Source organism: Nonomuraea sp. KM90 (genome assembly GCF_052246675.1).
Classification (GTDB): domain Bacteria; phylum Actinomycetota; class Actinomycetes; order Streptosporangiales; family Streptosporangiaceae; genus Nonomuraea.
In genome coordinates this window covers 1-57,671 of the sequence record NZ_JBQQCB010000057.1, presented here as the reverse complement: position 1 = coordinate 57,671, position 57,671 = coordinate 1, and the positions used below count along the sequence as shown (strand labels likewise).

The following is a 57,671-nucleotide window of genomic DNA, read 5'->3' as shown; positions in this document are numbered from 1 at the left end:
GGGAACGCGAACACCAGGTCCGCCACCCGCATGATCGTCTCGTCGACCCACCGGCCGAAGTAGCCGGCGCACGCGCCGAGCAGCCCGCCGATCAGCACCGACAGCGCCACCAGCAGCAGCGTCAGCGGGATCGACACGCGCGCCCCGTACATGACCCGGCTGAGGATGTCGCGGCCGAGCTGGTCGGTGCCGAACCAGTGGCCGGGCCCGGGGGGCGCCAGCCGCGGCAGCTCCTGGGCGAGCGGGTCGTGCGGCGCCAGCAGGGGCGCGGCCAGCGCGATGACGAGCCAGGCCACGGCCAGCACGCCGCCGACGATCGCCAGCGGCTGCCGCCACGCCTCGGGCAGCCGCCGCAGCAGCCCCTTGCGGGCGAGGGGGTCCCGCCGTCTCATTGCAGCCTCACTCGGGGATCGATGACGCCGTACAGGACGTCCACGATCAGGTTGATGACCAGGTAGACGACGCCCACGACCAGGCCGACGCCCATGACGGCGGGCAGGTCGAGGGTGGTGGCGCTCTTGTAGGCGTACTGGCCGACGCCGGGCCAGGCGAAGATGGCCTCGACCAGCACGGTGCCGGACAGCAGGCTGCCGAAGGCCAGGCCCGCCACGGTGATGATGGGCACCAGGGCGGAGCGCAGGACGTACCGGAACAGGATCGTCCGGCCCGGCAGGCCCTTGGCCCTGGCGGCGCGCACGTAGTCCTGCCCCAGCACCTCCAGCACCGCCGAGCGGGTGAAGCGGGTGAGCAGCCCGATCGTGTAGAGCGCCAGCACCAGGGCGGGCGTGATCAGGTGGCCGACGGCGGAGGAGAAGATGTCCCACCGCCCGGCCAGCAGCGCGTCGATCGTCTGCAGCCCCGTCACGGGCGGGGCCGAGCCGAGCGCCGCGTCCACCCGGCCGCTGCCCGGGGTGAGCTGCAGCCGGTAGAAGAAGATGTAGAACGCCACCAGCGCCAGCCAGAACGTCGGCACGGAGATGCCGATGAGGCTCAGCACCCGCAGCGCGTGGTCCGCCAGCCGGTCCCGGCGCAGCGCCGCCACGACCCCGAACGCCACGCCCAGCACGAGCGAGACCAGGATCGCCGCGCCCGCCAGCTCCAGCGTCGCCGGGACGAACTCGGCCAGGTCCTGGCTGACCGGGCGGTGGCTCTGCTGGCTCGTGCCCAGGTCACCCTGGACCAGGCCCTGCAGGTGGATGAGGTACTGCTGCCACAGCGGCTTGTCCAGGCCGTGCTCGGCCCGCCACTGCGCCACGATGGCCGGGTCGCCCAGGGCCCGCTGGCCGAGGTTGGCGGCCACGGGGTCGCCCGGCACGAGGTTCGTCAGGACGAACGTCACCAGGGTGATGCCCCAGGCCATCAGCACGGCCAGCAGGATGCGGCGCACCAGGAACCGCGCCAGCGGATGCGCCCGCGGCCGCCGCGCCCGCGCGGGTGCCGGGCCGGCGGGCGGCGTGCCCGCCGGATCCGGGGATTCGGACACCTGGGAATCCCTACTTCACGCCGAGGTCGGCGACGTCCACCGTCCACACCGGGTGGTACTCCAGCCCGGTCACCGACGCGGCCGTCACGATGTTCTGGCCCGGCTGGATCAGCGGGATGAACGGCCCGGACGCGTTGAGCTTGGTCTGGACGTCGACGTAGGCGGCCGTACGGGCGTCGTCACCGATCGCCGCCGCGGCCTTCTCGCCCGCGGCCTCGATCTCCTTGGCCGCGCCCTCCTTCCAGCCGGCCCGCAGGCCCACCGTCTTGCCCGGGAGGAAGGCCAGGTAGTCGCTGGGGTCGGGGTAGTCGGGGCCCCAGTACCACAGGCCCATCTCCTCCTTGCCGTTGCGGTAGTTGTCCAGGGCCGTGGTGACCGGCGCGGGCTGCAGGTCCACCGTGATGCCGACCTCCTTGAGGTTGGCCTGGACGCGCTCGGCCAGCGGCTGGAACGACAGGCCGTTCACGGTCAGCTCGCTCGGGTACTCCAGCTTGACGGTCGGGTTCGACAGGCCGCTGGCGGCCAGCGCGGCCTTGGCGCCCTCGACGTCCCGCTTGGCCCCCTGGTCGGCGGGCAGCGCGCCGAGCAGCTGCGACGGGATGACGCCCGGCGCCTGCGTGGAGCCCTCGCCGGCCAGCTCCAGCAGCCCCGTGTAGTCCACGCCCTTGCGCACCGCCTCGACGAACTTGGCGTTCGTCGTGGTCTTGCTGATCGCGGAGTCCTGGTTGGCCAGCAGGAAGATGACGTTCGCCGAGGCGGTCTTCTTGACCTGCAGGGTCGCGGGCATGCCGGTGACCTGGTCACCCGACAGGTTGAGCGCCACCTGGCTGTCGCCGCGCTGGACGTTCAGCTTCTGGGTGGCGGCCTCGACGTTGCGCAGGACGATCTTGTCGTAGGCGGGCTTGGTCCCGTAGTACTTCGGGTTCGCCTTGAGCGTGACCTGGCTGCTCACGTTGAACGACTCGATCTGGTACGGGCCCGAGCCGGCCGAGTTGGCGTTCAGGTACTGCTCGGCCTTGTCCTGCGGGTCCGTGGTGGCGCCGTTCTGCTTGGCGAGCTTGCTGTTGATGATGCCGAGGGCCGGGTTCGGCAGGATGTACGGCAGGGCCGGGTTGGGGGCCTTCGACGTCAGCGTGATCGTCGTGTCGTCGGTCTTGGCCACCTCGACGCCGTCCAGCAGGAACGACGGCGTACCCTTCATGTCACGCACGCGCGTCAGCGAGAAGACCACGTCGTCGGCGGTCACCGGCGAGCCGTCGGCGAAGGTGGCGCCCTGCTTCAGCTTGAGCGTCAGCGTCTTGCCGTCCTCGGACAGCTCGTACGACTCGGCCAGCGCCGGCACCGGCTTGGTCACGTCGGCGCCGTCGAAGGTCAGCAGCGTCTCGTAGAGCGCCTTGCCGACGATGAGGCCCGTCGGCTCGTAGGTGCGGCCGGGGTCGGCCGTCTTGAGGTCGAAGGACGTGTCGATGACGAGGGTCTTGCCCCCGGAGGCCCCGGAAGCACCGGGGGCCGGGGAAGTGCCGCCGCCGCTTCCGCAGGCGGCGAGGGCGAGTGCACCGGCGAGCAGTACAGCCGCCGTCTGCGAGCGGGTCGCCATGTTGGTCCTCCAAGATTGGACGTTCAGCAGAAGGATGTCGAGGATTGTCCGGCAGAACGTCCAGGTCCTGTGCGGTCGGCGAGACGTATATAAAGGTCGATGAGGTAATGATGAGTGATATTTCCAGGAATGGTGTCGGCGGCGGCGGTCAGGCTGGACGGATCGGTATCGGTCTCGAGCTGGACGACATCCACATGAAGATCCTCGAGGTCCTGCGCGAGAACGGCAGGATCTCGGTCGCCGCGCTGGCCGAGCGGGTGGGCATCTCCCGGGCCAACGCCTACACCCGGTTCGAGGCGCTGCGCGCGGACGGCGCGATCAAGCGGTTCACCGCCGAGATCGACCACGTCAGGACCGGGCTCGGCATCACGGCGCTGATCTTCGTGACCGTGCGCCAGCAGATGTGGAAGCAGTTCAGGGCCGAGCTGGCCAGGATGCCGGAGGTGGAGTACTGCGCGATCACCACCGGCCAGCACGACGCGATGATCCAGGTACGCGTGTCCGACGTGGCCGCGGTGCACACCATGGTGACCGACCGGCTGGCCAACATCCCGGCGGTCAAGGCGACGGAGACGGTGTTCATCCTGGACGAGGTGCTCAGGCGGCCGTACGTGCTGCCCAGCGACCGCGACCAGGCCCGTCCCCAGCGGCGGCCCGCCCAGGAGGCGCAGGGCGACGTGCCGCTCGGCAAGATGCGCTTCGTCGGCGCCGCCGAGGGCCGGGCCGCCCTGCGCAAGGACGGCTGACAGGCGGATGTGACGGATCGGGCGGGGTCAGGCGACCTCGGCGCACACGCTGACGTGCGGCGTGTCGTCCCCCTCGAACGTGAACTCCTCCACCAGGCGCAGCAGCCCGTCGTCCCCGGTCTCGATGCGGCTGCTGCTCTTCCCGCCCGCCGTGCCCCCGGCCACCAGGGCGTGCACGTAGGAGATGGAGACCCGGTCGCCGTCGCGGGTGCCGACGAAGCGTCCCTCGGTCACGGTGTCGCCGGTGTAGCTGCCCCACACCACCCCGTCCGTCTCCCAGTACTCGAACGCCGTGGGGCTGTCGGGGTTCACCGCGCTCGCCGTCGAGCTCACCATCACGAATTTACGACCGTTGAGATTCACGCCCCCATGGTCCCCAGATTTCGGAAATATCAGCAATCGGTTGGACATACGGTGAGGGATGCTAGTCAGCGGTCGCAATCCGTCCAGCCGGGAGCGGAACGGCGGCCGTACGCCGGCGGCTCAGTCCATCGGCGCCCGGATCTTGGTGGTGAGCGCCACCCGCGAGGCGACGCCGAGCTTGGCGAAGGCGTTGCCCAGGTGGTATTCGATGGTCTTCACGCTCAGCACCAGCTCCCTGGCGACCTGCCTATTGGTCATCCCGGTCGCCACCAGCCGCGCCACCGCCTGCTCCTGCGGCGTCAGCCGCATCAGCGGGGAGGACCCGGTCTCCGCGCGCGGCAGCCCGCAGGCGCTCAGCTCCCGCTCGCACCGGTCCACGTACGGCCGCGCGCCCAGCCGCGCGAACATCCCGAGGCCCACCTCGAGCTGCGCCTGCGCCTGCTTGCGGCGGCCCAGCCTGCGCAGGAACCGCCCGTACGCCAGCCGCAGCCGCGCCTCGTCGAACGGCAGCCCCGCCACCCCCGAGTGCGCCAGCCCGGCCGTGAACGCGGCGTCGGCCAGGTCGTTCTCGTGCCGGGCCGCGTGCAGGCCGCCCCGGCAGCGGGCCGCCGCGGCCAGCGCCGAACTCCTGCGCCGCCGCCCGGCCAGCCGCTCCATCCCGGCGAGCTGGAGCTCCGCCCGCTCCAGGTCGCCCAGCGCCACCAGGGCGTCGACGAGCAGGTCGAGCCACTGCACGATGCCGGGCTCGTACACGATGTCGTGCACCCGCACCGCCAGCAGCGGCTCCAGCGCCTCCACCGTACGGCCGTGCTCGCCCCTGGCGGCGGCCAGGTGGGCGGCGGCGCTGCACGCGTGCGCGAGCGCGGCCACCGCGTCCATGCTCGAATCCCTGGCCGGCATGGCCGCCGCCACGTGCGACTCCGCCGCCGGCCAGTCGCCGCGGGCGGCCGGGACCAGCGCGGCCAGCGCGTGGCATACCGGCGCCAGCCACCGCTGGTCGGCGTCGTCGGCCACGGACGCCGCGGTCGCGGTGTGCAGGTGGGCGTCGTCCCAGCGGCCCGCCCGGTACTCGGCCTGCCCCAGCATCGCCATGGACAACATGCGGAACGGCACCGAGCGCTCCCCGCAGGCGGTCACCACCCCCGACAGGTCCGCCAGCCCGCCCGCCAGGTCGTCGCTGCACGTGCGCAGCAGCCCGCGGCCGAGCAGCGCGTCCAGCTCCGCGATCGACGCGGTCGCGGCCGGCGGCAGGTCCGCGGTGGCCGCCAGCGCGGCGTCGATCTGGCCCGAGATGCCCAGACCGGTCAGCAGCATGTAGCGGTTGTAGTCGATGCTGAAGCGGTAGCCGGGGGAGCTCCTGGCGCGCTCGGCCCACCGCGTGGCCTGCCTGCCCTCGGCCCTGACCAGGCAGAGCATGGCGAGCTGCTGGGCCGCCCGCGCGGCCAGGCCCGACTCGGGAGGCCCGGCGCGCTCCCACGCGGTGACGAGGTGGGCGCGGGCCTCCTCGACCTCGCCGCGCACCATGGCCAGGTGCCCCAGCGCGTAGCCGCGCACCGCGGGGTGCGCCCGCTGGGGCAGGCTCGCGGTCAGCCGGGCCGCCTCCTCCACCCGGCCGTCCAGCAGCAGCGCCTCCACCGCCTCGGCGGCCAGGGGGTCGGGATCGCCCGACAGCTCCGCCGCGGCCTTGAGGTGCTCGGCCGCGCTGCCGAACGCGCCGAGCCGTACCTGTGCCCGGCCCAGCTCCGCCAGCTCGGCGGCCAGCTCCGGGTTCGGGCCCGACACCGCCTCGATGCGGTGCCGCAGCCGCGCCTGCTCGCCCTCGGCCACCAGCGCCGCCCGCGCGTGCAGCGCCGAGCGGCGCGCCGGGCCGAGGTCGCGGTAGACGGCCGCGCGGACCAGCGGATGCGGGAACGCCGCCACCGTGCCGCGCGTGGAGGAGCGTTCCAGCAGCACCCCCTCGCGCACCGCCTGCTCCAGCGCCTGCAGCGGCTCCTCCACCCCGGCCACTCCGGCGGCCAGGTGCAGCGGGGCCGAAAGGCCCAGCACGCTCACCGCGCTGACCAGCTCCCGCACCGGCGGCGCGCACCTGGCCACCTTGCCCAGCACCAGCAGCGCGTACGAGCGCGGCGCCGGCAGCGGCTGCCCCAGGTCGTCCAGCGCCGCCGGGGGCACCTCCTCCAGCAGCGCCCGCAGGTGCAGCGGCACCCCCTCGGTGTGCGCGACCAGCCGCGCCAGCCCCCGCTGCGACACCGGGCCGCCGACCAGGCCGCTGACCAGGGCCTCCACCTCGGGTGCCCGCAACCCCGGCAGCCGCAACCGGGTGGAGCGCGCGGCGACGAGCCGTACCAGGCCTTCGGGACCCGACAACGCGGCCGCGTCGCGCAGCATGAGCACCGTCAGCACCCGGTCCACGCGCAGCCGGCGCAGGCAGAACGTCAGCGCCCGCAACGTCGGCTCGTCCGCCCAGTGCACGTCGTCGACGACCAGGCAGAGCGGCTCGCCAAGTTGCCGCTCGCTCAGCACGTCCAGCAGGGCCGCCCCGACCGCCAGCGGGTCCGGCAGCCCGGCGGGGTCGTCGAGCCCGGGCGCCAGCACGGCCAGCCGCCGCGGCAGCCCGCCCGGCCCGCCGAACAACCTGACCAGCGTCCCGTACGGGAGCAGCACCTCGCCCTCGTCACCATCGGTGAACAGCACGTTCGCCGTCCCGCACCCCTCCAGGAACCGGTGGATCAGCGTCGTCTTCCCGATCCCGGCCGGCCCCTCCACCACCACCAGCCGCGGCTGCCCGGCACGGGCGCGCCCGAACTCCTCCGCCAGGTGCCGGAGCTCCTGATCTCGCCCGACGAACGTCGCGATCGGCTCAGCCATGGCGGCCTCCGCTTCCCGGGGAATCCCACGGTTGCGCGGGACGGCCGGAGCCTCAAGTAAGAGTTGCCTGTCTACCTGTCCAGAGGCCGCGCGAAAATCAGGGGTTATCCCCAGGATGCCGTCCCGGGGCGGGTCTCTTACGCTCGCGGTGAGCCGGGAGGCGTGATGCGGTTCATCGTGGAGCTGGAGTACGGTGCGGACGGCGTCCACGGGCTGGTCACCCGTGAGGACGCGGACCGGGCCGTGCCGTTCCACGGCTGGCTGGAGCTGCTGCGGCTGCTCGAAGGGCCGCACACCCCGGGTAATCCCCGGGACGAACTCTGACGCGCGCCCTCCCGCCGGACCGGAACATGTGAGGTGTCCCCCGTGGGAGGGGCGCAGGTGGAGGACCTCACGGCCGTTCGCGGAGGGACGGCCAGGCCCCCAGGGCGCGCAGGGGGGACGGGTGCCCGCCGGACCCCGTGGAGCAACTGCCACGATGCCGCGCAGGTTCGCGCCGACCCGGCGCCGGGTCCGGCGGCTCCCGCGCGTGGCCGTGCGGCCCGCGCGTAGGCGGGAAAGCGGCCCGGGCCGCCTTCCGGGTCAGGGGCGGCCGCGGGGCGGGCGGGAGCGGGCTTGCCCGGGACTTTACCTTTCAGGGGCCTGACGCCATCATTGCGCTGTGTGATAGTAATGTGACACTGCGTATCCGAAGAGATCCGGGAGATCTTCATGGTGGCGTACACGCTCTCGATATTGGCGGCGGTGGGCGCGGTGGCGCTCACCGCGCTGGTGTTCAGGCGGGTGAAGAGAGCCGGCGAGGACCGCGACCCCAACGGCCCGTCCGCCGCGCACGCGGGGGCGATGTTGTCGGCCATGTTCCTGCTGGTGTTCGCCATCGCGATCATCGTGCCGTGGACCACCGCCGACGCCGCCCGGCTCAACACCCACGCCGAGAGCCAGTCCGCGGTCGACGCCTACTGGGCGGCCTCCGACCTGCCCGGCTCGGCGCCCGAGGAGGTGCGCAGGTCGCTGCGTGACTATGTCACGTTCGTGATGCGGGACGAGTGGCCGCTCATGGCCGAGGGCAAGATGCACCCGCTCGGCGCCGAGCGGATGGACGACCTGCGCGGCCGCGTCAACGAGCTCCAGACCCGCGACGGCGACGAGGAGGACGCCAAGGAGACCGTGCTGGAGCACATCAGCGCCATCTCCACGGCCCGCGCGCAACGCACCGCCGACGCCGCCGCGACGCCGCCCGAAGGGCTGCTGCTCCTGACGATCCTCACGGGCGCGCTGGTCATCGTCTTCCCGTTCCTGGCCGGGGCCAGGCCGCGCGGGCTGGCGATGCTGCCGCTGGTGGCCACGGCGGCGCTGCTCGGCTTCGGCATCTACCTGACCTGGGACATCTCGCACGCGTTCGCCGGGCCGCTGGCGGTCGGGTCGGAGGCGTTCCAGGGGGCGCTGGACGAGTTCGCGCGGATCGCCGGGGGGTTGTGACCGTGGCCGTCAGGCGCGCGCCGCTGCTGCTGGCCGCCGCCCTGATCGCGGCGGCCGCCGCGGGCCCGGCGGCCGGCCTCGCCGCGGCCGACCGCGAGCCGTGGCCCGGCGGGGCGCGGGAGGTCAGCCGGATGGCGCTCGCCGGGGCGCCGGAAACCGGCCGCGTGGCCCCGCCCCGTCGGATGACGGGAGCCGGCCGGGTGGCGCGGCCCCGTCCGGTGCCGGGAGGCGGCCGGGTGGTGCCGCCCCGGCCGGTGCCGAAGGTGTCCGTGCGCCCGCCCGCCCCGCCCAGGGGCGTCACCGTGGGCCCCCGGGTGAAGGTGCCGAGGGTGTCGGTGCGGCGCTCGCCCGATCCCAGGGTGTCGATCTCGATGCCGCGCGGCAGGCGGGCGGAGCCCCAGGTCACGGTGCCGCAGGTGACCGTCTACCACGACGGGGTGTGCTCGGGCGGGGTCGTGGTGGGGGAGTGCCCGCGCCGCCCGCCCCGCGAGGTGCGCGCGGCCGCGCCGCCAGTGGTGCCGCCTGTGGTGCCGGTCCGGGTGCTCCCCTCGCCGAAGCCCGAGCCCACCCCGGCCCCCACCCGGTCGGCCCGTTCTCGCGTCAAGAGCCTCGAGCCGCCGGCGCGGCGGCGGAACCCGCTGAACAGCGTCCTGCTCACGGTCGTGCTCGTGACGGCGATCACCTCGACGACGGCCGTGGCCTTCCGGGCACGGCGATGATCGCGCGAGCGACCTGAGCGCCTTCGCCCGAAATCTCGAGCGTCGTCCACCACGAGCACCAGGAGCACCACGGGAAGTCCGGGCGGTGCGTCCATGGCGCCCGTGCATCCGGTCTGCCCGGTGAAAAATGGGAAGCGACGGCTCCGTGACGCGTGGCACACTGGCCGGACGCGATCAAGGAGGGGCGGTGCCCGGCGAAGAGGTGCTGGCCGGCGGCGGCGTCAACCACGTGGTCCGGGTGGGCGACACGGTGCGCAGGCCGGCGGGACCCTGGACCCCGGCCGTCCACGGGCTGCTGCGCCACCTGGCCGGGCGCGGGTTCACCGGCGCGCCCAGGAGCCACGGGATCGACGGGCAGGGGCGGGAGGTCCTCGACTTCGTGCCGGGCGAGACCGCCGACTACCCGCTGCCCGCATGGGTGCGCACCGATGAGGTGCTGGTGGCCGTGGCCCGGCTGCTGCGCGAATACCACGACGCCACGGTCGGCCTCTTCCGCGAGGGTGACTGGTACTTCCCGGCGGTCGAGCCGTACGAGGTGATCTGCCACGCGGACGTGGCCCCGTACAACTGCGTGTTCAGGGAGGGCCGGCCGGTCGCGTTCATCGACTTCGACACGGCGCACCCCGGACCGCGCGTCTGGGACGTGGCCTACGCGGCCTACCGGTTCGTCCCCCTGCACGATCCGAGCGACGGCGACGGGATCCCGGTGGCGGAGCAGGCGCGGCGGCTACGGCTGTTCGCTGACGCGTACGAGCTCGGCGAGGCCGCCCGGCAGGCGCTGGCGAAGACCGCGATCAAGCGCCTGGAGCATCTGGTCGGCTTCATGCGGGAGCGTGCCGCCGCGGGCGACGCGGCCTTCACCGACCACGTCGCCCGCGGCGACGATCGCTTCTACGAGATGAACGTCGAGCACTTGCGCCGCCACGAGAACGCCCTCATTACTTGCTGAAGCCCGCGGTCAGGCCGCTGAGGAGCTGGCGGCGGCCCACCACGTACAGGACGAGGATGGGCAGCGTGGTGAGCACGACCGAGGCCAGGACGGCCGGCACGTTGATGCTGTACTCCTCCTGGAAGGACCACAGCGCCAGCGGCAGCACGCGCTTGTCCGGGCTCTGCGTGAGCACCAGCGGCAGCAGGAACCCGTTCCAGATGTGCAGCGCGTTGTAGATCGTCACCGTCACCACGGCCGGGCGGGCCAGCGGGAACGCCAGCCGCCAGAGCATCCCGCGCTCGGTCGCGCCGTCGATCCGCATCGACTCGAACAGGTCCTTCGGCACATCCCTGATGAAGTTCGACAGGACCAGCACCGACAAGGGGATCGCGAACGCGATCGACGGCAGGATCATCGCCATCAGCGAGTCGTACAGGCCGAGCTGGATGATGATCAGGTAGACCGGGATGATCGTGGCCTGCAGCGGGATGGCCAGCCCCATGAGGAACAGCGAGTTCGTCCAGCGCAGCAGCCGGTTCCGGTCGGCGCCGCGCACGATCGCGTACGCCGCCATGAAGCTGACCGCCACGGCAGGCACCACGGCGCCGATCGTGACGATGACGCTGTTGATGAAGTACTGCACGAAGTCCGACTCGATGACCAGCCGGTAGTTCGCCAGCGTCGGCTCCGACGGCGGGGCGAACGGGTTCTCCAGGTAGTAGCGCGACTGGGACTTGAAGCTCGTGATGACGATCCAGTAGATCGGCACGACCACGATCAGCAGCCACAGGACGCTGGTCAACCCGGCCAGGTAGTTGGGGCGCTCCTTGCCGCGCGAGGTGCTGCGGCGGTGGCGCGGGTCCGCCTTGGCGGTGCCGAGCTGCTCCGGGGCCCTGGTGGTGGGGGCGGTCGTCATGCGTCAGGCCCCTTCTAGCTGGCTGTGACTGGAGTCGCGGCCGCCGAGCCGGCGCAGCAGCAGCGACAGGGCAAGGCCGACGAGGACGAGGATGATCGCGATCACGCTGGCCGGGCCCATGAGATTGGCCATGAAGCCGCGCTTGTACATGTCGACCGCGAGCACCCGGGTGGCGTCACCGGGACCCCCCGCGGTCAGCACGAAGATCAGGTCGAAGAGGGTCAGCGACCCGACCACCATCAGCGTCGAGGACGTGATGATCGTGTACTTGAGCTGCGGCAGCGTGATGCTGAAGAACCTGCGTACCCGGCCCGCGCCGTCCAGCTCCGCGGCCTCGTACATCGAGCGCGGGATCTGGCGGATGCCGCCCTGGTAGATCAGCGAGTGGAACGGGATGTACTGCCAGGACACCACGAAGATCACCACGCTGAAGGCGAGGATCGGCTCGCCCAGCCAGTCCTGGACGAGGATGGGGATCCCCAGGCCCGCGCCGAGCCCGAAGTTCGGGTCGAGCAGCGCCTTGTACGTGATCGCGAGGGCCGCGGAGCTGAGCAGCAGCGGGATGAAGAACAGGACCGACAGGATCGCCCGGTAACGCTGCTGCCCGGCCAGGAACGCGCCCATCAGGATGCTCGCCGGCGTCTGGACCGCCCACGACACGGCCATGAGGAGGAACGTCACCCAGAGTGCGTGCGGCAGGCCCGGGTCGCTCAGGATCGCCGCCCAGTTGTCGAAGCCGGCGACGCTGATCGCACCGAGCCCGTCCCATTGCGCGAAGCTCAGAGCGAGCACCCCGACCAGGGGGATCACGGCGAAACCGAGGAAGAACACGAGTGCCGGGATGGTCATCCATCCCAGTGAGCCGCCACGGCCCGCGCGAGCCGCGGGCCTGGCGGTGGTCGTGACGGCGCTCACTTGCCGATGACCGCGTTCATGTTCGTGGCGAACTCCTGCGGCGAGATCGACATCTGGAACAGCTTGGAGATGTTGTCCAGCAGCACTTCGGCGGCGGTCGGGCTGAGCGCCTGGTCCCAGGACTGCGCGAAGGTCTTGGCGTTGACGGCGATGTTGTAGACGAAGGTCAGGAAGTCCTTGTCCTTGGAGGTGGCGAACTGCGCGTCCGCGCCCTTGATGATCGGGACGGCGCCGGTCCCGACCCAGTCCTTGACCGCGGTGTCGTCGGTCAGCGCGCCGGTGAAGAACTTCTTGGCGATCTCCTTCTGCTCGGCCGTGGCCTTGGAGGAGATCGAGAGGTACTGGCCGGGGTTGCCGACGGTGTTGCCGGGGTCGCCCTTGCCGCCGTCGATCGGCGGGAAGTTCATGTAACCGAGGTTGCCGCCGGAGACGAAGTCGCCGCCGTCGGTGGACATGCTGCCGTACGTCCAGCCGCCGTGCAGCATCATGGCGGCCTTGCCGGTGTACAGCAGCGCCTGGTCGGCGTTGGAGTCGGCGGTGATCGAGGAGAAGCCCTTGACGAACCCGTTGGCCTTGACCAGCTTCTGCACCTCGCCCAGGGCCTGGATCGCGAGCGGGTTGTTCCAGGCGTCCTTCTCGCCGTCGAAGACGGCCTGGAAGACCTCGGGTCCGCCGAGGCGGTCGAAGAGGAACTCCAGCCACATCATGTTCGTCCAGCGTGACTGGCCGCCGAGGGAGAACGGCGCGATGCCCTTGGCGTTGAACTTGGGCACCAGGTCCAGGATGTCGCCCCACGTCTGGGGCGGCTCGGCGCCGATCTTGTCGAAGGCCCGCTTGTCGTAGTACAGGACGATCGGCTGCAAGGTCTCGCAGGGCATCGCGTAGATCTTGCCGTCGATGGTGGCCGCCCCGAAGGAGGAGGGGAACAGCTTGTCCTTGACGGCGGTGTTCTGGTCGAACCACGAGGTCAGGTCCTCGACCTGGCCGGCCTGCACGTAGCTGCGCAGCGTGCCGCCGCCCCAGCCCCAGATGAGGGTGGGCGCCTGACCGGCCCCGATGGCCGTCTTGATCTTCGTCTTGAACGCGTCGTTCTGGAAGGTCGTGCCGGTGATCTTGCCGTTCGGGTTGGCCTGGTTGTGGCGCTCGACGGTCCTGGTGCGCACGCCTTCCTGCGGCTGGGTCGACAGGTACCAATACGTGGCGCCGGCGCCACCGCCGCCGCTCGTGGCGCCGGTGCCGGTGCCGCCCGCACCGGTTTGGGTGGGCCCCGAGCCGCCGCAGGCGGCGAGGGCGGCTCCCAGGGGAACGCCCATGGAGAGGCTGAGGAAGGTGCGGCGAGAGGTTTTCCTGGACTCCACGCTGATCTCCATACTCGAGTGCCGCGGGCTGGGGATGCGGCTCGTTGATCACTGGGTGCGATGGCCGGCGGTCGTGGATCGGCACCGTACCGATGCCGCTCGTCCACTCCTCCCAATGTCAGCTCATCGAAACATTTTCGACATGACCGCGGGGGTCGCCAATCTAGGTTTCGGGAATAAAGGTGTCAAGAGTTTGTCGATCAGGCAACCACTGGATTTCCGGCGGGTCACGTGTAAGGTACTTTCGCGCGTGCCTTCAGCTGGGGGTCCGTGAGACCGAAGGTTCCGCGCGGAGTGTCGTCCAGGTGTCGAAACATTTTCGAAAACTTACGACAGCACCGCACCTCTTTAAGGAGCGCAGTACATGACGGCTCTTGATCGGACACCGACGGCGGACAGGGCCCTGCGCCCGTGGCAGGACCCGGCGCTCGCCGTGGCCGACCGAGTCGACGCCCTCCTTGCGGAGCTGACCCTGGAAGAGAAGATCGGCCAGCTCGGCAGCCGGTGGATCGGCAACGACATGCAGGAGGCCGAGCCGGAGCCCGGGGCGGAGACGCTCAACGTCGCGCCGATGCAGGACGTGTTCGCCGCGTCGGGCACGATACCCCTGGAAGAGGCGGCCCGTCACGGGCTCGGCCACCTGACCCGCGTCCACGGCAGCGCCCCGGTCACCCCCGAGCAGGGCGCGGCGGAGGTCGTGCGCCTGCAGCGGGCCGTCGTCGAGCGCTCCAGGCTCGGCATCCCGGCGATCGTGCACGAGGAGTGCCTGACCGGCTTCACCGCCTACGGCGCCACCGTCTACCCCGCGGCCATCGCCTGGGCGGCCACGTTCGACCCGGAGCTGGTGGCCCGGATGGCGGCCGCGATCGGCCGCGACATGGCCGCCGTGGGCGTGCACCAGGGGCTGTCGCCGGTCCTCGACGTGGTGCGCGACTACCGGTGGGGGCGGGTCGAGGAGACCATGGGCGAGGACCCGTACCTCGTCTCGATGCTCGGCGCCGCCTACGTGCGCGGGCTGGAGAGCGCCGGCATCATCGCCACCCTCAAGCACTTCGCCGGCTACTCGGCCTCGCGGGCGGCCCGCAACCACGGCCCGGTGCCGATGGGGCGGCGCGAGCTGATGGACATGATCCTGCCGCCGTTCGAGACCGCCATCGCGCTCGGCGGCGCCCGCGCGGTGATGAACTCCTACTCCGACGTGGACGGCGTCCCCGCCGTGGCCGACTCCTGGCTGCTGACCGACGTGCTGCGCGGCGAATGGGGCTTCACCGGCACCGTCGTCTCCGACTACTGGGCGGTCCCGTTCCTGGCCACCATGCACCGCGTCGCCGCCGACCCCGAGCAGGCCGGCGTGCACGCGCTGGCCGCCGGGGTCGACGTCGAGCTGCCCGACACCCTCGGCTTCGGGCAGCACCTCGCCGAGCGGGTGCGCTCCGGCGAGCTGCCGGAGGCGGTCGTGGACCGGGCGGTGCGCCGCCTGCTCACCCAGAAGGTCCAGCTGGGGCTGCTCGACCCGGACTGGACGCCCGAGGGCTCGGTCGCCGGGGCCGCCTCCACCGACCTCGACTCCCCGGGCAACCGCGCCCTGGCCAGGGAGCTGGCCGAGCGGTCGGTCATCCTGCTCACCGCCGGGACCGCGCTGCCCCTGCTCGGCGAGGGACGGCCCGCGCCGCGCCGGGTCGCCGTCGTCGGGCCCGCCGCGCACGACCCCCGCACGTTCATGGGCTGCTACGCCTTCCCCAACCACGTGCTGCCCCGCCACCCCGGACTCGGGCTCGGCGTCGAGGCGCCCAGCGTCCTCGAAGCGCTCAGGGCGGAGCTGCCCGATGCCGAGATCCGCTACGAGCAGGGCTGCGAGGTGCGCGGCGACGACCGCTCCGGCTTCGCCGCCGCCGTGACCGCCGCCCGCGAGGCGGACGTGTGCGTGGCCGTGGTGGGCGACCTGGCCGGCCTGTTCGGGCACGGCACCTCGGGCGAGGGCTGCGACGCCGAGGACCTGCGGCTGCCGGGCGCCCAGGCGGACCTGCTGGCCGAGCTGGCCGCCACCGGCACGCCGGTGGTCGTGGTCGTCGTCTCCGGGCGGCCGTACGCGCTGGGCGAGGTACGGGCCGGCGCCGCCGCGCTCGTACAGGCGTTCATGCCCGGCGAGGAGGGCGGCGCGGCCATCGCCGGCGTGCTCTCCGGCCGGATCCAGCCCGCGGGCCGGCTGCCCGTGCAGATCCCGCGCGGCCCCGGCGGGCAACCGGGCACCTACCTGCAACCGCCCCTGGGCACCGACAGCCACGGCATCAGCAACCTCGACCCGAGCCCGCTGTTCCCCTTCGGCTACGGCGCCTCCTACACCACCTTCGAGGTCGCGGGCCTGCGGATCAGCGACACCGAGGTCCCCACCGACGGGGAGTTCACGGCGACGGTCACCGTCCGCAACACCGGCGGCCGGGCCGGGGAGGAGGTCGTCCAGCTCTACCTGCACGACGTCCTGGCCCAGGTCACCAGGCCGGTGCGGCAGCTGGCCGGGTTCGCGCGGGTCCGGCTGGAGCCGGGCGGGAGCACGGAGGTGAGCTTCCGCGTACACGCCGACCGCACCGCCTTCACCGGCCGCGACCTGCGCCGGGTCGTCGAGCCCGGGGACGTCGAGGTGCTGGTCGGCACCTCGGCGGCCGACCTGCCCTGCCGGGGCGTCGTACGATTGACCGGCCCGTCGCGGTACGTCGGCCACGACCGGCGGCTCGTCACCCCCGCTGACGTGGGCGCCGAGGTGGGCGCTGACGTGGGCGCTGACGTGGGCGCTGACGTGGGCGCCGATGCGCGCGCGGGCTCCGCCGGGCGGCGGCAAGGGGGTGCAGATGCCGGCCAGTTCTAGGCGCGCCACGCTCGCCACCGTCGCGGCCTCGGCCGGCGTGTCGGTCGCGACCGTCTCCAAGGTGCTCAACGGCCGCAGCGACGTCGCGCCGGCCACCCGCTCGCTCGTGCAGTCGCTGCTGCGCCAGCACGACTACGTCGGCCCGGCGCCGCGCCGCGAGCCCTCCGGGCTGGCCACGGTCGAGGTGCAGTTCGACGCCGACCTCAACGCCTACTCCACCGAGATCATCCAGGGCGCGGTGGCGGCCGGGGCCGAGGCCGGCGTCGGGATCGTGGTCAGCATCAGGAGCGGCACCGAGCGCACCACCGCCTGGGCCCGCGAGCTGGTCGCGGCCGGGCGCCGCGCGCTGATCGCCGTCACCGGCGAGCTGACCGCGGGCCAGCCGGCCGCGCTGGCCAGGGCCCGCCTGCCGCTGGTCCTCATCGACCCGCTCAACCTGCCGCGCACCCGGGTCACCAGCATCGGCTCGACCAATTTCGCCGGCGGGCTGGCCGCCACCCACCACCTGCTCTCCCTCGGGCACCGGCGCATCGCCTACATCGGCGGCCCGGCCACCGCGGCCTGCAACCAGGCGCGCCTGCACGGCTACCGCGCCGCCATGGAGGCCGAGGGGGCGCCGGTCCTGCCCGGCTACGTGCGCTCGAGACACTTCCACTACCAGGACGGGGTGGAGGGCGGGGCGGCGGTGCTCGACCTGCCGCACGCACCGACGGCCATCTTCGCGGGCAGCGACGAGATGGCCGTCGGGATCATGGAGGCGGCGCGGGCGCGGGGCCTGCGCATCCCCGAGGACCTCAGCATCGTGGGGTTCGACGACACGCAGATCGCCCAGGTCACCTCGCCGCCGCTGACCACCGTCCGGCAGCCGCTGCGCGAGATGGGCGGGGTCGCGCTGCGGACCGCGCTGCGGCTCGCGGCCGGGGCGAGGGTCGACTCGCATCACGTGGAGCTGGCGACGGAACTGGTCGTCCGCGGCTCGACCGCCCCCGTCCCGGCGGGCGGCGGCAGACGGGCTTGAACCTCCCCGGTGCCGGCGTCCGGGCAGGCAGGCCCGGCGTTCCTGCACCGGCGTCCCTGCACCGGCGTTTTGCGCTGGCGTCCCTGCACTAGCGTTCTTGTACCGGCGTCCCGGGCCGGGGGAAGAGCGGCGGGTGCGGCGCGGTTGACGTGTGTCGTGGAGCTGAGCGAGGTCGTGGTCATCGGCGCCGGGCAGGCGGGGCTGTCCAGCGCGTACTTCCTGCGGAGGTTCGGGTTCGAGCCGGTCGTGCTGGACGCGGCCGACGGTGCCGGCGGGGCGTGGCGCCACCGCTCGCCCTCGCTCACCATGGACAAGGTGCACGGCGTCTTCGACCTGCCCGGCCTGCCCCAGCCGGCCGAGGGGGACGGGCGGCGGCCCGCCGCCGAGGTGGTCCCCGCCTACTACGCCGACTACGAGCGCGTGACGGGGCTCGACGTCGTGCGGCCGGTGCGCGTCACGGCCGTCCGCGACGACGGGGCGGGGGAGCGGCTGGTGGTCGCGACGGACGCGGGGGAGTGGGCGGTCCGGGCCGTGGTCAACGCCACCGGCACGTGGACCCGGCCGTACTGGCCCTACTACCCGGGCGCGGCCGGGTTCGCGGGCCGTCAGCTGCACTACGCCGGATACCGGGGGCCGGAGGAGTTCGCGGGGCGGCGGGTGGTCGTGGTCGGCGGCGGGCACTCGGCCATGCACGTGCTCTCGGAGGTCGCCGGCGTGGCCGCCGCGACGACCTGGGTCACGCGCCGGCCGCCCGTCTTCGCGGAGGAGGAATTCAGCGAGGAGGCCCGGCGGGAGGCGGTCGGCCTGGTGGAGGAGCGCGTACGCGCCGGCCTGCCGCCGCAGAGCGTCGTCAGCGTGACCGGCCTGCGTTACAACGCCGTCGTCAGGGACGCGCTGGCCAAGGGGGCGCTGGAGCGGCTGCCGATGTTCGACCGCGTCGTGGCGGACGGGGCCACCTGGGACGGGGGCGGGTACGTCGCGGCCGACACGATCGTCTGGGCCACCGGCTTCCGCTCGGCCCTCGACCACCTTGCCCCGCTCCGCCTCAGGGAGCCGGGCGGGGGCATCCGCGTGGACGGCACACGGGTGCTGCGGGAGCCCCGGCTCCAGCTCGTCGGCTACGGCCCGTCGGCCAGCACGATCGGCGCCAACCGCGCCGGCCGCACAGCCGCCCGCAACGTCCGCACCCTCCTCACCGCCGCTGGTATCCCGGACCGTCCCGGCGCCGCCCCGACCCCCGGCGCCGCCTGATCCGAGGCGCCGCCCGTAGCGCCCGCACCCTCCTGTCCCGACCGAAGTCCCGGCCGTTCCGGCGCTCACCCGGGTCGCGGGGCGGCGTGACCCGCCGCGCCGCGCGTAGCGTCCTCCTTGCCGCCGCGGGCGTCTCGGGCGGTACTGGCGGGTGCCCGATCCTGGGGCCGTCTGATCCGCTGTGTCGGTCAGGACCCTTCAGGCCGGTCAGGGCGGGTCGGGGCGGTGCGGGGGGCGAAGGTGCTCGGGGTGGGTCAGCGTTCGGCGACGCCGAAGGCGGTCCAGCCGCGGTCCGGGAAGCCGGCGGCGTTCGCCACGGCCGCCGACGCCGTGTTCGTGAGCGCGTGCAGGTACGTGGGCACCGCCCCCTCGTCCAGCACCCGCCGCGCCGCCTGTGCCACCAGCCGCCGGGCCAGCCCGCGCCCGCGCGCCGCCGGGGCCGTCACCACCGACAACTCCCGCCCGTACCCGTCGTGGCGCTTGATCCCCACGCCGGCCAGGTGTTCGCCCGAGTCAGGGTCCACCGCCACCAGCACCTCCCCGCCGAACGGCCAGAGCCAGTCCGGCACGCCCGGCGCGTCGGCGGGCATCCACTGCCCGGCGTCCGGCAGCGGGGCCGGCCGGGTGCTCCACCGGAAGACGGCCTCGAACCAGCCGCGCTCCGCGTACCCGACCAGTTCGGGCACCTCTCTCAGGGATCGCGCGGCCGTCACCCGCCCCACGTGCTCCGGCGCCACCGACAGCACAGCCCCGTCGGGTGAGCCGACGCCGAGCGCCGGGTAGACGCGGCCGTCCCAGCCGGGTTCGGTGCGTCGCACCGAGCCTGTGACCTGCAGTTTCTCCTGCGGTGGCCACGCACCGAGCCAGTGGCGCAGATGATCTGTGAGTGACACGGAACTACTATAAGAAGTAGTAAAAATACCGATTGCAGCAGGGTGGTGGTTACTCGCGCGAAGGGGCTCGACACGGCCTGTGACGCCGGGATAGCGTCCTGACATAAGGATCTTTATCGGCTCAGGAGGTCCCAGGATGGAAGTTCCCGGCTACACGGAGATCCGGGAACTCGGCCACGGTGGGACCGGCCGGGTGATGCTCGCCGTGCGCGAGTCCGACGGGCTCGCGGTCGCGATCAAGCACTTATCCGAAGCCCTACGCGAGGACGCCCGGTTCGTCGCGCGGTTCCGGGCCGAGGCCCAGGTCATCCGGGAGATCGACAGCCCCCACACCGCCCGCCTGCTGGACTACGTCGAGGGCGACGACGACGCCGTCATCGTGATGGAGCTGGTCGACGGCATCACGCTGCGCCGGCTGCTGGAGCACGAGGGCGCGACCGGCGCCGAGGCCGCGCTCGCGGTGCTGAAGGGCGCCCTGCTGGGGCTGGCCGAGGCGCACCGGCACGGGATCGTGCACCGCGACTTCAAGCCCGAGAACGTCCTGATCACCCAGGACGGCGACAGCAAGCTCGTCGACTTCGGCGTGGCGGCGCACTTCGGGGAGACGGCCACGCTCGCCGGCACCCCGTCATACATGGCGCCCGAGCAGTGGGACGACGCCCCGGCCGGACCGGCGACCGACGTGTACGCCGCGAGCCTGGTGTTCTACGAGTGCCTGACCGGGCACCGTGCCTTCCAGGGCGAGAACGTGGCCGCCCTGGCCTACCAGCACCAGCACGTGCCGCCCCCGCTGGACGACGTCGCGGAGCCGCTGCGCCCGCTGGTCGAGCACGGCCTGGCCAAGGACCCCACGGGCCGCCCGGAGTCGGCGGAGGCGTTCCTGGAGGAGCTGGAGGAGGTCGCGCGGGCGGCGTACGGGGAGGAATGGGAGCTGCGGGGGCGTACCGGGCTCGGGATCCTCACGCTGCCCCTGGCCGCGCTGCTGCCGAAGCCCCAGGCGGCCACGGACGGTGGTGGCGGCGGCACCACGAGCATGTTCCAGAGCACGCTCACGCCGGTCGGCAAGTTCGCGGTGACCGGTGGCCTGGTGCTGGCGACGGCGGCGGCCGTGGCGTCGGCGTTCGTGATCCTGGGCGACACGCCCGACCAGCGGAGCGGCGCCGCCCTGCCGCCCGCCACGTCGGCCCCGCCGTTCACCCCCGGCTCGCCGTCGCCGGTCGAGCCGACGCCTTCCGAGGCCGTGCCCTCCGAGGAGCCCACGGGGAGCGGGCCCATCACGCCGACCATCACGTACGCGGGCCTGCCGACCACGCCGCCCACGGGCGGGCCGCCCCAGGGCACGGGCCGGCCCACGGGCCGCCCCACCGGCGGGCCCACCGGCGGGGCGACCACCCGCGAACCGACCAGGGAGCCCACGCGCGACCCCACGAAGGAACCGACCAGGGAGCCCACGCGGACCGGCGGGCCGGCGCCGACCACCCGCCCGCCCACCAGCTCACCCCCGGACAACGACCCTCCCGCCAGCGACCCGCCCGGCAACGGCGAGCAGCCGCCCGCCACCCGGCCCCCCACGTCGAGCGCGCCCGAGCCGCCGCCGACCAGGGAGAGAGGGCCGCTGATCTCGATCTCGATCAGCGTGTCCCTCGGTCTTCCGCTGCTCGGCGGCGACGGCGACGGGGTGGTGGACGCCGACGTCGGCGTCGGGGTGGGATCCGGCCTGCTCGGGCTGGTCCTGGTGGTGCCCGGATCGGTGCTGCTCGGACGGCAGATCGTGGTCCGCAGGGTACGCCGGCCCCGCGATGGTGAAAAAGGCTGATTTGCACGCCGGTGGCGCTGATCCCCTACTATCGTGCGTCGGATAGAGGGCGTCCCCCCGGGCTGAATAGTTCATGACCGGAACCTGCCCTGTGGCTCGGGGTAAGGAGAAGAGTGGCGGTTGCGTCCTCCGCCGACCGGCCTGCCCGCACGCCCCGCACGTGGCGGGGCACGAGCGCCGCGCTGGCCGTGGTGCTCCTGCTCGCGGCGGCACCGGCCCAGGCCGATCCCAAGCCCACGGTCAAGCAGCTCAAGAAGGAACTGGCCGCGCTGCAGAAGGACTCGGACAAGCTCATCACCGAGTACTACAACAGCCGCATCGCCAGGGAGAAGGCGGAGAAGGCCGAGAAGGCGGCCCGCGAGAAGCTGGCCGCCGCCCAGGAGGTCTACGACCGCCAGTCCGCCGAGCTGCGCGCCATGGCGCTGGCCAAGTACATGGGCGGCGAGCCCGGCCAGATCGCCCTGCTCAGCAGCAGCCAGGACCCCTCCGGCCTGCTCGGCCGGATGGCGCTGACCCAGCACCTGATCGACGTGCAGGACGCCAGGCTGCGCGGCTACGCCGCCGTCAGGAACACCCACCGGCAGGCCAAGGACGAGGCCGCCGCGCGTTCCGGGGAGCTCGAGGAGACCGTCGAGGACCTGGAGGAGCGCAAGGCCAAGGCCGAGAAGCAGATCGAGCGGATCAAGGACAAGATCGACCAGCTCTACACGGCGCCGGGGGTGCGGCGGCCCGACGGCACGTGGGTGCCGCAGCTCCCCGAGGGGCCGGACCACATCACGCCCCGGATGCGGCTGGTCAAGCAGCTCATCCAGGAGCGGTTCGAGGTGCCGTACGGGATCGGCTGCTACCGGGCGATCCAGGACGGCGGCGAGCACCCGCTCGGCCGGGCCTGCGACTTCATGCTGAGCCGGGGCGGCGCGATGCCGTCGGCGGCCGAGCTGGAGCGCGGCGACCAGATCGCCGCCTGGGCGATCAAGAACGCCAAGCGGCTGGGGATCATGTACATCATCTTCCGGCAGCGCATCTGGCACGTCAGGACGGGCTCATGGCGCACCATGTCCGACCGGGGCGGCACGACGGCCAACCACTACGACCACCCGCACATCTCGGTCTACTAGAGATCCGGTGACACGTCGCGACCTTGCGGAGGACGGACATCGCCTGACGCGGCATCGGCGAGGGCTAACGCTCCACGTAGGCGGCCAGGTTCGTCAGGGAAGAGGCGAGCCCCTCGGCGTGGTCCGCCGCGGAGATGCCGTCCGGGACGTCGTCGGCGACGATGTCGACCCGCGTCCCCGCTCCGACGGCGGTGACCTCCCAGATCATGGTCATCGTGCCGGCGTAGGCAGGATCGTCGGAGACGAAGTCCACCGCCTGCACGACCCGCACGCCGGGGACGATGTCGACGAAGCGCGCCTCGACGATGTCGGAATCGACGGTCGCCTTGCCGGCGGCGCCGGACGCGTCGGAGTAGGTCAGCACCAACCGGTACGACCCGTCCGGCCGGGCGTCGAATCGCTCGAACCTGCCGGTCATCCCGGCCGGCGGGAGCCACGCCGCGAGCGCCTCGCGATCGACGAGCGCGGCCCAGACACGATCGGGTCGCGCGGCGATCAACCGCGACGCCCTGTCCGTACGTGGCATGGCGCGACCCTAGCACCCTCGTGTGCCCCGCATGACCCCGGGAATCGCCCTGCCCGACGCGGCACCCGCACCCCGCTAGTCCTTCGCCAGGGCCGCCAGCAGGCGGTCCTCGGTGACCTCGGGGCCGGTGAGCTGGTCGGTGATCGCGCCGTCCCTGAGGACCACCACGCTGTCGCAGTTCTCGACGAGCTCGGCGACGTCGGAGGAGATGAGCAGGATGGCCAGCCCGTCCACGGCCAGCTCGTCCAGCAGCGCCTGCATCTCCAGTTTGGTGGCCACGTCCACGCCCCTGGTCGGCTCGTCCAGCAGCAGCACCTTGGGGTGCATGGCCAGCCACCGGGCCAGCAGCACCTTCTGCTGGTTGCCGCCCGACAGCTCCCCGGCCGGCTGGCGGGGCGAGACCGCCTTGATGCCCAGCCGCCGCATGAACGTCGCCACGATGGCGTCCACCTGCGCGTCCGACACGATCCCGGCCCGTGACAGGCGCGGCAGGGCGGCCAGCGCGATGTTGTCGCGTACCGAGAGGGTGGGCACGATGCCCTCGGTCTTCCGGTTCTCCGGCACCAGGCCGATCCCGGCGCGCACGGCGCTCCTGATCGACCACTTGCGCGCCGCCGAGCCGGCCACCGTGACCTGCCCGGCGTCCACCGGCAGCACCCCCGCGATCGCGCGGGCGGTCTCGCTGCGGCCGGCGCCGAGCAGCCCGCCGAGGCCGACCACCTCGCCGGCCCGCATCACGAGCGACACCCCGTCCAGCACGTGCTGCCGGGTCAGGCCCTTGGCCTCCAGCACCGGCGCGTCGGCGGGCACGTCCGGCTCGCCCGCCTGGAGGGCGGGCTCCACCGGGTGGAACGGCCGGCCCAGCATGAGCGAGACCAGCCGCAGCCGGTCGAGGCCGGCCAGCGGACCCGTGTGCACGACCCGGCCCTCGCGCAGCACCGTGACGCGGTCGCAGATCCCGTAGAGCTCCTCCAGCCGGTGCGTGACGTAGATGACCGAGCGGCCCTCCTCGCGCAGCCTGGTCACGGCCCCGAACAGGGTCTCCAGCTCGGCGTGGTCGAGCGCGGTGGTGGGCTCGTCCATGATGACCAGCCGGGCGTCCGCCGAGGCCGCGCGGGCCAGGGCGACGATCTGGCGGGCGCCCTCGCCCAGCGAGCCGAGCGGGCGGCGCACGTCCACCTCCAGCCCGTACGCGGCCAGCACCTCCCCGGCGCGGGCGTGCACCGCGGCCGAGTCGATCAGCCCGAGCCGGCCCCTGGGCTCCCTGCCGAGCAGCAGGTTGCGGGCCACGCTCATCGTCGGTACGAGGTTCGTCTCCTGGTGGATCGTGGCGATCCCCGCGCGCCTGGCGTCGGCCGGCCCGGCGAACCTGACCGGCTCCCCGAGGAGGCGCAGCTCGCCCGCGTCCGGCTGGTGGACGCCCGACAGCACCTTGACGAGGGTCGACTTGCCCGCTCCGTTGCCGCCGATCAGGGCGTGCACCTCGCCGGTGCGCACGGACAGGGTCACGTGGTCGAGGGCGGTGACACCCTGGAACGCCTTGAGAACGCCAGCCACCTGTAGCACGGTTGCCTCCGCCTCGATCGTGGTCCGGAAAGGAAACGTTCCAGTAACGGGATTGTCACATTCGATCAGAAAAGGCGATCAGCAGAGCGATCAGAACTGGGCGACGTGCAGGCGGACGCCGCGCGCGCTCAGCTCGTCGAGCACGTCGCGCGGCGCGGAGTCGTCGGTCACCAGGTGGTCGATGCGGTCGGGCGCGACGGTCTGCACCATCGTGTCCACGCCGATCTTGGTGTGGTCGGCCAGCACCACGACCTCCTCGGCGGCCGCCGCCAGTGCCCGGTCCACCCCCGCCACCTGCATGTTCGGCGTCGACAGGCCACGCTCGGCGGTCAGCCCGTTGCCCGAGACGAACGCCCGGCGCACCCGCAGCCCGGCCAGGGAGTGCTCGGCGGCGCTGCCCACCAGGGCCAGGATCGAGCCGCGCAGCGTGCCGCCGGTCAGCATCACCTCGATCCGCGGCGAGCCGGCCAGCACCTGGGCGACCAGCAGCGAGTTGGTCACCACCGCCAGCTCGGAGTGCCTGGTCAGGCGGCGGGCGAACTCCTGCGTGGTGGTGCCGGGACCGATCACGATCGCGTCGCCGTCCTCCACGAGGGCGCCGGCCAGATCGGCGATGGCGGCCTTCTCGGCGGACTCCAGGGAGACCTTGTGCGCGTAGCCGGCCTCGCGCGACAGCTCGCCGGGCAGGGTCGCGCCGCCGTGGTGGCGGTTGAGCAGGCCCTCCGACTCCAGCGCGCGCAGGTCGCGGCGGACGGTCACCTCGGAGGAGTGGACGGCCTGGGCCAGCTCGCGCAGCGACACGGCGCCGTTGGCGCGCACCAGCTCGAGGATGCGCTGCCGGCGTTCAGCGGCGAACACGGGCCGGCGTCCGTCGCTCTGCGTGTCGCTCACGTCCCGATCATAGTAGACGCGCCAACATGAGTTCACCTCTGACCGAACGAGAACGAATTTGATCGGAAATCTTGACCGCCTCGGTCCGCCGGTGCTTACTTTGGAGCGTGTCAGGGTCAAAAGCTGTCCGAACCTGATCGGCGCGTTTCGAAAGGACCCCCCGTGCGTAAGCGCCTTGCGTTGCTGCTGGCCGTGCTGATGTCCGTGTTGATGTCCGTGTTATGGCACATGCCGGCCCCCGCCTCCGCCCAGTCGACAGCCCTTCCCGAGCGGAACGGGTTGCGCGGCGACTACTACCTCGCCTCGGCGGCGGGAAAGTTCGACTTCGCCGAGCTCAAGGCGAGCATCATCGACCCGAACCTCGAGCTGGCCGACCTGAACCCGACGTTCAAGCTGCTGACCGGCAGGGAGGACGACGTCACCGTACGGTGGACCGGCCAGATCACCGCCGAGTACACCGAGAGCTACACCTTCTCCATCATCGGCGACAACGGCTTCCGCCTCTGGGTGGACGGTAAGCCGATCATCGACCACTGGGTGGACGACTGGGACCGGGAGCAGATCGGCACCCCGATCGCCCTCGAAGCGGGCCGCGAGTACGACATCAAGGTCGAGTACTTCGAGCACTTCGGCGGCGCCAACCTGCGCCTGCGCTGGCAGAGCCCGAGTCAGCCGAAGGCCGTCGTCCCCATGGACGCGCTCACCGTGCCCGCGGACTTCCAGCCGGACGGGCCCTACGACGCCCGCCTGAACACCGCCGGTGACGTCGCCACCCTGACGTACGCCAAGCCGCTGGCCGCGCTCCCCGCCGACGCGGCCAGGAAGCTGGCCGTCACGGTCGGCGCCGCGGCCTGGCCGGTCACCTCCGCGGTGCAGAAGAGCCCGGAGACCGTCGAGCTCAAGCTGCGGTACCCGGTCCCGTCGAAGGCGGGCGGCACCGTCCGCACCTCCTATGACGGCGCCGGCGGCATCGCCTACGCCGACGGCACCCCGCTGGCCGCCTACCCCTTCGCCCACGTGGTCAACGCCTCCACCTACGTGCTCAAGAGCAAGTTCGCCGACGACATGAACCCGGCGAACCCGCTGCCCGAGTACCCCCGGCCGCAGCTCGTCCGCGACCGGTGGCGCAGCCTCAACGGCACCTGGCAGTTCGCCCCGGCCAAGGAGGGCGAGGCCGCCCCCTACGGCAAGGAGCTGCCCGAGCGGATCGTGGTGCCGTACCCGGTGGAGTCGCAGCTGTCCGGCATCGGGCGGCACGAGGAGCGCATGTGGTACCGCCGCACGTTCGAGGTGCCCCGCACCTGGCGCGGCGAGCGGCTGCTGCTGCACCTCGACGCGGTGGACTGGGACGCCACGGTCCACGTGAACGGCAGGCAGGTCACCACGCACAAGGGCGGCTACGGCCGGATCAGCGTGGACGTGACCGACGCGCTCAGGCGGTCGGGCCCGCAGGAGCTGGTCGTCGGCGTGTACGACCCCACCGACAACGGCGCCCAGGCCATCGGCAAGCAGCGCCTCAACCCCAGCGGCATCTGGTACACCTCCGTCTCCGGGATCTGGCAGACCGTCTGGATCGAGCCGGTCGCCAAGGACCGCATCGACCGCGTGGACACCACCCCCGACCTGCGCGGCCAGGCGCTGTACGTCACCGTCCAGGGCTCGCCCGGCACCGCCACCGTGATCGCCAGGGACGGCCGGCGCGTGGTCGGCATCGTCCGCGGCCAGGTCGGCAAGGAGCTGCGGCTCCCGGTGCCCGATCCCAAGCTGTGGTCCCCTGACGACCCCCACCTGTACGACCTGGAGGTCAGGCTCAAGAACGACAAGGTCGAGTCGTACTTCGGGATGCGCTCCATCTCGGTCTCCGGCAACCGGATGCTGCTCAACGGGCAGCCGGTCTTCCAGATCGGCCCGCTCGACCAGGGCTTCTGGCCCGACGGCATCTACACGCCGCCGACCGACGAGGCCCTGCGCTACGACCTGGAGCAGACCAAGGCCCTCGGCTTCAACGCCGTGCGCAAGCACGTCAAGGTCGAGTCGGACCGCTGGTACCACCACGCCGACAAGCTGGGCCTGCTGGTCTGGCAGGACATGCCGTCGGCCTTCCGCACCACCGACCGGCCGCAGTTCGAGGCCGAGCTGAAGGAGCTGGTCGACCAGCACCGCAGCAGCCCGTCGATCGTGATGTGGGTGCCGTTCAACGAGGGCTGGGGCCAGTACGACCAGGCGCGCGTCGCCGACCTGGTCAAGAGCTGGGACCCCTCGCGCCTGGTGAACAACATGAGCGGCATCAACTGCTGCGGCGCCGTGGACGGCGGCAACGGCGACGTCAAGGACTTCCACATCTACCCGGGCCCCGGCAACCCCGGCAAGCCGTCGGGCGGCCGGGCGAACGTCATCGGCGAGTACGGCGGCCTGGCCCTGCCCGTGGTCGGCCACACCTGGTCCGGCGGCGGCTGGGGCTACGCGGGCGAGCCGGACCCCGAGGCCCTCACCAACCGCTACGTGAACATGGTCGAGGAACTGAAGAAACTGCACGCCTGCGAGCAGCTCAGCGCCGCGATCTACACCCAGACGACGGACGTCGAGACCGAGATCAACGGCCTCATGACGTACGACCGGGCGATCACCAAGCCCGACGTCAAGCGCGTCCACGACGCGCACAAGGCGCTGACGGGCGCGATCAACCCCACCTGTAGCTGATCCTCCCCCGCGCCCGGGCCCCTGCGGCCCGGGCGCCGCACCTGATAGGAAGGAACCGCGATGACCCCCCATCTCCGGACAGCCGCGTTGGCCCTGGCCGTCCTCCTCACCGCGGCCGCCTGCGCCAAGGCCGAGGAGCCGCAGAGCGCGCCGGCCGCCGCCAGTACGGCCGGTCAGCAGGTCGTCCAGACGCCCTCCGGCACGGCCGGGCCGACGTGCACGCTGCAGCAGTTCGGCGGCACGAAGTTCGACCTCAAGACGGCCACGGTCGGCTTCTCCCAGTCGGAGAAGGAGGCCAACCCGTTCCGCATCGCGGAGACCAAGTCCATCAAGGACGAGGCCGCCAAGCTGGGCATCACGAACCTCAAGGTCACCAACGCCCAGTCGCAGTTCTCCAAGCAGATCACCGACGTCCAGCAGCTCATCGCGCAGGGCGTGCAGCTCCTGGTCATCGCCCCGCTGAACTCCGACGGCTGGGAGCCCGTGCTCCAGCAGGCCGCCGCCAAGAAGATCCCCATCATCACGGTCGACCGCAAGATCAACGCCAAGGCGTGCAGCGACTACCTGACCTTCATCGGCTCGGACTTCTACGAGCAGGGCAAGCGCGCCGCAGACCGGATGATCGAGGCACTGTCGGGCAAGGGCAAGGTCGCCATCCTGCTGGGCGCCCCCGGCAACAACGTCACCACCGAGCGCACGAACGGCTTCAAGGACCGCGTCAAGGAGAAGGCCCCCGAGATCACGATCTCGTTCGAGCAGACCGGCGAGTTCGCCCGCGAGAAGGGGCAGCAGGTCACCGAGCAGCTCATCCAGTCCAACCCCGACATCAACGGCATCTACGCCGAGAACGACGAGATGGCGCTGGGCGCGGTCACCGCGCTGAAGGGCGCGGGCAAGGAGCCCGGCGAGATCAAGATCGTCTCTGTGGACGGCACCCGCAGCGCCGTCCAGGGCATCGCCGACGGCTGGCTGCACGCGGTCATCGAGTCGAACCCGCGCTTCGGCCCGCTCGCCTTCGAGACCGCCCAGAAGTTCCTGGACGGCCAGGCGATCCCCGACAAGGTGATCATCTCCGACCGCGACTACGACACGACCAACGCCAAGGACTCCCTCGGTGAGGCGTACTGAGTTGGAACCGGTTCTCGAAGCTCGGGGGGTCAGCAAGCGCTTCCCCGGCGTGCTCGCCCTCGACGGCGTGTCCCTGGCCCTGCTCCCGGGCCAGGTGCACGCGCTCGTCGGCGAGAACGGCGCCGGGAAGTCCACGCTGATCAAGGTCTTCACCGGCGTGTACCAGCCGGACGGCGGCGAGCTGCGCTACCGGGGCACGGGCGCCGCCTTCGGCACCCCCATGGACGCGCAGCGCGCCGGGATCTCGACCATCTACCAGGAGGTCAACCTCGTCCCCATGATGTCGGTGGCCCGCAACCTGCTGCTCGGTCGCGAGCCGCGCGGCAGGTTCGGGGTGATCGACGCCGCCGCCATGTACGGCGAGGCCGAACGCGTCCTGTCCGGCTACGGCGTCGAGACCGACGTGCGCCGCCCGCTGCGCACCCTCGGCGTCGGGGCGCAGCAGATGGTCGCCCTGGCGCGGGCGGTGTCGGTGGACGCGCGGGTGGTCATCATGGACGAGCCCACGTCGTCGCTGGAGCCGCGCGAGGTGGACACGCTGTTCGGCGTGATCAGGCGGCTGCGCGACAGCGGGATCGCCGTCATGTACGTCAGCCACCGCCTCGACGAGCTCTACCGCGTGTGCGACCAGGTGACCGTGCTGCGTGACGGCCGCCTGGCGCACACGGGGCCGCTGGCGGAGCTGGAGCGGTTGAGGCTCATCTCGCTCATGCTCGGCCGCGAGCTGAACGAGGTCCGCTCCCAGGGCCTGACCCGGTTCTCCCGCGACCGCCGCGCCGCGCCGCCCGCAGAGCCGCCCGCAGAGCCGCCCGCAGAGCCGCCCGCAGAGCCGTCCGCGGCGCCGGACGAGGCGGCGGCGGGCCCGCGCACGAACGGGCAGGTCCCGGTCGTCGAGGCGCGGGGCCTGACGCGCCGTCACGTCCTCGAAGGCGTGGACGTGAGCGTCCGGCCGGGCGAGGTCGTCGGGCTGGGCGGCCTGCTCGGCGCGGGCCGTACCGAGACCGCCAAGGCCATCGTCGGCGCGCTCCCCCTGGACGGCGGGCAGGTGCTCGTGGCCGGGCTGCCGCTGCGCGCCGGCTCCACCGCGGCGGCGATCAGGGCGGGCGTCAGCCTGCTGCCCGAGGACCGCAAGGCCGAGGGCATCATCCCGACCCTGTCCGTCCGCGAGAACATCGCCCTGGCCGCCCTGCCCTCCCTCGGCAGAGCGGGCGTGGTGTCCGAGGCGAAGATCGACCGGGTGGTCGAGATCTTCATGCGGAGGCTGAGGATCAAGGCCGCCTCGCCGCACCAGCTGGTCTCCGAGCTGTCCGGCGGCAACCAGCAGAAGGTGCTGCTGGCCCGCTGGCTGGCCGTGCGGCCCAAGGTGCTGCTGCTGGACGAGCCCACCCGCGGGATCGACGTCGGCGCCAAGGCAGAGGTGCAGGGGCTGATCGACGAGCTGGCGCAGGAAGGACTGGGCGTGCTGCTGATCTCCTCCGACCTGGAGGAGCTGGTCGAGGGCGCCGACAGGATCCTCGTGCTGCGCGAGGGCGCGGTCGTGGGGGAGCTGTCGGGCGACGAGGTGACCGAGGAGAGGATCATGGCGACGATCGCCGAGCAGACGATCGCGGGGAAGTCGGATGGCTGAGCTCACGCACGATCGGGGCTCGCCGCCGGGCGGCCGCGTCGCCGTGCTCAAGCCGCAGGTGTACGCCTGGGTGCAGGACTACGGCGTGTACGCGGCCGTGCTCGTCCTGCTGCTGTTCAACGTGCTGTTCACCCCGCACTTCCTGGACGCGTCGAACTTCCGTACCCAGCTCGTCCAGGTCACCCCCATCGTGATCGTCTCGCTGGGCATGGCGCTGGTGATCGGCACCCAGGGCATCGACCTGTCGGTCGGCTCGGTGATGGCGCTGGCCGCCGCGCTGACCGTGCTCTACCTCGGGTACGGCTGGCTGCCCGCCCTCCTCGTGGCCGTGGTCGGCGGCGCGGTCGTGGGCGCCGCGGGCGGGGCGCTGGTGGCGTACGTCGGGGTGCAGCCCATCGTGGCGACGCTGGCGCTGCTGGTCGGCGTGCGCGGGCTGGCGAACGTCCTGGTGCCGCAGCTCGTCGAGTTCCGCAACCCCGACCTGATCGCCCTGGGCAGCAGCTCGGTCGCCGGGATCCCGGTCATCGTGCTCATCGCCGCCGCGCTGACGCTGATCGTGCTGTTCGTGGTGCGGCGCACCACGTTCGGGCGGCAGGTCGTCGCCATCGGCGGCAACCGGTCGGCCAGCGAGCTGTCCGGCCTGCCGGTCAAGCGGGTGCTGCTGATCGTGTACGTGATCTCCGGCCTGCTCGCCGCCCTGGCCGGGGTGCTGGCCACGGCCCGGCTGCAGGCCAGCGACCCGACCTCGCTCGGCCTGTTCATCGAGCTGTCGGCGATCACCGCCGTCGTGGTCGGCGGCACGCCGCTGACCGGCGGCCGGATCAGGGTGCTCAGCACGGTCATGGGCGCGCTGCTCATGCAGCTCCTCGCGGCCACGCTGATCAAGCACAACCTCCCGCAGTCGTGGACCCAGATGGTCCAGGCGGTCATCATCCTGGCCGCCGTCTACGCCACCAGGAAGCGGGGGACCCGATGAACCGCGAGCAGGTGAGCCGGACGCTCCAGCAGCACGGCGCCGTCATGGTGCTGGGCCTGCTGGTGATCGTGGGCAGCCTGGCCTTCGACTCCTTCGCCACGCCGGCGAACGCCGCCAGCGTGGTCGTGTCCTCGTCGTTCCTCGCGATCATCGCGATCGGAATGACGTTCGTGATCATCAGCGGCGGGATCGACCTGTCGGTGGGATCGCTGTTCGTGCTGGGCGGGGTGCTGGCGGCCTACGGCTCGCAGTACGGCCCGGCCGTCGCGCTGCTGCTGCCGCTGGCGGTGTGCGGGACGGTGGGGCTGCTGCAGGGCCTGGTGATCGCGCGTACGGGGATGGCCCCGTTCATCGTGACCCTGGCCGGGCTGCTCGGCGTGCGCGGCCTGATGCTGGCGATCTCCGACGAGGGCGCCACCACCTACCTCGTCAAGGACCGCTCCTTCGCCGCCCTCGGGCAGGGCGAGATCCTCGGCCTGTCCTACCCCGTCCACATCACCATCGCCCTGGCCCTGATTGCGATGGTGCTGCTGCAGCGCACGGGCTTCGGCCAGAACGTCTACGCCATCGGCGGCAACGAGCAGGCCGCGGCCCTGATGGGCGTGCCGGTCGCGCGGACGAAGGTGTACGTGTACGTCATGTCGGGCCTGCTCGCGGGCCTGGCCGGCGCCCTGAACGCGGCCCGGCTCTCCTCCGGCGTGACGATCCTCGGCATCGGCCTCGAACTGGACGCCATCGCCGCCGTGGTGATCGGCGGCACCCTGCTGACCGGCGGCGCCGGTGGCATCACGGGTTCGGTGGCCGGGGTGCTGCTGCTCGGCGTCATCCAGAGCCTGATCAACCAGGTCGGCAGCCTGACCTCGGCGTTCCAGCAGGTGGTCAGCGGCGTGTTCCTGGCGCTCGTGGTGGTCGCGCAGCGGCTGCTGAGCAAGGCGCAGCGGCTGACCTGACAGGCGGGTCCCCGGGACCATTTCCCGGGGACCTTCGATCGAGTCAAGCCGATTGCAAGATTCGACGCTCATAATCCGGACATGCCGTCGATTACTGAGCTGAGAGCAGGAGACCCCGTCGGCCTCGGAGGCCACGAGATCCGCGGACGGCTGGGGGAGGGCGGGCAAGGAGTCGTCTACCTGGGGGTGGACGAGCAGGGGAGACAGGCGGCGATCAAGTGGCTGCGCCCCCACCTCGCGGGGGACGCGGTGGCGGCGGAGCGCTTCGCCAGGGAGGCCGCGGCGGCGCGGCGGGTGGCGCCGTTCTGCACGGCGCAGGTGCTGGCCACCGGCGTGCACGAGGAGCGGCCGTACATCGTCAGCGAGTACGTGGCGGGCCCGTCCCTGCAGCGGGCGGTCGCCGAGGACGGGCCGCGCACGGAGCCCGCCCTGCACCGCCTGGCCGTCGGCACGGCCACCGCCCTCGCGGCGATCCACCAGGCCGGCATCGTGCACCGCGACTTCGGCCCCGCCAACGTGATCCTGGCCGGCGACGGCCCCCGCGTGATCGACTTCGGCATCGCCAGGGCGCTCGACGCGACCTCCACGATCACGTCCATGCCGGTGGGCACGCCGGCGTTCATGGCGCCCGAGCAGATCCTCGCCCAGCCGGTGGGACCGGCGGCGGACATGTTCGCGTGGGGGAGCACGATGGTGTTCGCGGCCGGCGGGGCGGGGCCGTTCGAGGCGGAGACGGTGCCGGCGATCATCCAGCGGGTCCTCCACACCGAGCCGGACCTGTCCCGGCTCACCGGACCGCTGCGCGAGCTCGTCGCGGCCTGCCTGGCCAAGGACCCGGCCCGGCGGCCGACGGCCGAGCAGGTGATCCACCACCTCCTCCGCCAGCCCTCCACCGACCCCCGCCAGCCCTCCACCGACCCCCGCCAGGTATCCACCGACCCCCGCCAGGCATCCGCCGTCGCCGGCTCCGGCCCCCAGCAGCAGCCCCCACCGCCTACCGGGCCGCCGATCCAGCTGCCGCCCCCACCGCCGATCGGGCCGCCGATCGGGCCGTCACAGTGGCGGCCGCCCGGCTCCGGCCACCCATCCGGCCCGCAGCACCCCGCCGGCGCGCCCTGGCCGCCCCCGGCCGCCGACCAGGGACCGGGCCAGCAGAACGCCGCCTACCAGGGACCGGATCACCAGAACGCCGCCTACCAGGGGCCCGGCCGGCCAGGCGCGTCCCACCAGGAGCCCGGCTACCTCAGCGCGCCCCACCAGGGCCCCGGTCACCAGCCGCCCGGGACGGCTCCGCACCCGCCGCCCCCGCTGCCACCTCCGCCGCAACCCCTTCCGGGCAACCGGAGGGGCCGGCTGATCGGGGCGGCCGTGGCGGGGGTGGCGCTGCTGGCGGCCGTCGCCGTCGTCACGGTCACCGTCGTCGACCTCCCGGGCGTGCCGCCGGCCCGCCCCACCGCCACGACCACGCCGACCCCGTCCCCGACGCCGACCCCCGTGCCCACCGCGAACCTGGCCGCGGTCAAGCTCCCCGACACCGCCGCCACCGTCTACGAGAGCCCGGCCGACCCCATCAGGCTCACCACCTACCTGGTCAAGGACGCCAAGTCCGGCGACTGGGTCTACTACACCCGCGACTCCCTCACCGGATCGTTCACCGGCTACAAGAACACCTGGGAGAGCATGCTCTCGCCCGACGGCCGCTACCTGGCCCAGCGCGGCAAGAGCTTCGTCGACGGCTACGACACCGTGGAGATCACCGACAAGGTCACGGCCCGGCGGTTCACGGTCAGGACCTCGCGGCAGCCGCTCAGCGCGTACGTGCAGGCCTGGTCGCGGGACAGCACCCACCTGCTGGTCAACGTCGGCAACCCGGTCAAGGGCGTCTGGCAGTCCACCGGCTTCGCCATCGTGGACGTGAACACCCGCCAGGCCGAGGTCACCTCGCTGCGGGAGGGCTCGCTCAAGGGCATCCGCTACGGCTTCGACCACACCGGCACCGGCGTGGTCGCCCTGTCCAACGACGCCGGCCAGCAGGCGCTGCGCTTCTTCGACGCCGGCGGCACGCGGGTGCGCCGCCTGCCGAACGTGGGCGCGGGTCTGGCCGACGCGCTGTTCTCGCCGTCCGGCCAGAGGTTCGTCACCGACTGCCCGGGCCTGCGCAGCGGCAACAACTGCGTCTACGACACCCGGACGGGGGCCGAGGTGAAGCGGATCGAGTCGCCCTGCGCCGGCCTGGCGACCTGGTACGACGACGACCACCTGGCGTGCTGGGTGGGCCCGGACGGCACGGCGGACCGGCAGCAGATCCAGGTGATCGACTTCACCGGCAGGATGGTGCGCCTGCTGGCCGACGTACCGGAGAAGGCGACCAGCCTCGACGTCGTCTACACCTACACCCGCCGCTAGCGGACCCGGCCGCGCGGCTTGAGCCGCGTGCCGGGCAGGACGGGCGCGGGGAGCGGCTCCCCGTCGAACCCCTCGACGGAGCCGAACCCCTCGCCCTCCATCCACTCCTTCCGGTAGGCGACGATCTCGTCGTGGGTGCGGCCGACGAAGTTCCACCACATGACGATCTCCTCGCCGAACGGCTCGCCGCCGATCAGCAGCACCCGTCCGCGCCCCGACAGCCGCACGGCCGACCGCCCCGGCGGCAGGTACACCAGCGGCCCCGCCGCCAGCTCCGCCACCTCGCCGTCGAGCAGCAGCAGCCCGTGCTCGAAACCTGGCTCGACCGGCACCTCGCACGCTCCGTCCACGGCGATCTCGGCTCCCACGAGCGGGCTGTACGCGGTCGCGGGCGAGGTCACCCCGCCCAGCGACCCCATCATCACGGTCGCCTCGAACCCCGGCCCGGACAGCACGGGCAGCGACGCGTGGTGCTCGAAGCCCGGCTCGACGTGCCGGTGCCCGCCGGGCAGCGCCACCCAGAGCTGCACGCCGTGCAGCAGCGTCTCCGGCGACTCCTCCGAGTGCGAGATTCCGCGCCCGGCGGTCATGAGGTTCAGCTGGCCGGGGCGGATCTCCTGCAGCGTGCCCAGGCTGTCGCGGTGCAGCACCTCGCCCGCGACCAGCCAGCTCACCGTCTGCAGGCCGGTGTGCGGGTGCGGCGGCACCCGCATGGTCGCCGTCTGCGGCCCGTACGCGTCCACGAAGCACCAGGCGCCGATCATGCGCCGGTGCGCGCCCGGCAGCGTCCTGCTCACCGCCATCGCGCGCGGCCCGCCCAGCGGCACCTCGCGCCCCTCCAACACCTCGCCGCCGGCCTCCTCGCCGGCGGCACAGCGGATCTCCCGCGGGTCAAGCTCCAGGTTGCTCACGGCAAGACTGTACGTTCTGCCCGCCTCGGGACTGCAAAGGGCCCACCAGGGCAGGAGAGACGTTCATGGCAGAGCCATTGGACAGCCGCAGGGCCACCCTGATCGAGGCGGCCCAGGCCAACTGGATATCGGCGCTCACCGACCTGGGCGGGCGCAACACGCTGCTCTACTACAAGGACCGGCGGGCCGGCACCCTCGACCTGGCCCAGGCCGATCCCGACAAGCTCGAACGCTTCCTGCGCACCGGCTCGATCAGGCTCACCCGGCTGTTCTCCGACGCCGACGTCAGGGCCGACGCGATCAGGCGCGTGCAGGCCATCCACCGCAAGTCCCGCGAGCTGCTGGAGGAGCGCGGCATCAGGGCCGCGTACCTGGCCACCGGCATGGCCCGCTGGGACGAGCTGTTCCTGGAGCCCGCCGCGCCCGTGCTGCTGCGCGGCCTGACCATCACCCCCACCCGGGCCAGGCACGACGACTTCGACCTCACCCTCGACGACGAGCACGAGGTCAACCCGGTCCTGCTGCACAAGCTCACCACCGTCTTCGGCGCGAATTTCGGGGCGGACCCCGAGCGGGCCGCCGCCGACCACGGCCGGCTGCGCGCGATCGCGGCGGCGGCCGAGGTGCCCGGGTTCGACATCGAGGACCGGCTGGTGATCGGCACCTTCACCTACTCCAAGCTGCCCATGGTCAGGGACATGCAGGCGGCCGGAGACCTGCTGGCCGACAGCGACGTGGTGGCCGCCATCGCGGGCGACCCGGGCGCGCAGGAGCTGCTGTCGGGCGACCGCGGCGATGCGCTCGCCCTGGACTCCCCGCAGGACGACTACTCGGTGCTGGACGCCGACTCCTCCCAGCGCAGCGCCATCGCCGCCGTGCTGTCGGGGCGCAGCCTGGTCGTGCACGGCCCGCCGGGCACCGGCAAGAGCCAGACCATCGCGAACCTCATCGCCGCGCTCGTCGCCAAGGGCAGGAAAGTGCTGTTCGTGGCCGAGAAGCGGGCCGCCATCGACGCCGTCCTGTCCCGGCTCAAGGGCGCCGACCTGGGCGACCTGGTGCTCGACATCCACGAGGGCACCCGTGACAGGCTGCGCATCGCCCGCGACCTGGGCGACACGCTGGACCTGGCGCAGACCGTGACCGAGGGGCCGGAGCAGGAGCTGGACCGGCGGCTGGTGGACCGGCAGCGGCGGCTGTCGCGGCACGTCGCCGGGCTGCACGAGCCGCACGAGCCGTGGGGGCTGTCGGCGTTCCAGATCCAGTCGGCGCTGCTCGGCGTGCCCGCGCAGGCGCGCACGCCCGTACGGCTGACGGACCCGCGGCGGATCGACGCGGAGGCGGCCGACCGGATCAGGGACGAGCTGCGCGAGTTCGCCCACCTGGGCGGCTTCACGCTGCGGCCGGGCGGCACCCCCTGGTACGGCGCCGCGCTGCGCACCCCCGAGCAGGCCCGGCAGGCCGGCGACCTGGCCTCGCGGCTGCACTCGCACCTGCTGCCGCTGCTGGCCTACCGGGTGGGCCAGGCGTGCGCCGCGGCCGGGCTGCGCGAGCCGGAGGGGCATCGCGAGCGGCTGGAGCGGCTGCGGCTGTTCGCCGGGGTCGCGGAGACGATGCGGCGGCTGTCGCCGCGCGTCTTCGAGGCCGGGCCGGCACGCCTGGCCGAGGCCACGGGGGAGCGCGCCCAGGCCGGGCTGCGGGAGCGGCACGCACTGCGCAAACGGGCGCGGGCGCTGTGGCTGGGCACCGCCAAGCCGGAACGCGCCGAGCTGCACGCCGCGCTCGCGCGGGCGGCCGCCCAGCTCGGGGAGTGGGACGGGCTCCGCGCGGAAGGGGAGCCGGGCCGGCCGCCGTGGCCGCCGCCCGACCTGGGCGACCTGCTGCGCCTCCAGGGCGAGTGCGAGGAGCGGCTCACCTCGCTGCGCGCCTACGTACGCGTGCCCGACGACCCCGAGGAGGCGCTCGCCGCGCTCTGCGACGACCGCGACACCGCGTGGAAGCTGCCCAGGCTGTACGAGCTCGGCATGCGCCTCGACGGCCTGGGCCTGGGCCAGCTCCTCGACGACCTGGCCCGCAAGCAGGCGGACGCCGGGCTGGCCGCGGCCGCGTTCGACCACGTCTGGCACTCCTCGGTGCTCGACCACGTCAGGGTGAGCGACCCCCGCTACGCCGCCGAGCGGGGCGAGGCGCTGGACGAGATCGCCGGGGACTTCCGCGAGCGCGACGTCCGGCACCAGGCCGCCAACCGGGCCAGGGTGCGCAGGGCGTGGGCCGTCAGGCTGAGCGACGCCGAGGACCGGCACCCGCTGCAGGCCCGGGTGATCCGCAAGCAGGCCGCCCTGCGGCGGGGCCATCTCCCGCTGCGCCGGCTGCTGGACCAGGCGGGCGACGTGCTGTTCGCGCTCAAGCCGTGCTGGGCGATGTCCCCGCTGATCGTCAGCCAGGTGCTGCCCACGACCCGGCTGTTCGACGTGGTGATCTTCGACGAGGCCAGCCAGATCGTGCCCGCCGACGCGGTCCCGTCCATCATGCGGGCGCACCAGATCGTGGTCGCCGGGGACGACCGGCAGCTCCCGCCGACGAACTTCTTCCGTCAGGTCGCCGACGGCGCCGAGGAGGGCGAGGACGAGGAGAGCCTGGTGTCGTTCGGAGCCGGGTTCGAGTCGGTGCTCGACGCGCTCCGGCCGCTGCTGCCGACGTGGCCGCTGACCTGGCACTACCGCAGCAGGGACGAGCGGCTCGTGGCCTTCTCCAACGCGCGCATCTACGGCGGCGCCCTGACCACGTTCCCGGGCGTGTCGCGGGGTGACTGCCTGCGGCACGTGGTGGTCGAGCACTCACCGGTGGAGGGGGACGGGGAGGTGGGCAAGGTGGTGGAGCTCGTGCTCGACCACGCCCGCGCCCGCCCCGGCGAGTCGCTCGGCGTGATCGCGCTCGGGATGCGCCACGCCGAGCGCGTCGACCAGGCACTGCGGGAGGCGCTGGCCGGGCATCCGGAGCTGGAGGAGTTCTTCGCCGAGGACGCGCCCGAGCCGTTCTTCGTCAAGAACCTCGAACGCGTCCAGGGCGACGAGCGTGACGCGATCATCCTGACCGTCGGGTACGGCAAGCACCGCGACGGCCGCATGCGCTACCAGTGGGGGCCGCTGCTGCGCGACGGCGGCGAGCGCCGCCTGAACGTGGCCGCCACCCGCGCCAAGCACCGGCTGACCCTGGTCAGCTCCTTCTCCAGCCACGACGTGGACCCCGCCCGGGTCACCAAGGCCGGGGCCCGGCTGCTGGCCGACTACCTGGAGTACGCCGGCTCGGGCGGCACCCCGGCCGACGCCTCCGGCGGGACGGCGCTCAACCCGTTCGAGGCCGACGTCCGGGACCGGCTGGCCGGGTACGGCATCACCGTCGTGCCCCAGTACGGCGTGGGCGGCTTCCGCGTCGACTTCGCCGCCACCCATCCCCGCGACCCGGACAAGATGGTGCTGGCCATCGAGGCGGACGGGGCCTCGTACCGGGACTCGCGCAGCGTCCGCGACCGGGACCGGCTGCGCAAGGAGCACCTGGAGCGGATCGGCTGGAACTTCCACCGCCTGTGGTCCACGAACTGGTTCCACGACCCGCAGGCCGAGGCCGACAAGCTGCGCCGGGCGTACGAGCGGGCGGTCGCCGAGACCGACCCCACCCCTGAACCGGCGCCCGCTGCTGGGCCCGCCTCTGGGCCCGCCCCCGCCCCTGGAACCGCTGCCGCGCCGGAGCGGTCGCCGGGCGGGGAGCTGGACCGGCGCGGCTGAAGCCCCGGGGGGCGGGAGAACCCCGGGTCTCCCGCCGCCCGGTTCAGCTCAGCGTCTCCCACCAGCCCTCCACCGGCGGGGCGGCGGAGGTGTCCACCGCCTCGCCCGGCCTGGGCACGACGATCTCGACGTCGCGGGCCTTGGCCTCCAGCCACAGCCGCTCGACCGGCTCCGCCCACGGGTGCAGGGCCAGCGTGAACGTCGCCCAGTGCACCGGCAGCAGCAGCCCGCCGCCCAGGTCGAGGTGGGCGTTGACGGCCTCCTCGGGGTTCATGTGGATGTCCGGCCAGGCCGGGCTGTAGGCGCCGATCGGCATCAGCGTCAGGTCGAACGGCCCGTGCGCCGAGCCGATGCCCCGGTATCCCGCGAAGTATCCGGAGTCGCCCGCGTAGAACACCCGCCGGGCCGCCCCGGCGACCACCCAGGACCCCCACAGCGTGTCGTTGCGGGTGAACGCCCGGCCCGAGAAGTGGCGGGCCGCCGTGGCGACGAAGCGCAGCCCCGCGACCGTCGCCTCCTCCTCCCAGTCGAGCTCGATGATCCGGTATGCCGGCACGCCCCACCGCTCCAGGTGCGCCCCGATGCCCAGCGGCACCAGGAACGGCGCCCTCTGGGTGCGGGTCAGCGAGCGCACGGTGGCCATGTCGAGGTGGTCGTAGTGGTCGTGCGAGATGGCGATCGCGTCGACCTGCGGCAGCTCGCCCAGCTCCACCGGCACCGGATGGTGCCGCTTCGGGCCGACGAGCTGCGAGGGAGAGGGCCGCCGGCTCCACACCGGGTCGAACAGCACCCGCTTGCCCTCGATCTCCACCAGCGTGGAGGCGTGGCCGTACCAGACGGCGCGCACCCCGTCGGCGGGCGGCGGGTCGGACGGCGGAACGCGCAGCGGCACGATCCCGCCCGGCCGGCGCCGCTCCCGGTCCTTGGCCAGCTCGCCGACCAGGCTCACGGGCGGCGTGGTCATCAAGGTCGTCGCCTCGGGCATCGTGTTGACGAACGTGCCGTTCCTGAACTGCGGCGAGCGGCGTATCCTGGCCGCCCGGTCCGGCCCCGACGTCAGCGGCCGCACGCCCAGCTCGGCGGGCACCTCGCGCAACACCCAGCCGGCCGCGGCGAGGGTCGCGCCGCCCGCGAGGATCCGCCGTGCCGTCCGCTTTCCTGCCATCGCCCACTCTCCCCTGGAATTCTCTGCGTCCCGCTCGGCCGAACGGGACTCCCCGGTAGTCCTCTTCTACGATATATCGCGATAGGTCAGACGGTTTTGATCGCTCCACCGTCGATGACGTAGTCGGCGCCGCTGACGCTTCCCGCGTGCGGCGATGCCAGCCACGTCACCAGCGCGGCGACCTCGTCCGGTTCGACGAACCTACCGGTCGTCATCCCGGCGTTCGACGGCAGCCCCGCCAGGAAGTGCTCGTGTTCCACGCCGTGGGCCGCCGCGACGGCGGCGCCGTACCCGTTCTCGGCCTCCCACATCGAGGTGCGGGTGGCGCCGGGCGAGACCGTGGTCACCCGCACCCCCTGCGGGCCGAACTCCTCCGCCAGCGCCTTGCCGAACGCGGTCAGCGCGGCCTTGGCGGTCGCGTACGCGACGGGCCCCGTGTGCGGGATCCGGGCGCTGTTGGAGGAGATGTTGATCACCGTGCCGCGCTGCCGGAGCAGGCTCGGGACGGCGGCGCGGGTGGCGCGTACGGCGCTGAGGAAGTTCAGGTCGTGGACCTGGCGCCACACCTCGTCGCCGGTGTCCAGGAACCCGCCGACGAGATCCCCGGCCGAGTCGCCGCCGCCCACGTTGTTGACCAGGAGGTCGATCTCGCCCAGCTCGGCCAGCGCCCGGCCGATCAGCTCCTCGGGCCCGTGAGCGGTGGACAGGTCGGCGGTCACCAGGGTGGCGCCGGTCTCCTTCAGCGCGGGCGAGATCGTCCGGGAGGCGGCCACGACGCGCATTCCCTCGCCGGTCAGCGCCCGTACGATCGCCAGCCCGATGCCTCTGCTCGCGCCCGTCACCACGGCGGTCTTGCCGGTCAGTCCCATGTCCATGGCGTGTTCTCCCGTATTAGTCGCATCAGTCGTGATGCCATGACCCTACGACTTGCAACATCAGTGACGCAAGTTGAAGGTTAATGGGGACGATGCCGTACTCTGTGGGGCGTGAGTGACACGACCAGGGCACTGCGGTCCGACGCCGAGCGCACGGTGCGCACGATCCTGGAGGCCGCCGAGCGCGTGCTCAGCAGGCACCCGGCGGCCAGCATGGAGCAGATCGCCGAGGCGGCGGGGGTGGCGCGCACGACCGTGCACCGGCGCTTCGCCTCGCGCGAGGCGCTGGTGGACGCGATGGCGGCGTGGGCCACCCGGCAGTTCGCCGAGGCCGTGGAGGCCGCCAACCCCGACACCACGCCGCCGCTGGTCGCGCTCTACCAGGTCACGGCCAACGTGCTGCGGGTCAAGAGCGACTGGAACTTCGCGATGAGCCGCGCGCTGTCGGCCGACCCCGAGGTGGCCAGGGTGCACGCGGACGTCGAGGAGCGCTGCGAGCGGCTGTTCAGCAGGGCCCAGGAGGCCGGGGTGCTGCGCGGCGACGTGGACCCGCAGTGGGCCAAGCGCGTGTACTACGCGCTGATCCACGAGTCGGCACAGGTTCGCGACGGCGAGCCGGACGCCCTGGCCGCGCGCCTGGTCGACACGCTGCTGCGCGGCGTCGGCACGGGGCGCGGCCTGGCCTGAAACCGGTCCCGCCGGAGCCTCCGCTCAGCGTTCCTCGTCCCGCCCGCGATGCGGGAAGGGCCACGGGTTCGGGCGGCACCGGCCCAGCGACTTCGACTGCTGCGTCATGACCGGGGCCAGGCGGCCGGGCCCCGGGCAGGGGCGATGCCGGTGCCCCAGGCCGTGGCCGACCTCGTGGCTGATGAGATAGCGGCGGTAGGCGGCCAGGTCCGCGCCGTAGTGCGGGACGCCCGTCGCCCAGCGCAGGGCGTTGATGACCGAGCGGCGGCCGTTCCAGCAGGACAGCTCGCCTCCCGTGCGCAGCGGGCGGCACTGGCGGCTGGTGAGGCCGGGGCTGGACAGGGCGACGCGCACCCGTACCGGGCCGTGGTCGACCCGCTGGAAGCGGCCCCAGCCGCGTACGTCGTTGAGCGTCCTGTGCACCTCCGCGGCGAACTCGCCCGGATCGAACGGCAGCCCGCGCTCCACCTCGACCAGATACCGCACCACCGCCCCGCGGCCCGGCCGGGCGGGGGCGGTGCCGGGGACGACCGCGTACCGGCCCGAGGCCCTGTGCGGCACCTCGATCGGAGCCGGGTCCGGTGCCCGGGGCGCGAGCGGCTTCGGCGGCGACGTGGGCGGCGACGTGGGCGGCGACGTGGGCGGCGACGTCGGAGCCGCCGGTTTCGGTGGTGGTGGCGCGGCCGGCTCGGTGGTGGTGGCGCAGCCGGCCGCCGCGACGAGCAGGAGCAGGAGCAGCGGCGGCAGCGGCAGCGACCGTGGCAGCGGCAGTGGCAGCGGCGGTGCGAGCAGCGGCAAGGCGGCCTCCCCACGACATCACGGTGGGGAGGTTTTCGATGTTACGTGGCTCCTTGTCGCGCTTGACGGGCAGGGTGTCTATCGTCCGCTTTAGGGCTTGGTGGGGGCATAGGGCGTGATGTCGATGGGCGGCGTCTCGCCGAGGGCGAGCGCGGCGGCGATCTGGCCGGTGAACGGGCCCGCCGTCAGGCCGTACGCGCTCAGGCCTGTCGCCACCACCACGCGACCCGTGAGGGGGCCGATCAGGGCGGAGCCGGGGGCGTACACGGGACGCAGGCCGACCCTCGCCTCCGCGACCGTCGCGTTGTACAGCCCCGGCGCCACCCGCAACCCCGCCTGGATCACCTCGTCCAGCCCGCCCATCGTGACGCGCGGGGCGAACCCCACGTCCTCGACCGTCGCGCCGATCACCACCCGGGAGTCGGGGAAGCCCAGCAGGTACGGGCCCATCCGGGGCAGGATCATGGGCCACCAGGCGGTGTCGACGCCCTCCATGGTGGCGTGCAGGATCTGCCCGCGCCTGGGGAAGACCGGCAACTCGACTCCCAGGGGCCGGCACACCTCCCCGGTCCAGGCCCCGGCCGCGACGATCACCATGTCGGCCTCGATCGGCACCCCTTCGCCGGAGAACCGCCGGGTTCCGGCGTCCATGGGAGGTGTGGGGGTGGGCGCGAGGGGCGCGGCCTGCCGCCAGGACGTGGTCTCACCGCCGGCCGGCTCCTGCCCCGCCGAACCAACCGGCCCGCCGCCGGCCCGCCTCTCTCCGCCAACCGCCCCGACCCCGGCCCCGCCAACCGCCCCGGCCCCGGCACCACCGGTTTGTGCCCCGCCGGCCCCGGCGCCACCGGCCCCTGTCCCACTGGCTACATCCGCCCTGCCCGCGCCCGCTTCTGCGACCCCGCTACCCGCGTCGGCGCTGCCCGCTCCTGCGCCCGCGTTGCCCGCGCCCGGGGGCGGCTGGGGCGCCGGGGTTCCCTCCGGGGGCTGGACCTCCCACTCTCCGTTCCAGGTCGCGCCCGTGCCGGCCGGAGGGTGCACGAACACCTGGCCGTCCGGGCTGAGCGAGGCGGCGCCCGTACGTACCTCCGCGCCCCTGGCCACGGCGGCGCGCAGGAGCGCGTCGCGTACCGACCGGCCGTCTACCCGCGCCGCACCCGGCACGAGGATCGCGCTCAGCGTGTCCGACAGCGGCGGGAACAGCTCGGTCGGGTCGGGGACGTCGACGATGTCGCCCATCTCCGGCGCGTCGGGGTGGCGGCGGCGCAGCAGCGTCCGCACCGGCTCCAGATCGACCGGATCCTCGGCCACCAGCAGGGCGCCCACCTTGGCGTACCCGATGTCCTCGCCCAGTTCCTCCACCAGCCCGGGATAGTGACGGGCGCCCTCGCGGGTCAGGCGGTACCAGTCGTCGTCCTCCGGATGGTCCACCCACGGGCACACGATTCCCGCGCCCGCCTGCGTCGCCTCGCCCGGGTACCCGCCGTCCACGACGGTCACCGTCGCGCCCCGGCGGGTGAGGTAGTAGGCCGCACCGGCCCCGACGATGCCATTTCCGATCACCACTACGCGCATGGTCACAATGTTCGCAGCCGAGGTGACCTGGGCCGATGACCGGGTTCGCCCACTTGCCATGCGGATACCTCACCACGGCCTTCTCCGTGCCTGAACGCGCCGCCTGGCCCGCTCGTGAAGGGCCGGCGGTCCGATGTGGCCGGGGGGTGGGGGTACCGCCTGGGGGCCGCGGGTTTAGGGTCGGCGCATGGACGTCGTGGTCACCAGGATCGACCTGCCGCGCCCCGTGCGCGCGGCCGCGTCGGACGGGACCACGGTCTGGTGCGCGGAGGCCGGTGGTGTACGGGCCTACACGGCGTCCGGCGTCCCGCTGCCCGCCCGCCCTGACCCGGCACCGAACCCGCCATCCCCGGGATCGGGTCCACGGCCCCCTTCACAGGCACCGGCATCCCGGTCACGGTCGTCGGCACCCGGCGGCCGGTCACCGTCATCCGGTCACCGGCCACCGCCACCCGGTCACCGGTCGCCGACGTCCGGTTCACGACCGTCGGCATCGGAGTCACCGTCGCGGGCGTCGGAACCGCGGCTCTCGGCACCCCCACCGGCCTCGGATCCGCGGTTATCGGCGGCCGAGCTGTGGTCCCTGGCGGCGGTGCCGGGGACGGTGGCCGCCACGCCTGCGGGGGTGCCCGGCATGCTGGCCGAGACCGTGGTGGTGCCCAGGTCGTTCGCGGGGCCGTACCCGTCGAACTCGTTACCGAAAGGGACGCTGGCGGGCGCCTCCCGGGACCGCGTCCACTGGCTCGACCCGTACGGCGCACCGCTCGCGGACGTGCCCTTCGACGGGCGGGTGGTGGCGGGCGGCGGGGAGATCTGGGCGGTCGGCGACGACCTGGCCCGCCGGCTCGCCGAGCCCGGCCACCTGCGCGAGCCGCTGCACCTGCCCGCATTGGACCAGTGCGCCGTGGAGGGCGAGCGGCTGTGGTGGACGTCGAAGCGGGACAACCTGCTGCGCGGCGGCCCGAGAGAGGTGGACCTCGGGCGGAGGAAACGCGGCGCCATGACGGTGTGCGCCGGCTCCCTGTGGATCAGCGTGACCGGCGGGCTGCTGCGCGTGTCGGCCTGGTCGGGGGAGCCGGGGCGGTTCGTGGGGACGCCGGAGGGGCCGGTGCCGTTCCTGGTCTGCGCGAACGGGGTCCTGGCGGGTGGCGGCCGTGACCTGTTCGTCCTCGCCCCGGCCGCCGGTGCCCCTCTCCACGTGATCAGGCTGGGGCCGGACGCGCCGCTCGCGCTGGTGATCGCGGCGGGGAAGCACGTCTGGGCCTTCCCCGCCGACCGCCCCGAGGCGCTGATCGTCTCGGTGTGAGGCCGCGAGGCGACCCCACGAGGCGAGGCCACGAGGCGAGGCCGGGAGGGAGCCGCAGCCGGCCGAACCTCGGTGGCCTTCGACCCGTCGCCGCGAACCCGACTCTGGAGGGTGAGCCGCCTTCGGACGCCTTCGGACGCCTTCGGATGGTGAGCCGGCTCCGGATGCCGGCCGGTGAGATCGTCGCCCGTCCCTCAGGCGGCGACGACCGTGGGCTGCCCGCCTACCGCCCGGTGGTGCCGGTCCTGACCTGCGATGGCAGGAAGGACGACCGAGGCCCGGCCAGCGCCGCGTCCATCCGCTCGGCCTGGCCCTTCGTGAACATGAACATCGCCGCGTCCTCGACATAGTCCATGTAGTTCATGAACATGTCGCCGTTGGGGCCGTTGTCGCAGCTCAGCTTGGGGAACGTGGGAGTGCCGCGGTTCTGCCCCGCCTGGTTCGGGGTGTCGTCGACGAAGTCGCTGCCCGAGCAGCCGTCGCCGTCGTCGCCCCAGATGTGGCGCAGGTTGAACCAGTGGCCGATCTCGTGGGTGGCGGTGCGGCCCCCGTCGTACGGTGCCTCCGCCGTGCCCGTCGTGCCGAACGCGCTGTGGCGGACGACGACCCCGTCGATGTCGGCGGGCCCTCCGGGGAACGTGGCGTACCCGAGCGCGTTCTTCAGCTCGCACACCCACAGGTTGAGGTAGCGGTCGGCGGGCCAGGCGTCGGAGCCGCCCTGGGCGTCGAACTTGACCTTGTCGTCCGGCTGGAACTCCCCGACGTCGGTCTGCCGGCGTACGACGCCCGAGGTCGGCTGCCCGTCAGGGTCCTTGTCGGCCAGCTTGAACTCCAGCCGCGCGTCGGCGGCCAGGTCCTTCCACACCTCGGGCACCTTGTCCGCGTCGGGGTTGGCCCGCCGGAAGTCCTCGTTCAGGACCTTGAGCTGGCTGTCGATCTGGTCCTGGCCGATGTTCTGCTCGGAGGTTTGGTAGACGACGTGGACCACGACGGGAATGGTGACGACCTCCTCGCGGGGGGCCGCCCGTGCGTTCTTCCTGGCGAACGTCTCGTTCTCGATGGCGGCGAGGGCGACGGCGTAGCGGGGCGAGGCGGCGAGGAGCCGGCGGTGGACGGGCATGGTGGCACAGCGATCGGAGCTGGACACGGGGGTTCCCTTTCGTACGCGGGGGAGGGAAATGGGGTTTCTGTACGCGTACCCGTACTGTAGCCGTTTAATCACTCACAGTTATGAGTTGAACCTACCGTGGCGGGAGGTCCTACCTTCGTACCGTGACCGAGAACGACGGCAGCGGGCGTCGCTGGAGCATCGGTGAGCTGGCCAAGGCCACCGGTGTCACCATCCGCACGCTCTACCACTACGAGGAGATCGGCCTCGTGCCGGCGAGCGAGCGGACCGCGTCCGGGCATCGCCGCTACACCGAGGCCGACCTGCGGCGGCTCTATCGCGTGCGGGCGCTGCGCGGGCTCGGGCTGTCCCTCGACGAGATCGCCCGCGTCCTCGACCGGCCGGGCGACGACCTGACGGCGCTGCGCGCCCTGCTCGGCGCCCAGCTCGCCGAGCTGGACCTGCGGGCCGCCCGCATCGTCCAGCTCAAGGAGCAGATCAGCGGGCTGCTGTGGCTGCTGGACAAGACGATCATGCCCGATGCCGAGAAGTTCATGGCCACGCTCGAGCTGCACTCGGTCTACGAGTCCTATTTCAGTCAGGAGCTGCGCGACCACCTGGCGAGACGGCGGGCCGAGCTCGGCGAGGAGCGCATGGAGGGCTTCCGCGCCCAATGGCTCGACCTGCTGCGCCAGGTCCATCGGCACATGCTCGACGGCACCCCCGTGGAGGATCCCCGGGTGCAGCACCTGACCACGCAGTGGGAGGCGATGGCGGCCGGCCTCCAGACCGGAGACCAGCAGGTCGACGACCGGCTCACGGAGGCGGGCATGGCGCTGTGGCGCGACTCGGGGCCCGAGCTCAGCGCGGAGCTCAGCCGCCAGATCGACTGGCTGGACGCAGGCGACCTGCCCGCCATCATGCATTACTTCGAGCGCGTCAGAAAGGTCCGCGACACCCCTGGCACCCAGGGTGATGAGGAAACCCCGGGAGCGCTCTGATGCCTGGGAGATCAGGGCCGTAGCGAAAGCCGCCCGAAGACGCAGATGTCCAGGGCGGTGTGCAAACCCGCAGAAACGCCCCGTCACCCGGGACTGGGGAGCACGGACGGCTGCCCGTGTGGAGGCAGACCCGGAAGAGGCAGCGCTCCCCGGGGACGGCGCCGAAGACCGGGGGACGTGTGGCCGCCGGGCCTGGAGCAGGAGAGCGGGAGAGGCCCGGGCACCTGGCTCGGAGCATGGGGCCGGGAGAGGTCCGGGCACCCCACCCGGAAAAGGACCGGCGGACGTATGCCGCCCGGCCTGGAGCAAGGGACCGGGAGGCCGTGAGACGGCGGCCCCGTGAGATCGCCTAGCCCTGAGCACGGGGGCGCATTCCGTGAGACATCAACCAGCAAGGAGAGCACGAACGTGAGCGCGAGCATGCCCTATCCCGGCGCGCCGGTCCGGCCGGAGCGCAACGAGGTCGGCGGCCTGGTGTTCGACGACCCCTACCAATGGATGGAGGATGACGACGGCGAGGGCGTGGCGGAATGGCAGCGGGCCCAGGACGAGCTGGCCCGCTCCTACGTCCACGGCTGGCCGCACTACGACCGCCTGGCCGCCCGCGTCGGCGAGCTGGTCGAGCAGATGGACGCCCGCAACCTGGTGGTCCCGATGCGATGCGGCCCCCGGTGGTTCCGCGGTCGCATCCCCGAGGGCCGTGACCTCATGGTGCTGGAGACGGCCGACGACGTGACGGGGCCATGGCGTACGGTGATCGACCTCAACGAGCTGTCCAGCGACGGCGCACCACTGCGCATGAGCCCCCAGCCGTCCCCGGACGGCAGCCTGCTGGCCTACTCCCTCGACGCGTCCGGCCGCGAGCTGCCCGTGCTCAAGGTGATCGAGATCGACACGGGCAAGGTCCTGCTGGACGGCGTGCCACAGCAGCGGCCCGGCCTGGTGACCTGGCTCCCGGACGGCAGCGGCTTCTTCTACATGGCCAACGAAAGCACGGACCCCCGGGCACCGCTCCGCTGGCGGGTGTTCTTCCACCGCCTCGGCCAGCCGCCCCCCACCGAGCCGGAGCCCATCGACATCCCGCACATGTTCGCCATGCCCAAGATCTCCCGAGACGGACGCTGGGCACTGATCCAGGTCGATCACCTACGGCCCCGCCCCCATTACCTGGCCCGCCTCGAAACCCACCCGGCCCAGCGCCCCGGCACCCACCGGGAAGAAGCCTCCACAAAGACCGAGAACGACCACCCGCACGGGCACCCGGCGGACCACCCGAACAGGCACCCAGCGAGCGGACGCTTGGGGGTCGGAGACTCGGCGGGCGGAGGCCCGGAAGGGCTGCGTGCCGAACGCCCGGCCGAAAGCCCCAGCGCCGACCGTCCGCACCAACCCCAGGACGAACAACCAGGCGTCTCCTGGCAGTGGCGCGAGTTCATCACCGATTCCGACCACCTCTACAAGGGCGTGATCGTCGGCGACTCCTACGTCGCCGTCACCACGGCGGGCGCCGCGCGCGGACGGCTGGTACGCATCCCCCTCGACAGCCCCGGCGACCCGGCCACCTGGACCGAGCTGATCCCCGGGGGAGACACCGTCCTCACCGGTGTCACGCTGGTCGGCGATCGGCTGGTGCTGGGCGAGCTGGTGGACACCGTCTCCCGCGTACGAATCCTGGACCTTGACGGCAAGGAGCTCGGCGAGGTGCCGCTGCCGGGCCCCGGCTCGGTCAGCTCCGTCGCCCAGGGCGTCATCGCCCTCGGCGTGATGGACCAGGTCATCGGCTGCGAGGACGCCATCACCTTCGGCTACACCTCCTACACGCAGTCCCCGACGGTCTACCACTACGCGCTGGAGACCGGCGTCCTGACCCGGCTGCAGGGGGCCGGCCACACCCTGCCCGGGCTGGTGACCAGCCGTGTGTGGGCCACCTCGGCGGACGGCACCCGTGTGCCGTGCACCCTGGTACACCGCGCCGACCTGGACCGCTCGCGCCCGCAGCCCATGCTCCTCCACGCGTATGGAGGCTTCAACATCGCCGAGCTGGCCTCCTACCTGGGCCCGCTGGCCGCGTTCGTCGAGGCGGGCGGCGTGTACGCGCACGCCCACGTACGCGGGGGCGGCGAGTTCGGCCTGCAGTGGTGGGAAGGCGGGCGGCTGCACACCAAGCAGAACTCCTTCGACGACCTTTACGCCGTCGCCGAGCAGCTCATCGCCGACGGAGTCACCACACCCGACCGGCTGGCCGTCCAGGGTGCCTCCAACGGCGGCCTGCTCGCCGCCGTGGCCGTCACGCAGCGGCCCGATTTATGGCGGGCCGCGGTGTGCACGGCGCCGAAGCTGGACCTGATGCGCGTGGTCCGCGACCCGGTGGGCACCGCCGCGACCCTGCCCGAATACGGCAACCCGAACAATCCCGCCGACGCCCCCGTGCTCATGGCCTACTCGCCGTACCACCACGTGGAGCCCGATACCGCATACCCGGCGATCTTGCTCGACGCGGGCGCCAACGATCCGCGATGCCCCGTCTGGCACTCCCGCAAGTTCGCCGCCCGAGCCCAGGCCGCCACGACCTCCTCCCACCCGGTGCTGCTGCGGGTGTGGTCGGGTGCGGGGCACGGGGGCACCGGGTGGAGCACGATCGTTCAGCAGCAGACCTACTGGCTGGCGTTCGTCATGCACGAACTCGGGCTCACGCCACTACCGCCCGACCACACCACCGGATGACAGACACCGGGGGCCCTTACGACCAAGCCGCTCGGGGCACTGGCCAGCGCGCTTGTGTGGTTGCCTGCCTCCCTGGGCCCTGGGCCCTGGCGCTGGTGTGCCGCCAGGGGGTGGGCCAGTGCGGCTGCCGTCCCCAGGAGGTGGGCCCGTGCGGTTGTGTGCCTCCGGGGGGCGGCCCCTCGCGGTTGTGTGCCGGCGGAGGGGCCGCCGGGTGGCGTCAGCGAACGGGTACCTGCGAGGCCGCTGTGCCGCCGCTGGGGGCCTGCCAGCCGACCACCACCGTAGGCCGGGCGGTCAGTGTGCGGGTCAGGGGGACGGTCACCGTCCTGGTGCCCTGGCCGGATACGGGCACCACGCGGCTGCCCGCCGTGCCGTCGGCGTCCCGTACGAACAGGTGGGCCTTGCCGGAGGCGGCGGTACGGAGGGTGACCTGGACCGTGTCCTGCCCGGCGGACGCCGAGAGTGCCCGGGCGCTCTCGGCGGCCGTCGCCGCGGGGCCGCCGGCCAGCGGGACGTGGACGCGCACGGCCTGCTCCAGGGACTGCGGCGAATCGAGGCTGGACAGTGCCGTGTCGGGGATCACCGCGTCGGGCGGGGTCGTCGGCCGGTCAGGTGGGGGCTGGTAGCCGGGCAGGGAGGCCACACCCCACCGGTACGGGTCGCCCTGCACCCCGCCCCAGGTCGACCAGCCGATCCGGGTCTGGCCGGTCTTGTCCTGGGTGTCGGAGTCGTAGACCAGGATGTTCAACCCGAGGTGCGCGGGGTCGACGGCACCGGGCAGGACCTCCATCGGGATGGACATCTCCACCACGTACTCCCCGGCGGACACCTTCGAGGCCACCCGCATCCCCGGAGCCGTCTGGGCGCCCGGACCCTGCCGGTTGTCGGCGTCGCGCAGGTGGCAGGGCGGGCCTTCGGCCGTCACCGGCAGCACCGCGGCCTTGAACGTCGTGGAGGTGTTCTCGGAGGTGCCGCGCGGGTCGAGGGTGACCTCCACCGAGTCGGTACGCCAGTGCCGTTTGCAGTCGGACGCGGCCAGGCGCGTGCCCAGCACGTCGTCCTTGACGTGCACCAGCACGTACAGCGTGTCATCGTGCCAGGTGACCTTGGCCGTGCCGGAACAGTCGGCCGCCGACGAGCACGCGGTGCCCTCCCAGAGGCGGGAGATGTTCAGGGCGGTCCCGGCGTACTCGCCGTCACCGTCCGTCCCGTCCACGGCCGGGGCCGACGCCGCCCGGGGCACGGAGGCGGCCGGCACCAGCTCCAGGGCAGGGCGGCTGGTGCTGGTGCCGTCCTGGCTGGTGGTGGTGATGGTGTACGCGTAGTCGCCGCCCTCGTTGGAGGTCTTGAGCGAGGGGTCGGAGTTGGTGACGGTGAACGGCACCGTGGTGCTCGCGCCCGGGCTCAGATCGTTGTACGCGGCCTCAGTACGGTCGGCGGTGAACCCGGCCGGCAGGTCCAGCCGTACGTTGCCGGACCGCGCCGCGCCGCCCACGTTCGTGACCACGACGCCGATCTGCCGGGTGCCGCCCGACGAGAGGGTGAGCACAGGCGTGACCAGCCCGCGCAGCTGGGGCACGCCCACGTCCGTGGTCCACTTCTCGTACTGGGCCACCTGGGGGAGCGGCTGCTGCGCACCCCGTACGGACGGGCCGAGCTCGACCTGCCGGTCGGTGTGGCCGCCGCCCCGCTCCGTGGTGAGCGTGGCCGCGATGCGCACCCGGCCCCCGGCCCCGGCCCCGGTTCCGGCCCCGGTTCCGGACGGCGGGGTCACCGTGAACGTGGCCGAGCCGCCACGCCCGGCGCCGATCCTGCCGAGGTTCCGCTGATGCGGCTCTGCGACAGCGCCCTTGACCGCCGGGGAGCTGCTGCCGGACGCGAGGGAGCCGTCGGTTGTGGTGGGAGCGCCGGCGACCTGCCAGCCGTCAGGGACGCGGAGCGTTACCGATGATCGGCCGAGCGGCTCGCGGGGTGGGGCGGTGACGGTCACCTCGACCGTGAACGGCGTCCCCGGGTGCACGTCGAAGGCGCTGGTGCGCAGGCCGAGCTGGGTGCCGAGCGGGACAGCGCCCTTGGCCCTGGTCAGCGAGCCGTCGAGGACGGCCGTCGGGGCGGCGGCCGCCGGGGAGCCCGGCTCGGGGAACGGCACCCGCGCGTCCACCTGGGTGAAGAAGTCGCAGCCCAGCTGGGCAGGGTCGGACGGCACGTCGGGGAAGCCGGCCCAGCCCTGGGAGGCGTACGTGCGCTGCGCCTCCCGTTCCACGGCCGCCCACGTCCTGCCGCGTTCGGCGGAGGTGCGCCCGCTCCACACACCGAACACGTTCTGCGCCGGATTGGCCGGGCGGAACGTCGAGCCGCACGCCTGCCCGGTCTGGGAGGTGCCGCGCGCCCCGCCGGTGAGCAGACGGGCCGGGGCGAAGGGACGCAACCCCTCACGGGTGATCTGCTCGGGGAACGCCTTCGGGTCGGCCGCCGCGTAGTACGCCTCCACGGCCAGCCGCGCCGCTTCCTGGTGGTTGCCGTGGTTGCCGGGTGTGGGTGCCGGGTCCATGGTCAGCAGGACCTCGGGCCGGGTCTGGCGGACGAGTCTGACGACCTTCTCCAGCGTGTCGCCGCCCCACACCTGGTCGGTCAGCGGGGCACTGACCGTGTAGTAGAAGTCGACGTCGTCGAGGTTGAACACCTCGCTCACGCCGGCCTTCCCGACCGCCGACCGCTCCTCCGCCTCGCGCAGCAGCCCGAGCGCCGGCCCCTCCTCGGGCCCGACCGCGTTGCCGCCGCCCTCGCCCCGGGTGATGGTCACGACGCCGGTACGAACGTCGTGATCCTCGTTCCACTGGCCCAGCGTCGACAGCGTGAACGCCTCGTCGTCGGGGTGAGCACCGACGAACAGCGCGTCGAGATCGACGGGGGTGGCGGCTCCGCTGGTCGATAGGGCGGCGTTGGGTGGGGCCGCGGTCGACAGAGCGGCGGCCCAACCGGCTGGGGCGTAGGTGGTGGCGCCCCAGGCCGGTGAGGCGGTCTGGGTGGCGGTGCCTCCAGTCGGCGCGGCCAGGGCGGGGGCGGTGGGCAGGAGTGCGAGTGCGGCTGTGGTGACGAGCGTCGCCACACGGCGTGGTGCCCGCCATGCTTCCCGCGTCGCGGCCCTGGTCGCGGGGCTGATCGCGCCGCCGGGCCGAGGGCTGGGCGCAGGGTCGGGTGCAGGGCTGGTCGCGGCGGTGGGCGCAGGGTCGATCACGGAGCCGGGCGTGGGGCCGGGCGCAGGGTTGGGTGCAGGGTTGGGTGCAGGGCTGATCGCGCTGCCGGGTGCAGGGCTGGGCGGGGTGGTGGGCGCAGGGTCGATCACGGAGCCGGGCGTGGGGCCGGGCGCAGGGTTGGGTGCAGGGTTGGGTGCAGGGCTGATCGCGCTGCCGGGTGCAGGGCTGGCCGGGGTGGTGGGCGCAGGGCCGATCACTGAGCCGGGCGGGGGGCTGGGCGGGGAGCCGGGCTTGGGTGTGGCCGTGGGTCTGGTGCGCATCGGACCTCCGGAGTTAGTCGCGGACCGCTCCCTGGAGCAGTCCGCGGACGAAGTGGCGCTGGAGGAACAGGTAGAACAGCACGACAGGGGTGGCGACGATGACCGAGCCGGCCGCCAGGAGCGTGAAGCCGGAGGTGTACTGGCCCTGGAAGAAGGCCAGCCCCAGCGGCGCGGTACGCAGCGACTCGCTGGTCACCATGATCAGCGGGATGAGGAACTCGTTCCACGTCCACATGAAGACCAGCACGGTCAGCGTGACGACGGCGGGCCGGGCGGGCGGCAGCAGCACCTGCCACAGGATGCGCCAGCTGGAGGCGCCGTCGATGCGGGCCGCCTCGACGATCGCCCGGTTCGAGGCCCGGAAATACGCCCGCATCCAGAAGGTCCCGAACGCGACCGACAGCGCCACCTGCGGCAGCGAGATCGACCAGAAGGTGTCGATCAGCCCGAGCGAGCGCAGGTCGAAGTAGAGCGGCACCGCCACGGCCTCGCTGGGCATCATGATCCCGAGCATGAACAGGTAGAACAGCACCGACTGCCCCCGGAAACGCATCGTGCCGAAGGCGTACCCGCTCAGGATCGACAACACCACGCTGACCACCACGACGAACGCCGACACCGCCAGGCTGCTGCGCAGGTACGTGCCGAACCGGCCCACCTCCCAGGCCGCCGCGAAGTTGGCGAGCCCGGCCGTGCCGCCGCTGTCGGCCGGCCCGAGCGCGGCGGACAGGATGACCACGATCGGGTAGAGCGCGAACGCGGCGAACACCGACAGGATGACGTAGTTGGCCACCCGCTCCCCGCGCGAGATCACGAGACCCTCCTGTCCGCGAACCGGTTGATCCCGAACGAGATCACGAAGATCACCACGGTGAGCGTGACGCCGATGGCCGCCGCCGAGCCGACCTGGCCCAGGCCGAAGGCGCGGTGGTAGACCTCGTACGACGGCACGGAGGTGGAGTCGCCGGGCCCGCCGCGCGTGGTGACGTACACCAGGTCGAACGTGCGCAGCGCGGTGATCACGGTCAGCGTCAGCGCCACCGCGATCTCCCCGCGCACCGACGGCAGCGTGACCGCGAAGAACTCCCGCACGGCTCCGGCCCCGTCCAGCCGCGCCGCCTCGTACAGCGAGGTGGGGATGCGGCTCATCCCGGCCAGCAGCAGCACCGTCACCAGCCCCGTCTCGAACCAGGTGCCCACCACCCCGACCGCCGGCAGCGCGAACGTGTAGTCGCCCAGCCAGCCCCGCGTCAGCGAGTCCAGCCCGAGCGCGCCGAGCAGGGAGTTGAGCGAGCCGTCGGGGGCGTACACGCGCCGCCACGCCACCGCCACCACCACCATGGCGATCACCTGCGGCAGGAACACCACGGTGCGGAAGAACCCCAGCCCGCGCACCTTGGCGTGGTTGAGGATCGCGGCCAGTGCCAGCCCGATGGCCAGCGGAAAGACGGCGTAGAACGCCATGAGCACCAGGGCGTGCGCGAAGGCGGCGCGCAGCCCCTCGTCCGCGACGATGGCCACGTAGTTGTCCAGCCCGGCCCAGGTGCCCAGGGACAGCCCGTCCCAGTCGTACAGGGAGATCTGGACGGCCCGGCCGATCGGATAGAGCAGGAACACCGCGTAGACGGCGAAGGCGGGCAGCAGGTAGAGATAGGCGACGCGGCGGGGCTCGCCCGGAGGCCCCCCGGCTCGGGCTGCCATGCTCAGTCGTTGCTCTCGGCGAACGTCTGGTAATCCTTCTCCAAGGTGCCGAGGAACTCCTGCGGCGTGGCCTTCTTGGCGAGCAGATCCTGCAGCGCCGCGCCCAGCGTGTCGGCGAACGTCGGGGTGGCGTAGTCGAGGTAGGGCACCAGCCCGTCCTTCGCGCTCGCCGTGCCGAACGCCGTGAACACGTCCCGCTGCGGCCCCTCCGCCACCGTCTGCGCCCCGGTGTCGGCGACGGGCAGGTTGCCGGTGTCGGTGAGCACCTTCATGGCGTCGGCGTTGGTGATGAAGTCGATGTACGCCGCCGCCGCGTCCGGGTTGGGGCTCTTGGCGGTGATCGCGAACGGCAGCCCGGTGCCCCCGGTCGCCACCGGCGCGGCGCCGTCCGTGACGCCCGGCGGCAGCATGAACCCGAGGTCCGAGCCCAGCGCCTTCTGCAGGTCGGCCAGCAGCCAGGTGCCCGCGATCAGGAAGACGCCCTGCCCCTTGCCGAACGCCTGCCACGCCGCGTCGTAGCCCTGCCCGTTGAAGCCCTTGGCGAAGTAACCCTTGTCCACCCAGCTCACGAGCTGCTCGGCGGCCTTGACGTTCTCGGGCGTGTTCCAGGAGGCGCCCTTGCGGCCGAAGGCCAGCGCGCCGATCTGGTCCGGCGGGACGCTGCGCCCCTGTACGGTGCCGAAGACGTGCACCGCCGGCCACTTGTCGAGGTTGCCGAACTGCAGCGGCACCTCGCCGGCCGCCTTGGCCTTGTCCAGGGCGGACTCGAACTCGGCCCACGTCCTCGGCGGCGCCAGCCCCAGCTCGGTCAGCTTGGCGGCGTTGTAGAAGAGGCCGACGACCTCGCCGACCTGCGGCAGGCCGTACAGGTTGCCCTCGCCGAAGAGCTTGCCGTCGGCGCTGTAACGCGAGTACCGCAGCACCGACTCGGGATAGCGTCGCTGCCACCCGTACGCCTTGGCGTAGGCATCCAGCGGGCGGAGCTGGCCCGCCTTGACGAACGCGCCCATCGAGGAGCGGCCGTTGTTGGCCTCCACCACGTCCGGCGGCTCGTTGCCGCTCAGCGCCAGGCGCAGCGTGGTGTTGAGGTCGTCGAACGAGCGGGACACCCGGTTCAGCTTGATGTTGGGGTATTTGGCCTGGAAGGCGGTGTTGAGTTTCTCCATCTGGGCGGCCTGACCGCCGCGTACCTCCTGGTCCCAGACGGTCAGGGTGACGTTGCCGAGGGAGGCGGCGTCGGTGCGCACCGGGGCGCCGCTCGGCTGCGCGGCGGGGGTGGTGGGGGGAGGGGCGGAGGAGCCGGGCGCGCACCCGGCCAGGACCACGGCGCTCGCGGCGAGCAGGGTGAGAGTCCTGGAACCGCGCGGCTGTCGCTTCATGGGGTCACTCCTTCTGCGCGGACACGCGGGGCGTGCCGGGG

Annotated in this window: 44 protein-coding genes (1 of these 44 running past the window's edge); 21 read left to right on the top strand and 23 right to left on the bottom strand. The window is 72.7% G+C overall.

Annotated elements, in window-relative coordinates; genetic code table 11:
• The 4 genes in view from ACTWPW_RS38130 to ACTWPW_RS38115 are tightly spaced (at most 23 nt apart) and all read right to left on the bottom strand, a layout consistent with a single transcriptional unit that may run on beyond the window.
• Positions 1 to 392 carry the beginning of an ABC transporter permease gene (locus ACTWPW_RS38130; RefSeq protein ID WP_364129296.1) on the bottom strand. Its footprint begins 487 nt before the window's first position, so only the first 392 of its 879 coding nucleotides appear in the window; its start codon is at positions 390 to 392; its stop codon lies off the left edge, out of view.
• Positions 389 to 1,483, bottom strand: coding sequence for an ABC transporter permease (locus ACTWPW_RS38125; RefSeq protein ID WP_364129299.1), 1,095 nt, complete (start codon positions 1,481 to 1,483; stop codon positions 389 to 391). The genes ACTWPW_RS38130 and ACTWPW_RS38125 overlap by 4 nt, the downstream gene beginning before the upstream one ends.
• Positions 1,484 to 1,493: 10 nt before the next feature.
• Positions 1,494 to 3,080: an ABC transporter substrate-binding protein gene (locus ACTWPW_RS38120; protein WP_375108483.1), complete on the bottom strand. Its 1,587-nt coding sequence runs from the start codon at positions 3,078 to 3,080 to the stop codon at positions 1,494 to 1,496.
• 23 nt (positions 3,081 to 3,103) lie between these two features.
• The gene (locus tag ACTWPW_RS38115; RefSeq protein WP_375108482.1) at positions 3,104 to 3,274 is read right to left on the bottom strand and encodes a hypothetical protein; all 171 of its coding nucleotides are present in this window, start codon (positions 3,272 to 3,274) and stop codon (positions 3,104 to 3,106) included.
• Between ACTWPW_RS38115 and ACTWPW_RS38110 the strand changes: the two genes are divergently transcribed.
• On the top strand, positions 3,275 to 3,826 hold the full coding sequence (locus ACTWPW_RS38110; protein ID WP_364129306.1) for an Lrp/AsnC family transcriptional regulator: 552 nt from the start codon (positions 3,275 to 3,277) through the stop codon (positions 3,824 to 3,826).
• 27 nt (positions 3,827 to 3,853) lie between these two features.
• Here ACTWPW_RS38110 and ACTWPW_RS38105 read toward each other — a convergent pair whose 3' ends face one another.
• Both ACTWPW_RS38105 and ACTWPW_RS38100 read right to left on the bottom strand, forming a co-directional pair.
• Positions 3,854 to 4,189, bottom strand: a complete 336-nt coding sequence (locus tag ACTWPW_RS38105; protein WP_443171519.1) for a hypothetical protein — start codon at positions 4,187 to 4,189, stop codon at positions 3,854 to 3,856.
• Between the two features lie 120 nt (positions 4,190 to 4,309).
• Positions 4,310 to 7,057 carry an ATP-binding protein gene (locus ACTWPW_RS38100; RefSeq protein WP_443171518.1) on the bottom strand — a complete coding sequence of 916 codons (2,748 nt, stop codon included), beginning with the start codon at positions 7,055 to 7,057 and terminating at the stop codon, positions 4,310 to 4,312.
• Between the two features lie 165 nt (positions 7,058 to 7,222).
• On the opposite strand from ACTWPW_RS38100, the gene ACTWPW_RS38095 reads away from it, so the two are divergent.
• The 4 genes from ACTWPW_RS38095 (at position 7,223) to ACTWPW_RS38080 (ending at position 10,204) form a co-directional block, all read left to right on the top strand.
• A complete protein-coding gene (locus ACTWPW_RS38095; protein WP_443171517.1) occupies positions 7,223 to 7,381 on the top strand; it encodes a hypothetical protein in 159 nt (52 codons plus the stop codon).
• Positions 7,382 to 7,768: 387 nt separating this feature from the next.
• Positions 7,769 to 8,536 carry a bestrophin-like domain gene (locus tag ACTWPW_RS38090; RefSeq protein WP_375108478.1) on the top strand — a complete coding sequence of 256 codons (768 nt, stop codon included), beginning with the start codon at positions 7,769 to 7,771 and terminating at the stop codon, positions 8,534 to 8,536.
• 2 nt (positions 8,537 to 8,538) lie between these two features.
• Positions 8,539 to 9,255: a hypothetical protein gene (locus tag ACTWPW_RS38085; RefSeq protein ID WP_443171516.1), complete on the top strand. Its 717-nt coding sequence runs from the start codon at positions 8,539 to 8,541 to the stop codon at positions 9,253 to 9,255.
• Positions 9,256 to 9,442: 187 nt separating this feature from the next.
• On the top strand, positions 9,443 to 10,204 hold the full coding sequence (locus ACTWPW_RS38080) for a phosphotransferase enzyme family protein (protein WP_443171515.1): 762 nt from the start codon (positions 9,443 to 9,445) through the stop codon (positions 10,202 to 10,204).
• On the opposite strand, the gene ACTWPW_RS38075 is transcribed toward ACTWPW_RS38080, so the two are convergent.
• From ACTWPW_RS38075 to ACTWPW_RS38065, 3 genes are all read right to left on the bottom strand, one after another.
• A complete protein-coding gene (locus ACTWPW_RS38075; RefSeq protein ID WP_443171514.1) occupies positions 10,194 to 11,102 on the bottom strand; it encodes a carbohydrate ABC transporter permease in 909 nt (302 codons plus the stop codon). The two genes, ACTWPW_RS38080 and ACTWPW_RS38075, sit on opposite strands and share 11 nt — an antisense overlap.
• A gap of 3 nt (positions 11,103 to 11,105) precedes the next feature.
• Complete coding sequence (locus tag ACTWPW_RS38070) at positions 11,106 to 11,951, bottom strand: carbohydrate ABC transporter permease (protein ID WP_375108474.1); 846 nt, start codon at positions 11,949 to 11,951, stop codon at positions 11,106 to 11,108.
• A gap of 62 nt (positions 11,952 to 12,013) precedes the next feature.
• On the bottom strand, positions 12,014 to 13,375 hold the full coding sequence (locus ACTWPW_RS38065; RefSeq protein ID WP_443171513.1) for an extracellular solute-binding protein: 1,362 nt from the start codon (positions 13,373 to 13,375) through the stop codon (positions 12,014 to 12,016).
• Between the two features lie 364 nt (positions 13,376 to 13,739).
• Between ACTWPW_RS38065 and ACTWPW_RS38060 the strand changes: the two genes are divergently transcribed.
• The 3 genes from ACTWPW_RS38060 (at position 13,740) to ACTWPW_RS38050 (ending at position 18,507) form a co-directional block, all read left to right on the top strand.
• On the top strand, positions 13,740 to 16,238 hold the full coding sequence (locus ACTWPW_RS38060) for a glycoside hydrolase family 3 N-terminal domain-containing protein (RefSeq protein ID WP_443171512.1): 2,499 nt from the start codon (positions 13,740 to 13,742) through the stop codon (positions 16,236 to 16,238).
• Positions 16,222 to 17,256: a LacI family DNA-binding transcriptional regulator gene (locus ACTWPW_RS38055; protein ID WP_443171511.1), complete on the top strand. Its 1,035-nt coding sequence runs from the start codon at positions 16,222 to 16,224 to the stop codon at positions 17,254 to 17,256. The genes ACTWPW_RS38060 and ACTWPW_RS38055 overlap by 17 nt, the downstream gene beginning before the upstream one ends.
• Positions 17,257 to 17,400: 144 nt before the next feature.
• Positions 17,401 to 18,507: an NAD(P)-binding domain-containing protein gene (locus tag ACTWPW_RS38050; protein ID WP_443171510.1), complete on the top strand. Its 1,107-nt coding sequence runs from the start codon at positions 17,401 to 17,403 to the stop codon at positions 18,505 to 18,507.
• A 254-nt stretch (positions 18,508 to 18,761) separates the two neighbouring features.
• Here ACTWPW_RS38050 and ACTWPW_RS38045 read toward each other — a convergent pair whose 3' ends face one another.
• Complete coding sequence (locus ACTWPW_RS38045; protein WP_375108469.1) at positions 18,762 to 19,400, bottom strand: GNAT family N-acetyltransferase; 639 nt, start codon at positions 19,398 to 19,400, stop codon at positions 18,762 to 18,764.
• 136 nt (positions 19,401 to 19,536) lie between these two features.
• Here ACTWPW_RS38045 and ACTWPW_RS38040 point away from each other — a divergent pair, with 136 nt between their 5' ends.
• Positions 19,537 to 21,216, top strand: coding sequence for a protein kinase domain-containing protein (locus tag ACTWPW_RS38040; protein WP_443171509.1), 1,680 nt, complete (start codon positions 19,537 to 19,539; stop codon positions 21,214 to 21,216).
• Between the two features lie 113 nt (positions 21,217 to 21,329).
• A complete protein-coding gene (locus ACTWPW_RS38035; protein ID WP_375108467.1) occupies positions 21,330 to 22,334 on the top strand; it encodes a coiled-coil domain-containing protein in 1,005 nt (334 codons plus the stop codon).
• Positions 22,335 to 22,398: 64 nt separating this feature from the next.
• On the opposite strand, the gene ACTWPW_RS38030 is transcribed toward ACTWPW_RS38035, so the two are convergent.
• The 3 genes from ACTWPW_RS38030 to ACTWPW_RS38020 form a co-directional block, all read right to left on the bottom strand.
• Positions 22,399 to 22,860 carry an SRPBCC family protein gene (locus ACTWPW_RS38030; RefSeq protein WP_443171508.1) on the bottom strand — a complete coding sequence of 154 codons (462 nt, stop codon included), beginning with the start codon at positions 22,858 to 22,860 and terminating at the stop codon, positions 22,399 to 22,401.
• Positions 22,861 to 22,935: 75 nt separating this feature from the next.
• Positions 22,936 to 24,417 (bottom strand): sugar ABC transporter ATP-binding protein, encoded by a 1,482-nt coding sequence (locus ACTWPW_RS38025; protein ID WP_375108465.1) that lies wholly within the window; start codon positions 24,415 to 24,417, stop codon positions 22,936 to 22,938.
• 99 nt (positions 24,418 to 24,516) lie between these two features.
• Entirely contained in the window at positions 24,517 to 25,317 is an 801-nt protein-coding gene (locus tag ACTWPW_RS38020; protein ID WP_375108464.1) for a DeoR/GlpR family DNA-binding transcription regulator, read from the bottom strand.
• A gap of 162 nt (positions 25,318 to 25,479) precedes the next feature.
• Here ACTWPW_RS38020 and ACTWPW_RS38015 point away from each other — a divergent pair, with 162 nt between their 5' ends.
• From ACTWPW_RS38015 to ACTWPW_RS37990, 6 genes are all read left to right on the top strand, one after another.
• Complete coding sequence (locus ACTWPW_RS38015) at positions 25,480 to 28,017, top strand: PA14 domain-containing protein (protein WP_443171507.1); 2,538 nt, start codon at positions 25,480 to 25,482, stop codon at positions 28,015 to 28,017.
• 60 nt (positions 28,018 to 28,077) lie between these two features.
• Positions 28,078 to 29,145: an ABC transporter substrate-binding protein gene (locus ACTWPW_RS38010; RefSeq protein WP_375108462.1), complete on the top strand. Its 1,068-nt coding sequence runs from the start codon at positions 28,078 to 28,080 to the stop codon at positions 29,143 to 29,145.
• On the top strand, positions 29,132 to 30,772 hold the full coding sequence (locus ACTWPW_RS38005; RefSeq protein ID WP_375108461.1) for a sugar ABC transporter ATP-binding protein: 1,641 nt from the start codon (positions 29,132 to 29,134) through the stop codon (positions 30,770 to 30,772). Before ACTWPW_RS38010 ends, ACTWPW_RS38005 begins: the two co-directional genes overlap by 14 nt.
• Positions 30,765 to 31,748, top strand: a complete 984-nt coding sequence (locus ACTWPW_RS38000; protein ID WP_443171506.1) for an ABC transporter permease — start codon at positions 30,765 to 30,767, stop codon at positions 31,746 to 31,748. Before ACTWPW_RS38005 ends, ACTWPW_RS38000 begins: the two co-directional genes overlap by 8 nt.
• Complete coding sequence (locus ACTWPW_RS37995) at positions 31,745 to 32,698, top strand: ABC transporter permease (protein ID WP_375108459.1); 954 nt, start codon at positions 31,745 to 31,747, stop codon at positions 32,696 to 32,698. The genes ACTWPW_RS38000 and ACTWPW_RS37995 overlap by 4 nt, the downstream gene beginning before the upstream one ends.
• A gap of 81 nt (positions 32,699 to 32,779) precedes the next feature.
• Complete coding sequence (locus tag ACTWPW_RS37990) at positions 32,780 to 35,104, top strand: protein kinase domain-containing protein (RefSeq protein ID WP_443171505.1); 2,325 nt, start codon at positions 32,780 to 32,782, stop codon at positions 35,102 to 35,104.
• Here ACTWPW_RS37990 and ACTWPW_RS37985 read toward each other — a convergent pair.
• Positions 35,101 to 36,015: a pirin family protein gene (locus ACTWPW_RS37985; protein ID WP_443171504.1), complete on the bottom strand. Its 915-nt coding sequence runs from the start codon at positions 36,013 to 36,015 to the stop codon at positions 35,101 to 35,103. The genes ACTWPW_RS37990 and ACTWPW_RS37985 overlap by 4 nt on opposite strands.
• Positions 36,016 to 36,080: 65 nt before the next feature.
• Here ACTWPW_RS37985 and ACTWPW_RS37980 point away from each other — a divergent pair, with 65 nt between their 5' ends.
• Entirely contained in the window at positions 36,081 to 39,797 is a 3,717-nt protein-coding gene (locus ACTWPW_RS37980) for an AAA domain-containing protein (RefSeq protein WP_443171503.1), read from the top strand.
• 43 nt (positions 39,798 to 39,840) lie between these two features.
• Here the strand turns inward: ACTWPW_RS37980 and ACTWPW_RS37975 are convergent, their stop codons facing one another.
• Both ACTWPW_RS37975 and ACTWPW_RS37970 read right to left on the bottom strand, forming a co-directional pair.
• The gene (locus tag ACTWPW_RS37975) at positions 39,841 to 40,962 is read right to left on the bottom strand and encodes an MBL fold metallo-hydrolase (RefSeq protein ID WP_443171502.1); all 1,122 of its coding nucleotides are present in this window, start codon (positions 40,960 to 40,962) and stop codon (positions 39,841 to 39,843) included.
• Positions 40,963 to 41,048: 86 nt separating this feature from the next.
• Complete coding sequence (locus ACTWPW_RS37970) at positions 41,049 to 41,837, bottom strand: SDR family oxidoreductase (protein ID WP_375108455.1); 789 nt, start codon at positions 41,835 to 41,837, stop codon at positions 41,049 to 41,051.
• 111 nt (positions 41,838 to 41,948) lie between these two features.
• On the opposite strand from ACTWPW_RS37970, the gene ACTWPW_RS37965 reads away from it, so the two are divergent.
• Positions 41,949 to 42,524, top strand: a complete 576-nt coding sequence (locus tag ACTWPW_RS37965) for a TetR/AcrR family transcriptional regulator (protein ID WP_443171501.1) — start codon at positions 41,949 to 41,951, stop codon at positions 42,522 to 42,524.
• Positions 42,525 to 42,548: 24 nt separating this feature from the next.
• On the opposite strand, the gene ACTWPW_RS37960 is transcribed toward ACTWPW_RS37965, so the two are convergent.
• Together ACTWPW_RS37960 and ACTWPW_RS37955 are read right to left on the bottom strand one after the other, a co-directional pair.
• Positions 42,549 to 43,322, bottom strand: coding sequence for a DUF3152 domain-containing protein (locus ACTWPW_RS37960; RefSeq protein WP_443171500.1), 774 nt, complete (start codon positions 43,320 to 43,322; stop codon positions 42,549 to 42,551).
• Between the two features lie 90 nt (positions 43,323 to 43,412).
• Positions 43,413 to 44,894, bottom strand: a complete 1,482-nt coding sequence (locus tag ACTWPW_RS37955; RefSeq protein ID WP_443171499.1) for an NAD(P)/FAD-dependent oxidoreductase — start codon at positions 44,892 to 44,894, stop codon at positions 43,413 to 43,415.
• 604 nt (positions 44,895 to 45,498) lie between these two features.
• Between ACTWPW_RS37955 and ACTWPW_RS37950 the strand changes: the two genes are divergently transcribed.
• Positions 45,499 to 46,200: a hypothetical protein gene (locus ACTWPW_RS37950; RefSeq protein ID WP_375108451.1), complete on the top strand. Its 702-nt coding sequence runs from the start codon at positions 45,499 to 45,501 to the stop codon at positions 46,198 to 46,200.
• Positions 46,201 to 46,423: 223 nt separating this feature from the next.
• Here ACTWPW_RS37950 and ACTWPW_RS37945 read toward each other — a convergent pair whose 3' ends face one another.
• A complete protein-coding gene (locus ACTWPW_RS37945) occupies positions 46,424 to 47,347 on the bottom strand; it encodes a zinc metalloprotease (RefSeq protein WP_375108450.1) in 924 nt (307 codons plus the stop codon).
• A 125-nt stretch (positions 47,348 to 47,472) separates the two neighbouring features.
• On the opposite strand from ACTWPW_RS37945, the gene ACTWPW_RS37940 reads away from it, so the two are divergent.
• Together ACTWPW_RS37940 and ACTWPW_RS37935 are read left to right on the top strand one after the other, a co-directional pair.
• The gene (locus ACTWPW_RS37940; protein WP_443171498.1) at positions 47,473 to 48,309 is read left to right on the top strand and encodes a MerR family transcriptional regulator; all 837 of its coding nucleotides are present in this window, start codon (positions 47,473 to 47,475) and stop codon (positions 48,307 to 48,309) included.
• 408 nt (positions 48,310 to 48,717) lie between these two features.
• On the top strand, positions 48,718 to 51,033 hold the full coding sequence (locus ACTWPW_RS37935) for a prolyl oligopeptidase family serine peptidase (RefSeq protein ID WP_443171497.1): 2,316 nt from the start codon (positions 48,718 to 48,720) through the stop codon (positions 51,031 to 51,033).
• 217 nt (positions 51,034 to 51,250) lie between these two features.
• Here the strand turns inward: ACTWPW_RS37935 and ACTWPW_RS37930 are convergent, their stop codons facing one another.
• From ACTWPW_RS37930 to ACTWPW_RS37915, 4 genes are all read right to left on the bottom strand, one after another.
• Positions 51,251 to 54,142: a sugar-binding protein gene (locus ACTWPW_RS37930; RefSeq protein ID WP_443171496.1), complete on the bottom strand. Its 2,892-nt coding sequence runs from the start codon at positions 54,140 to 54,142 to the stop codon at positions 51,251 to 51,253.
• Positions 54,143 to 54,563: 421 nt separating this feature from the next.
• On the bottom strand, positions 54,564 to 55,364 hold the full coding sequence (locus ACTWPW_RS37925) for a carbohydrate ABC transporter permease (protein ID WP_364129404.1): 801 nt from the start codon (positions 55,362 to 55,364) through the stop codon (positions 54,564 to 54,566).
• On the bottom strand, positions 55,361 to 56,251 hold the full coding sequence (locus ACTWPW_RS37920) for a carbohydrate ABC transporter permease (RefSeq protein ID WP_443171495.1): 891 nt from the start codon (positions 56,249 to 56,251) through the stop codon (positions 55,361 to 55,363). The genes ACTWPW_RS37925 and ACTWPW_RS37920 overlap by 4 nt, the downstream gene beginning before the upstream one ends.
• 2 nt (positions 56,252 to 56,253) lie before the next feature.
• The gene (locus tag ACTWPW_RS37915) at positions 56,254 to 57,630 is read right to left on the bottom strand and encodes an ABC transporter substrate-binding protein (protein ID WP_375108445.1); all 1,377 of its coding nucleotides are present in this window, start codon (positions 57,628 to 57,630) and stop codon (positions 56,254 to 56,256) included.
• Between the last annotated feature and the right edge of the window lie 41 nt (positions 57,631 to 57,671).

Excerpts from the sequence above, each read along its gene's own strand:
- ACTWPW_RS37915 (WP_375108445.1), bottom strand. The coding sequence starts at position 57,630 with ATGAAGCGACAGCCGCGCGGTTCCAGGACTCTCACCCTGCTCGCCGCG.
- ACTWPW_RS38000 (WP_443171506.1), top strand. The coding sequence starts at position 30,765 with ATGGCTGAGCTCACGCACGATCGGGGCTCGCCGCCGGGCGGCCGCGTC.
- ACTWPW_RS38055 (WP_443171511.1), top strand. The coding sequence starts at position 16,222 with ATGCCGGCCAGTTCTAGGCGCGCCACGCTCGCCACCGTCGCGGCCTCG.
- ACTWPW_RS37990 (WP_443171505.1), top strand. The coding sequence starts at position 32,780 with ATGCCGTCGATTACTGAGCTGAGAGCAGGAGACCCCGTCGGCCTCGGA.
- ACTWPW_RS37920 (WP_443171495.1), bottom strand. The coding sequence starts at position 56,251 with ATGGCAGCCCGAGCCGGGGGGCCTCCGGGCGAGCCCCGCCGCGTCGCC.
- ACTWPW_RS37995 (WP_375108459.1), top strand. The coding sequence starts at position 31,745 with ATGAACCGCGAGCAGGTGAGCCGGACGCTCCAGCAGCACGGCGCCGTC.
- ACTWPW_RS38030 (WP_443171508.1), bottom strand. The coding sequence starts at position 22,860 with ATGCCACGTACGGACAGGGCGTCGCGGTTGATCGCCGCGCGACCCGAT.
- ACTWPW_RS37970 (WP_375108455.1), bottom strand. The coding sequence starts at position 41,837 with ATGGACATGGGACTGACCGGCAAGACCGCCGTGGTGACGGGCGCGAGC.
- ACTWPW_RS38010 (WP_375108462.1), top strand. The coding sequence starts at position 28,078 with ATGACCCCCCATCTCCGGACAGCCGCGTTGGCCCTGGCCGTCCTCCTC.
- ACTWPW_RS38120 (WP_375108483.1), bottom strand. The coding sequence starts at position 3,080 with ATGGCGACCCGCTCGCAGACGGCGGCTGTACTGCTCGCCGGTGCACTC.
- ACTWPW_RS37955 (WP_443171499.1), bottom strand. The coding sequence starts at position 44,894 with ATGCGCGTAGTGGTGATCGGAAATGGCATCGTCGGGGCCGGTGCGGCC.
- ACTWPW_RS38040 (WP_443171509.1), top strand. The coding sequence starts at position 19,537 with ATGGAAGTTCCCGGCTACACGGAGATCCGGGAACTCGGCCACGGTGGG.
- ACTWPW_RS38110 (WP_364129306.1), top strand. The coding sequence starts at position 3,275 with ATGAAGATCCTCGAGGTCCTGCGCGAGAACGGCAGGATCTCGGTCGCC.
- ACTWPW_RS38060 (WP_443171512.1), top strand. The coding sequence starts at position 13,740 with ATGACGGCTCTTGATCGGACACCGACGGCGGACAGGGCCCTGCGCCCG.
- ACTWPW_RS37975 (WP_443171502.1), bottom strand. The coding sequence starts at position 40,962 with ATGGCAGGAAAGCGGACGGCACGGCGGATCCTCGCGGGCGGCGCGACC.
- ACTWPW_RS37980 (WP_443171503.1), top strand. The coding sequence starts at position 36,081 with ATGGCAGAGCCATTGGACAGCCGCAGGGCCACCCTGATCGAGGCGGCC.
- ACTWPW_RS38095 (WP_443171517.1), top strand. The coding sequence starts at position 7,223 with ATGCGGTTCATCGTGGAGCTGGAGTACGGTGCGGACGGCGTCCACGGG.
- ACTWPW_RS38070 (WP_375108474.1), bottom strand. The coding sequence starts at position 11,951 with ATGACCATCCCGGCACTCGTGTTCTTCCTCGGTTTCGCCGTGATCCCC.
- ACTWPW_RS38100 (WP_443171518.1), bottom strand. The coding sequence starts at position 7,057 with ATGGCTGAGCCGATCGCGACGTTCGTCGGGCGAGATCAGGAGCTCCGG.
- ACTWPW_RS38090 (WP_375108478.1), top strand. The coding sequence starts at position 7,769 with ATGGTGGCGTACACGCTCTCGATATTGGCGGCGGTGGGCGCGGTGGCG.
- ACTWPW_RS38075 (WP_443171514.1), bottom strand. The coding sequence starts at position 11,102 with ATGACGACCGCCCCCACCACCAGGGCCCCGGAGCAGCTCGGCACCGCC.